Genomic DNA, 55601 nt, shown 5'->3' with positions numbered 1-55601 from the left:
CCCGGGCGGCCGTGTTCCTGCCGTTCTTCATCGCCGGGTACATCTGGGGGAAGCGGGCCATGATCGCGCTCCCGACGGCTCCGGCCGGCGCCAAGGCAGCCGTGGGAGGCGCGTTCCTCGTGGGTGTCGCGGTGATCTTCGCGGCGAACGGCGACCCGCACTGGCTGTTCGGCAACTGGGGCTATCAGCAGCTCGGCGTCGCCGTCGTGCCCGGCGCGATCGGTCGCATCGGGGTGATGGCCGTGGCCGCGACCGGCGTCGTCGCCCTGCTGATGCTGGCGCCGGCGCGGATGCCCGTGCTGGAGCGGCCCGGTCGTCACAGCCTCGCAGTGTTCCTCTTCCATGTCTTCGCCGTCGAGCTGTACGCCGTCGCGTTGGGCGCCTGGGGTGGCGAAGCGCCCGCCGCGGTCGCGGTCACCGTCGCATTCCTGACTGCCGTCGTGCTGACCGCGCTGTTCTCGGCGCGGGTCTTCGAACGCGGATGCCGGATTGTGTTCCGCCTTCCCGAGCTCCGTCCCCGGCGCATCCCGGTGCCCCGCGCCTGACGCCCCCCTTTCGCGGTGTTCCGCTCGGCTCGGAATGTCCTCCATAATGAGGACACCTGCGGGACTTTCCCCGAGTCCCGCCCGGACCCACCGTGAACCGGGCTGCTTACCCCTTGGCCCGGGTCGTGGTGCCGAATGAGTTCAGGAACCCGACCATGACCTTTCCCGACAAGTCCCCTCGGCACGCCCATGCCGGGAACAGCTCGAGGCAGCGCATCATCACGCGCGTGCTGGTGACGCTGTCGATCCTGTTCGCCATCGCGGCCATCTACATGGGCTACCTCGGCGTCCAGGCGCTCCTGAGCTGGTGACTGCTCACGCTCCATGAGCAACGGATGCGCCCCACAGCGTAGAGCGAACGGATGGCGGATGTGCCGCTCGCCCTCAGCGCTCACCCCCTCCGCGCAGAGCCCGCTCCCCGTATAGTTTCCGGTATGGAATGGCTCATCATCGTCGGCGTGCTGGTGCTGCTCGTCGTCATCGTCGGCATCTACCTCTGGTCGACGTACAACTCGCTGGTGACCCTCGGCGTGCGGGTCGACGAGGCCTGGAGCGACATCACCGTGCAGCTCAAACGCAGGGCCGACCTGATCCCGAACATCATCGAGGCCGTGAAGGGCTATGCGGCGCACGAGAAGCAGGTGTTCGAGAACGTCACGCGCGCTCGTGCCGAGACACTGACAGCGACGACGCCGGTCGAGGCGTCGATGGCTGAGAACCACATGCAGCAGGCGCTGAAGAGCGTGTTCGCGGTCGCCGAGGCGTACCCGCAGCTGCAGGCCAGCCAGAATTTCCTGCAGCTGCAGTCGGAGCTCGTCGACACCGAGGACAAGATTCAGGCCGCCCGGCGGTTCTACAACGGCGGGGTCCGCGACCTCAACACGAAGATCAAGACGTTCCCGAACACGCTGTTCGTCCGGAACCTCGGATTCACCGAGCGCGAGTTCTTCGAGGTGGACGAGCCGGCTGCGATCGCCGAGCCGCCGCGAGTCCAGTTCTAGCGCTCCGCCCAACGGGCCGGGTGATCTGACATGTACAGCGCGATCGCGAAGAACAAGCGCAACACCGTCTTCATCATCCTGCTGTTCATCCTGATCATCGGCGCGCTCGGCCTCGTCGCGAATTGGTACTACGGCGACGGCAGCTGGACCATCTTCATCGGCACGCTCATCGGTGCGACGGCGTATGCGGTGTTCCAGTACTTCGCTGCCGGCCGCCAGGCGGTGGCCATGAGCGGCGCCAGGGAGATCGGCAAGGCCGACAACCCGCGGTTGTACCGGATCGTGGAGAACCTCTCGATCACGCTGGGCATGCCGATGCCGAAGGTCTACATCGTCGACGACCCGGCGCCGAACGCGTTCGCGACCGGCCGCGACCCGGAGCACGCCGTCGTCGCGGCGACCACGGGACTGCTCGAGATCATGACCGACTCGGAACTCGAGGGCGTGATGGCGCACGAGATGGGGCACGTCAAGAACTACGACATCCGGGTCACGACGATGGTCTTCGGGCTCGTCGTGGCCGTCGGCCTGATCTCGGAGATCCTGCTCCGGATGTCGTTCTTCTCGCGCGGCAATCGCAACAACGGCGGGAACCCGATCATCCTCATCCTCGGGCTTGCGGCGATGATCATCGCCCCGATCGTCGCGACCGTGGTGCAGGCGGCGATCTCCCGCCAGCGCGAATACCTTGCCGACGCCACGGGCGCCCTCACGACCCGGCACCCGGAAGCGCTGGCGAGCGCACTGCACAAGCTGGGGGAGTACGGCCGCCCGCTGCGCAAGCAGCACTCGACGATGGCCCACATGTGGATCTCCGACCCCACGCGCCCCGGCATCGTCGACCGCCTGTTCTCGACCCACCCGCCGATCCCGGACCGCGTCCGTCGGCTGCTGGAGAACTCCCGACGGTTCTAGGCGCGGAGCCTCGCCAGAATCGCCTCCGCGACGGCGACCGCCGAGTCGCGCGGTGCGATCTCGTAGTCGTACGCCGCGGGAGCGTCCTGCTCGGCCGCGCGCGTCGTGACGCGGACCCAGCTGTGGCCAACCGCGAGATCGGCGGAGCACGACTGCACAGCCATGGTCTCCCGGCAGTTCACCATCAGCCGGTCGTCGCCCTGCAACCCATCCACCTCGACGACTTCGGCGTCGGCGTCGGCGGATGGGAACGCCCAGTCCCCGCCGGACAGCCAGCTCACGATGCCCACCCCGCTATCGGCTGAGCTGAACAGGAGCTGGCACGGCATCGCGTCCAGGCGTTTCCAGGATGCGGCCTCGAGGCTCCATCCCCCCATGTTCCGGCCTGCGACGAGCGGAGTCGCGGTGCCGAAGATGCCCGTGAGCGTCTCGCCGTCGATGAGCTGCTCGCATCGACCGGCGATCGGGAGGGTGTCTGCCGGCGGTTCCCACGACGTCTCTCGGTCGGCCGCCGAGGTCACTGCGGACTGGACCGCGTCGAACAGCGGGCCGGCCGTGGGGAGCGCGGCTGCGCTCCCGCCGTCCGTCCGGACGCCGATCGCCCGCACATTCAGCCAGCGGTCGCCGAGCATGATCTCCCGGAGGCATGTGACTGCCCCGTCGCCGCCGGCGTCGTGGCACTGCTCGCCGTCCCCGAGACCGTTCGTGTCGTCCGCGGTCGCGTCCGTGAGGAGCAGTACGTGCAGCGCCACGTGGTCGGGATTCGTCGCCCCAGAATCGTCGTACTCCGGCGTTCCGTTGCTCCAGTGGCAGTTGAGGCCGCCGAGCTGCGGCAGGGCGTATGCGAGCGGACCCTCTCCGGCACTCAGGTCGGCGAAGGGCTGTCCGGACGGCTCGACGGCGTCGGTGAGCGCCGCATCGATGGCGCCGGGATCAGCGAGGTCCGCGCACGCCAGATCCAGCGCCGGTTCCGGCGCCGTGTGGGCGGCCGGTGTCGGCGTCGGGGTTGGAGTCGCGCTCGGAGTCGTGTCCGCGGTTGCACCGGGCGTGGGGGTGGCGGCCGTCGGCGCGCACCCCGCCAAGAGCAGAGCGAGACCCGCGATCGGGGCGACCTGTCGGGGTGAGATCACCAGCTCATGGTGGCCGATGTTGTGGTCCGGAACGCGCCGCCACGCCCCAGGCGGGCTTTGGTCGACGCCCGCGGAGTCGTTCACCGACCGACCGGTCGGTATGTGTGCGAGCATGGGTTTCATGGACATGCGCGAACGGATCCTGGCCGAGACCCGGCGGCTCACCCTGCACCACGGTGTCGTCCCCTCACTCAACACGGTCGCGGATGCGGCGGGCGTCTCGAAAGGCGGGCTGATCCACCATTTCCCCACGCGCGCCGCGCTGGTGGATGGACTCGCTCAGCAGGCGCTGGCCGACGTCGACCTGGCCATGACTGCGGCGGCCCGAGCCGGAACGGCGGCCTCCGCATGGCTCCGTCTGTCGGTGCCTGTCGGTGAGGACCTCGAGGTGTTCCGCGCCATGGCGATCGCGCACCACGCCCTCGGTGAACCAGGCACGGTCACCGTCCAGGCCGCGACCGAGGCGATCCGGCGCTGGGAGCGTCTGATCGCCGAGGAGATCGGCGATCGCGTGCTGGCTCGCATCATCCGGCTCGTCGGTGACGGTCTCGCCATGAATGCGCTGGTGGGCACGGCTGATCGCGATTCCGGGCAGGAGCTCGACGAGCTGGTGGAACGGCTGGTGGCGCAGCGCCGGGGGCAGGGCGCATGACCGCCGGCCTGCTCTGGGGGATCGCAGGGCTCGCGGCACTGGACGCGTTCAATCCGGCCACGATCGTGACCGTCACCCTCATCCTGCTGGCTGCACCCCGCCGGGCGGGATCGGCGGCGCTCGCGGCGATTCTCGGTGCGGCGCTGGCGGTGATGACGCTGGGGACGGTGCTCTACCTCAGCGCGGGAGCCGCCGCGGACGCGATCGGCGGGGTTCTGCTGGGGCTGCGCTTCGTGGCATTCGGTGCCGCGGCCATCGCTCTCGCCTTCGCCGGGATCCGGCGGCTGCGGGATCGGCGTCGAACGCCGATCGAGCTGCCCGTGTGGTTCCGTCCGCTGACCGCGCTGCCCCTCGGCGTGCTGGTCACGTCGGCGGATCTGCCGAACGCCTTCCCCTATTTCGTCGCCATCGAACGGCTGGTGGACGCCGGCGTCCCGACCTCGCAGGGGTTGCTGATCCTCGTCGGCTACACCGTCGTGTATTGCGTCCCCTGTCTGGTGCTGCTCGTCGTCGGGCTGGCCGCGCGCGAGCGCACCCGCGCGTGGCTGCAGTCCCTGGTGACCCGCTTCAGCCGGGGAACGGTCCGGCGCTCCGTCCCGATCGCGATCACGCTGATGCTCGCGGCCGTGGCTGTGGGGAGTATTCCGTTCTGGATTCCATAGCCGTCCGTGCGCTGCTAGCCGGCCGCTTCGCCGCTCAACCGGCTCGGCTCCGTCCTCATCGCGGCGGCGAGCGCGTCGGCGAGGTTCCCCCGATCCATCACCTCGACGCTGTCGAGGCCCTGCCAGGCCCGTGTCTCGTGGAGCAGCGGCGCGATCCGCTCCACGATCTCGTCGCCGACGCCGTCCTCGCGCCAGGCGGACTGGACCCGCAGCACCCGCGCTTGCCGATCGCTCTTCAGATCGATGCGGCCGACGATCCGGTCGTCCATCAGCACCGGAAGCGTGTAGTACCCGAAGACCCGCTTCGGTGCGGGGGTGTAGATCTCGATCCGGTAGTGGAAGTCGAAGAAGCGCAGGGCACGGTCGCGTTCCCACACCACCGGGTCGAACGGCGACAGCAGCGCCGTCGTCTCGATGCGGCGGGGGATGCGGGCGCCGCGGTGCAGGAAGGCGGGCTGCTTCCATCCCGGCACGGACACCGGAGCCAGCTCTCCGGCGTCGACCAGCTCCGTGATCGCCGTCTTGGCATCCGCGGTCGGCAGCCGGAAATAATCCGCCAGATCCTTCACGGTGCCGATCCCGTGCGCCGTCGCCGCGTGCCGGATCAGCTCGCGGATCGCATCCGGTCGCGGCAGCGCGACGTCGAGCGCGCCAGGAGGGAGCACCTGCTCAGCGAGGCCGTAGCGGCGCTCGAACCTGGTGCGGCCGGCGGAGAAGATCTCGCCCCAGCGGAACAGCACCTCGAGGCCGATCTTCACATCCGACCAGCCCCACCACGGGCCGGAGCGCTTGTTGGCGTCGTGCTCGATCCCACTGGCCGCCATGGGTCCGTTCTCGGCGAGCTCCGCGCGCAGCCAGTCGAGCATCGGCCGGTTGGCGTGCGACCAGGAGTCCGGGTCGTCGTTCGAGCGCTTGCGGAACGCCTCCATCTTCCAGCGGAAGAGCGGCAGCCACTCGACCGGCACGATCGCGGCCTCGTGTGCCCAGTACTCGAAGTACCGCGCGCGCGGACCGGCGCCCTGGAAGGTGAGCCGGTCGAGGTCGGCTTTGTCGTAGGCACCAAGTCGCGCGAACACGGGCAGGTAGTGGCTGCGCTCGAAGACGTTGACCGAGTCCAGCTGGAGCACGCCGAGAGACCGGATGAGCGAGTTCAGCTGACGCGTGCCGACGGTCGCCGGCCTTGCGCGGCCGAAACCCTGCGCGGCCAGCGCGATCCGGCGCGCCTGCGCGGGGGAGAGGGAGTCGGGCATCGCTTCAACCGTAGCGACCGCTGCCGACACTCCCGCGGAACTCCGCGAGTTCTCGGCCCCTAAACTGACTCCGTGATGCTTACCCGCACCCGACTGCAACGCCGAGAGCCGCGTCCCGCGCCCGTCGTCGCACCTCGGCCTGCCGCGGACGGCGCGGTCCCGGTCGGGATGCGCATCGCGGGAGCCTGGTCCTGGCGCATCCTCGCCATCGCCGGTGTGGTCGGCCTGCTCGTCTTCCTGGTCATCCAGCTCCGCTACATCGTCATCCCGCTGCTCGTCGCGGTGCTGATCTCGGCGCTGCTGGTGCCGCTCGTGCAGTTCCTGCGCCGCCACCGCTGGCCGAAGTGGCTGGCGGTGACCGTCGCCATGGTGGGGCTGCTGGCGATCGTGAGCGGGCTCATCTTCCTCGTGGTCACCCAGATCACCTCCGACTTCCCGCGGCTGCGTGACCGGACCGTCGAACGGATCGAGGAATTCCGCGAGTACCTCGTCACGTCGCCGCTCGCCATCAGCGAGGCGGAGCTCAACCAGTACCTGGCGCAGGGCTGGGAGGCGCTGCAGCGCGACACCGGGGCACTGCTCACCGGCGCCGCCTCGGTCGGCTCCACCGCCGGACACTTCCTGGCCGGCCTGCTGCTGGCCCTGTTCGCGACACTGTTCATCCTGATCGACGGCCGCGGCATCTGGAACTGGACCGTCCGCCTGTTCCCGAGACGCGCGCGTCGAGCGGTCAACGGGTCGGGCGAGGCCGGCTGGCTGACCCTCACCACGTTCGTCAAGGTGCAGATCTTCGTCGCCGCGGTCGACGCAGTGGGCATCGCGCTCGTCGCGTTCTTCCTGGGGCTGCCGCTCGTCATCCCGATCGCCGTCATGGTCTTCCTCGGCTCGTTCGTGCCGATCGTCGGCGCCGTCGTGACCGGCAGCGTCGCCGTGTTCATCGCGCTGATCTATCAGGGGCCGGTCGCCGCCCTGGTCATGCTCGGCGGGGTGCTCCTCGTGCAGCAGCTCGAGGGCCACGTGCTCCAGCCGCTGATCATGGGCACCGCGGTCAAGGTGCATCCGCTCGCCGTCGTCGTCGCGGTGGCGGCGGGCGGCTTCATCGCCGGCATCCCGGGAACGCTGTTCGCGGTGCCGATCGTCGCGGTGCTGAACGTGATGGTGAAATACATCGCGTCGGGCGCGTGGCGCGAGAATCCACACCCGGTGCTCGACGACGTCGTGTCCGACTCTGGAAGGCGGAAATCGGATGTCTGAGACGATCCTCGCGGGGCCGTCGCTGGAGGCGATGGAGGCGGCGCGGGAACTGGTGTCGAAGGTCATCCACGTCACGCCGATGGAGACCTCGAACTTCCTCGCCGAGGTCGTCGGCAGCCCGGTGTACCTGAAGTGCGAGAACCTGCAGCGCACCGGCTCCTACAAGATCCGCGGGGCCTACAACCGGCTGGCGACCCTCTCGGCTGAGGAGAAGGCCCGCGGGGTCGTCGCGGCATCCGCCGGCAATCACGCGCAGGGCGTCGCATTCGCGGCGCGGGAGCTCGGCATCAAGGCGACGATCTTCATGCCGATCGGTGTCGCCCTGCCCAAGCTGCAGGCGACCAAGTGGTACGGCGCCGAGGTGGTGCTGCGCGGGCACACCGTGGATGAGCCGCTCCGTGCCGCGGCGGCGCTCGCCGCGGAGACCGGTGCGGTGCTGATCCCGCCGTTCGACCACCCGGATGTCGTCGCCGGACAGGGCACGCTCGGCCTGGAGATCCTCGACCAGGTGCCGGACCTCGACACGGTGATCGTGCCGATCGGCGGCGGCGGCCTCATCTCGGGCGTCGCCAGCGCCATCAAGCAGCGGGCGCAGCTGTCGGGCCGGGAGGTGCGGGTCATCGGCGTGCAGGCCGCGAACGCCGCGCCGTACCCGGTGTCGCTCGAGCAGGGTCAGCCGGTCGAGATCGCCATCACGCCGACCATCGCCGACGGCATCGCGGTCAGCAAGCCGGGGGCACTGAACTTCCAGATCATCCAGCACGCGGTGGACGACGTCGTCACCGTCGACGACGGTGAGACCGCCAAAGCGCTGCTGGTGCTGCTGGAGCGGGCGAAGCTCGTCGTCGAGCCCGCCGGCGCGGTGGGCGTCGCGGCGCTGCTGTCCGGCAAGGTCCTCGGCCAGCTCGGCAAGACGGTCATCATCCTCAGCGGCGGCAACATCGACCCGCTGGTGATGGAGCGCGTCATCAGCCACGGACTCTCCGCGTCGGAACGGTATCTGAAGCTGCGCATCCCGTTGCCGGACCGTCCGGGCCAGCTCGCCCGCACCGCGCAGATCGTCGCCGAAGCGAACGCCAACGTCGTCGAGGTGCTGCACACCCGTCACGGCAGCGGCATGCACATCAGCCAGGTCGAGCTGGAGCTGCACATCGAGACGCGCGGCCCCGAGCACGCCGAACTGGTGCTGGCGAAGCTGCGCGCCGCCGGCTACAGCCCGCGCGTGGACTTCTGAGCCAGGTCGCTCGATTCGACCCGCGCTGGCGCGCTGCGCGCCGGCGAAGCCGGCTCAGCCCTCGTAGGTCTCGACCTTCAGCACCTCGACGGTGATCTCGCGGCCGTTCGGGGCGATGTAGCTGGCCTTCTCGCCGACCTTGAGTCCGACGATGGCCTCACCGAGCGGGCTCTGCTCGCTGTAGACGTCGAGGTCGCTGTCGCCGGCGATCTCGCGGCTGCCGAGCAGGAAGACGCTCTCGTCGCCCTGGATGCTGGCGGTCACCACGGTCCCGGGCTCGACGACGCCCGAGCTCTCCGGCGCTTCGCCGACGGTTGCGGAGCGCAGCAGTGCGGTCAGCTCGCTGATGCGCGCCTCGATCTTGCCCTGCTCTTCCTTCGCGGCGTGGTAGCCGCCGTTCTCCTTGAGGTCGCCTTCATCGCGCGCCGCCTCGATGCGCTTCGCGATCTCGATCCGGCCGGGGCCGCTCAGCTGTTCGAGCTCGGCGGAAAGACGGTCGTAGGCCTTCTGGGTCAGCCATGGGGTCGCTGTGTTCGACATGGTGCTCCTCACGCAATGAGACCGGTCGGTCCGACCGGTCTCGTGATGAATTCGCTAGCTTACGTCAGCCAGCAGCGGTAGATCAAGCCGGTCTCGGCCCGCTCGGTGGTGCGCAGCTGCTCGGTGAACAGCCTCGTGCGCTGCTCGCTCGGCGGCACATCCACCACCTTCCAGCCCACCACGCCGTACCGCGCGTTCAGCGCCTGCACCGCGCACTTCGCCGGTGTTCCGGGTTCGACCGTGAGCCGCCACTGGACCGTCACCGTGCGGTCGTCGACCACCTCGTAGGCGGCGTCGCGCGCCTCGAGCTGCGCCGCGGGGGAGGAGAGCCCGCCCCACCAGAGCCACGCGCCGAACACGACCACGAAGGCCGCCGCGGTGACGACGAACCACCACCGATTCCGTCTGCGGTCGACAGGTCCGCGGCCGTAGCGCCCAGCGAGCTCGTCCTCCGAGTCCACGGCGGGGGTGCGGACCGTCACGGGTGCCCTCCTCGCACAATAGGGTGGTTCCAGGCTATTCCGTCCGACAGGAGATGATGTGCTTCGCCTGCTCGCCGTCCATGCCCATCCCGACGACGAGTCGAGCAAGGGCGCCGGAACCTTCGCGTGGTACCGCAGCCGCGGTGCCGGCGTGATGGTGGTCAGCTGCACCGGCGGCGAGCGCGGTGGCGTGCTCAATCCGGCGCTGGATCCGCGCACTCATCCGGATCGCGACATGGGCGGGTTCCGCCGCGGGGAGATGGAGCGCGCACGCGACGTGCTCGGCATCGAGCACCGCTGGCTCGGCTACCACGATTCCGGTCTCCCGCCGGAGGGTGTGCCCGTCCCTGCCAACAGTTTCGGCGCGATCCCCGCAGAGATCTCCGCGCGGCCGCTGGTGAAGATCATCCGCGAATACCGGCCGCACGTGATGATCACCTACGACGAGAACGGCGGATACCCCCACCCCGACCACATCCGCACGCACCGGATCTCGGTGCTGGCCTTCGATGCCGCCGCCGACCCGGACCGCTACCCGGGGACCGGCGAGCCATGGCAGGTCTCGAAGCTGTACTACGACCGGATCTTCAACGCCGACCGGGTGAACGCGGTGCACGAAGCCATGTCGCACGCGGACCCGCCGCATCCCGGCCTCGCGGGCTTCGCCGAGCTCGTCGAATGGATGAAGGAGCGCCGTCACAACGTGACGACTCGGGTGCCGTGCGGTGACTTCTTCGACGTGCGGGACCAGGCGCTTCGCTGCCACGCCAGCCAGGTCGCAGCGGATGACCGGTTCTTCTTCTGGCCGAACGACCTGCAGCGCTCCGCCTGGCCGTTCGAGGACTTCGAGCTGGTGCGCAGCCTCGTCGACACCGATCTGCCGGAGGACGATCTCTTCGCCGGGATCGCCGATGCGGAGGAATCCCGATGATTCCCGCCATGCTGCATCTCGTGCCGGCGCAGGGCGGTTCCACGCCCGATCCCGACACCGTCACGCCCGGCGTCGTCGGCTTCCTCGCGATCCTCTTCCTCGCGGTGGCGACCATCCTCCTCGTCCTCGACATGCTCCGCCGGGTGCGGCGCACCCGCTACCGCGGCGAGGTGCGCGAGCAGCTCGAGCGCGAGCGCGCCGCCTCTCGCGAACCTCAGGAACCGCACGACAGCGCGAAGTCCGACGACGGATCGAACGCCGACTGATCGTCGCGGCGCTCAGCCGTGGAGCGGCGGATCGACTGCGACGAGCAGGATGCCGGTCCAGTGGCAGAGGAACGCCAGCACCGTGAGCGTGTGGAAGATCTCGTGGAAGCCGAAGTGCCCGGGCACGGGGTTCGGGCGCTTCATCCCGTACACCACCGCGCCGATCGTGTACATCAGGCCGCCGGCGATCACGAGCACCATCGTCACGACGTTCGCCTGGAACAGGTCGGCGATGTACATCACCGCCGCCCACCCGAGCAGCACGTAGAGCGGCACGTACAGCCAGCGCGGCGCAGTGATCCAGAACACCCGGAACCCGATGCCGAGCAGCGCCCCCGACCAGACGAGGGTCAGCAGCAGCACTGCGCGGTCCATCGACAGGCAGAGCACCGAGATCGGGGTGTAGGTGCCCGCGATGAGCAGGAAGATGTTGGCGTGGTCCAAGCGCTTGAGGGTGCGCTTGACCCCGGCGCTCCAGTCGAAGCGGTGGTAGATCGCCGACGTGCCGAACATCAGCAGCGAGGTGAAGGCGAACACCCCCGACGACCACTTCGCGGCCGCGCCATCCGCGACGACGACCAGGAGCACGCCGGCCACCAACGCGAGTGGCGCCGTCACCGCGTGGATCCACCCACGCCAGGTCGGCTTCTGCTCGACCTTCTCGTAGTCGAGCGACTCCTCGAGCAGCGGAACGTTCGGCAGCTCGGAGGCCGGTTCGCGGTCGGTGTTCGTCGAGCTCCGGTCAGCGGCCATGGTCGGAATCCTACCGGCGGCATTCCGGGGCGGCTTCCGGCGGTGGACTAGCGTAAGCGTGTGCGAGACACCGAGGAGACCGCGGGCCGCGGACTGCTCTACGGTCTCTACCAGCGCCGCGTGCGCCGCCAGCTGGCTGGAGCGAGCCTTCCCCGCCACGTCGCGATGATCATCGACGGGAACCGCAGGTGGGCGCGGTCGCGTGCCCTCGACACCGCGGCGCACGGCCACCGCGCCGGCGCGGAGAAGATGCGCGAGTTCCTCGCCTGGTGCGACCGTTTCGGCATCTCGGTGGTCACGCTCTACCTGCTCTCCACCGACAACCTCACGGGCCGCAACTCCGCGGAACTGGACGAGCTGTTCCACATCATCGGCGACCTCGCGGATGAGCTCTCCCGCGAAGGGACCTGGCGCATCCAGCACGTCGGGTCGACCGACGGCCTGCCCGGTCACCTCGTGCAGACGCTGGGCGCAGCCGAGGACCGCACCGCCGGCAACACCGGTCTGCACATCAACCTGGCGATCGGGTACGGCGGGCGCCGTGAGATCGCGGATGCGGTGAAGAGCATCGTGCGGATGCACCAGCAGAACGGCGGCTCGCTCGACTCGCTGGCGGAGCTGCTGACCCCCGAGGTGATCGCCGAGCACCTCTACACGGGCGGGCAGCCGGACCCGGACCTGGTCATCCGCACCTCCGGTGAGCAGCGGCTGAGCGACTTCATGCTGTGGCAGAGTGCTCACAGCGAGTTCTACTTCGTCGAGGCACTCGGACCCGACCTGCGCGAGGTGGACTTCCTGCGAGCGCTCCGCGATTTCTCCCGCCGCCAACGGAGGTATGGACAGTGACCCTGGATGCCCTTCTCGCCGACTTCCAGGAGGAGCCCGGCTACCTCGACTTCGCCGCCGTCGGCCCCCTCAGCGCCGCCGTCGCCGCCGAGGGTGCCTCGCTGGTGGAACTGCTGTCGAAGGCCCGGTTCGGCACGATCTCCTCCCTGCTGGGGCAGGACGCGCGGGTGCGGGAGGCGGTCGCCAGGGCGACGGGCTTCCCCGCGGAGTCCGTGGTGTTCCAGCCGAACACCAGCACGGGGCTGCTGCACGCCATGTTCGGCCTGACCGGCGCGGTCGCGCTGTCGCCCGCCGAGTATCCGAGCCTCACGTTCGCCGCGACCCGCGCGGCGGAGGCGCTGGGAGTCGTCACGCCGGTGTGGCTGGAGACCGACCACGGCAGGGTCACGCCCGGCAACCTGCGGGAGCAGCTCACCGACGCGACGGTCGCGGTGGCGGTCAGCCTCGTCGACTTCCGCACCGGGTACCTCGCCGACCTCGACGGGATCCGGCAGGTCATCGGGGACCGGCTGCTCATCGTGGACGCCATCCAGGGGTTCGGGGTCGTCGATGCGCCATATACGGTCGCGGACGTCGTGGTGAGCGGCGGCCACAAGTGGCTGCGGGCGGGCTGGGGCACCGGATTCCTGGCGCTCAGCGACCGGGCGGTCGAGCACCTCACGCCGGTCTGGTCGGGCTACACCGCCACCGACGCGGAGGGACTGCCGCTCGACGAGGTGCTGCCGGCAGCCCGCGGCGCGCGCGCCTTCTCCGTCACGAACGCGGACCCCATCGCGGAAGCCAGGCTGGCCACCGCGCTCGACCTGGTGTCGGATGCGGGCGTCGCCGAGATCTCCGCGCGGATCGCGGAGCGCGTGACCCGGATCATCGATCTGGCGGACGAGTATGCGGTGCCGGTGGTGTCGCCGCGCGACGAGCGTGAGCGGGCGGGCATCGTCGTGCTGGAGCCCGCACCGGAGAACCTGACCGTCCTCACCGCATCCCTGCACAATCACGGGGTCTCCGCCACCACCCGGGAGGGCCGCGTCCGGCTGAGCGCCCACGTGTCCACGAACGAGGAGACGTTCGAGATCCTGCGCGCGTCCCTGCTCTCCTACGCCACCGCGACCAACATCTGAGGGACCGCCGGGCACGGCGCGGAGCCGCGACCACCGTCACCGAGCGTTTACATTCCCGTAATCCACAGGCGCGTGTCGGTTCGGATTTCGCACCTTCCTGAGGCTTAGCGTTCTGGCATCGGACATCGCGTCCGGTCGAGGCGGCCACACAAGTTCGCCTCGCGATCCACGTGGCCGTCTTGCCGACCTGGATCCGGGTGCGGAAACCGCGCATCCCGGGGATGGAGTGGTAGTGACCGCGCTCGAAACGCAAGCCAGCAGCACCCCGCAGCAGAAGAAGGGCCCGTCCTCCTCCCGGACGGCCAGAGCGAAGCAGGGGGAGCGCACCTACGTGCTCGACACCTCGGTGCTCCTGAGCGATCCGAAGGCGATCTTCCGCTTCGCCGAGCACTCGGTGGTCATCCCCGTCGTCGTCATCAGCGAGCTGGAGGGCAAGCGTCACGACCCGGAGATCGGCTACTTCGCCCGCCAGGCGCTGCGCCACCTCGACGACCTGCGGATCGAGCACGAGCGCCTCGACTTTCCCATGGCCATCGGTGAGCACGGCGGCACCCTCCGTGTCGAGCTGAATCACTCGAACCAGTCCGTGCTGCCCTCCGGGCTGCAGCTCGGCGACAACGACTCCCGCATCCTCGCGGTCGCGATGAACCTCGCCGGCGAGGGCCTCGCGGTGACCGTCGTGTCGAAGGACATGCCGATGCGCGTGAAGGCGGCGTCGATCGGCCTCTCCGCCGAGGAGTACCTCGCCGAGCAGGCGGTGGACTCCGGCTGGACGGGCCTCGTCGAGGTGGACCTCAGCGGCGACCAGGTCTCGCAGCTGTATGACAAGGAGCGCTTGCTCACCCGCGCCGTGCAGGACCTTCCGGTGAACACGAACCTCGTCATCCACTCGGAGCGCGGCTCGGCGCTCGGCCGGGTGTCCGGACGGGGGGAGCTGAAGCTGGTGCGCGGGGACCGGGACGTGTTCGGCCTGCACGGCCGCAGCGCGGAGCAGCGTCTCGCGATCGACCTGCTGCTCGACCCCGAGGTCGGCATCGTCTCCCTCGGCGGACGTGCTGGCACCGGCAAGTCGGCGCTCGCGCTGTGCGCCGGACTCGAGGCGGTGCTGGAGCGGCAGCAGCACCGCAAGATCATGGTGTTCCGCCCGCTCTACGCGGTCGGCGGGCAGGAGCTCGGCTTCCTGCCCGGCGACCAGGGGGAGAAGATGAACCCGTGGGGCCAGGCGATCTTCGACACCCTCGGCTCGGTGGTCAGCCAGAACGTGCTCGACGAGATCGTGGAGCGCGGCCTCCTGGAGGTGCTGCCGCTCACGCACATCCGCGGGCGCTCGCTGCATGACGCCTTCGTGATCGTCGACGAGGCGCAGTCGCTGGAGCGGAACGTGCTGCTCACGGTGCTGAGCCGGGTCGGGCAGAACTCGCGGGTGGTGCTGACGCACGACGTCGCGCAGCGCGACAACCTCCGTGTCGGCCGCCACGACGGCGTCGCGTCGGTGATCGAGGCGCTCAAGGGGCACCCGCTGTTCGGCCACATCACCCTGACCCGCTCAGAGCGCAGCGCCATCGCCGCCCTGGTCACCGAGATGCTGGAGGGCAACGAGCTGGCGTAGTCCGCGAGACCGGGCCGTTTCGGCGAACTGGGGCTGCCGCGGCAGCCCGCCGATGCCGAAACGGCCCGTTTCCGGGACGAAGGATCCGGTTTCTGCGAGTATGCGGTCATGACTTCAGGACCTCCGCCACTGCGTGCGCCGTGGTCTGGAGTGTCGGTCGCGTGCTTCGCGGCCGCAGTGGTGCTTCTCGTGAGCCGCCTGTTCCTGGCTGGGCAATGGGATGGGTTCGCAGCGTCCGCGGAGGTGAGCCTGCTCATGCTGGCCGCCGTGCCGGTGCTGCTCGCCGTCGGTGTGTCGACCGGGCGGGCCGCCCGGTCGGCGGACGTCCAGGCGGGGATCACCCGGCCCGATCCGCCGGCCGCCGGCCGCTCCGCGCGGCGAAGCCGCACGATGCTCGCGGCCGCGCTGGGCGTCGCGAACCTCGCAGTGATCGCCGCCGGTGCGATGCACATTCTGGTGTGGAATCCGCTCGCCCGGGTCCCGGGACTGAGCCTGAACGAGATCTATGGGCAGATGCGGGCGGTCGGTGAGGGCACGGCTGCGGGGGGCTTCGTGGCGTCGTGGGCCGGGTTCTGGTCGTTCGCAACCGTGTTGTACGTCATCGCGTGCGCCCTGCCGCTGCGGCAGGTCGGCACCCGCCGTCGAGTCGCCGTCGCCGGCCTGCTGCTGATCGGTGCGACCTGCATACTGGCGTGGACGGCCGGCTTCAACATGGGGATGTCGCTGGCCGACGCGTTCGGAACCGGCGGTGCGGACGCCGCCATCTCGGGTCCGCTTCTGTCGCTTGCCGGACAGTTGGCCGTCGCCGGCGCGCTGTTCCTGGCGTGCGCGCCGCGCCGTGCGGTCGCCGAAGCGCCCGCTCCGGCCTGATCCCGATCTGCGCCAGACTGGGCCGATTCGGCGGAACCGGGCCGCCGTGCCGGCCCGCGAACGCCGAAACGGCCCGTTCGGAGCCGTCGGCCGGTTCCAGGGACCGAGTGGTCAGCCGCGCGGGTCGGACATCACGGCGAGCACATTGCCTGCCGGGTCCCTGAACCAGCAGATGTCGGGGCCGGTGTCGGGACCGCCGCGCACGATCCCGCGCTCGTCGGACGGGAACTCGCTGTCGGGGTAGATCTTCGTCTCGACGCCCTTCGACCTGAGTTCGTCGACGGCGGCCTCCAGGTCGGAGACCGGGAAGTTCAGCACGGTGAAGGTCGCGGGCTGATGATTCGGCTTCGGGTAGATGAAGATCACACCGCCTCCACCGAGGCCGAGTTCGATCGCGCCCATCGCCTCATCCTTGAGCTCCAGACCGAGCACATCGACATAGAAGCGTTTCGCTGCGTCGATGTCGTCCGCCGAGAAGCTGCTGAACGCACTGGCGTCGCTGAACACCGTCATAAGAGTCCCTTCGGCTGCGGACGCCCCGATGCGCCCCTCACGCCCAGCATTCTCCTGCTCGGATCACGTGTCCAGACCCCGGGTCATTTGCGGACAACGGCCGGTGCCCGGGCGCGGGATGCGGCAGAAGCCCGCAAACGACGACGATGCTGGAGCGGAAGTCAGCCGGGCCGGGTCATCGAGAGCACGTCGAGCGCCGTGTCGAGCTGCTCCTCGCTGATCTCGCCTCGCTCCACGAAGCCGAGGTCGATCACGGCCTCGCGCACCGTCATCGAGTTCGCGACCGAGTGCTTCGCGATCTTCGCGGCCGCCTCGTACCCGATGATCTTGTTCAACGGGGTCACGATCGACGGCGACGACTCGGCCAGCGCGCGCGCCCGGTCGGTGTTGGCTTGCAGACCGTCGACCGTCTTGTCGGCGAGCACGCGGGTGGAGTTGGCGAGCAGCCGGATCGACTCGAGCAGCGCCGTGCCCATGACGGGGATCGCGACATTGAGCTCGAAGTTGCCGGACGCGCCGGCCCAGGCCACCGTCGCGTCGTTGCCGATCACACGGGCGCACACCATCAGCACCGCCTCGGGGATGACCGGGTTGACCTTGCCGGGCATGATCGACGACCCGGGCTGGAGATCGGGGATGTGCAGCTCCGCGAGGCCCGTGTTCGGGCCGGAGCCCATCCACCGGATGTCGTTGCAGATCTTCGTGAGCGAGACGGCGAGCACCCGGAGCGCTCCGGACGCCTCGACGAGGCCGTCGCGCGCACCCTGGGCCTCGAAGTGGTCGAGCGCCTCCGTGATGGGCAGACCCGAGTCGGCCGCCAGCTCCTCGATCACCTGCTGCGGAAAGCCGAGCGGCGTGTTGATGCCGGTTCCGGTCGCCGTGCCGCCGAGCGGCACCTCGGCCACCCGTGGGATGGCCGTCTGGATTCGCTCGATGCCGAGCCGCACCTGGCGGGCGTAGCCGGCGAACTCCTGGCCGAGCGTCACCGGGGTGGCGTCCATCAGGTGGGTGCGGCCAGACTTCACGACCGCCTTCCACGCCTCCGCCTTCGCCTCGAGCGCGCCGGCAAGATGCTCGAGCGCCGGGATGAGGTCGCCGAGGAGCGCGCCGGTCACTGCGACGTGCACGGAGGTCGGGAACACGTCGTTGGAGGACTGGGACGCGTTCACGTGGTCGTTCGGGTGCACCGCGGAGCCGAGCCGGTCGGTCGCGAGCGTCGCCAGCACTTCGTTCATGTTCATGTTCGACGATGTGCCGCTGCCGGTCTGATAGGTGTCGACGGGGAAGTGCTCGTGGTGGCGGCCCGCCGCGATCTCCTCAGCCGCACCGACGATCGCCTCGGCGATAGCGGTGTCCAGGGTTCCGAGCCGGGCGTTCACGATCGCCGCAGCCCGCTTGATCCTGGCGAGTGCGACGATCTGCGCCCCCTCGAGGCCGGTGCCGGAGATGGGGAAGTTCTCGACGGCCCGCTGGGTCTGCGCCCGGTAGAGCGCCGACGCGGGCACACGCACCTCTCCCATGGTGTCGTGCTCGATGCGGTACGGGCTTCCGGCGTCGGTCGCGGCTGGCTGGTTCACGTCGCTGTGCTCTCCTGCTGGGTGATTCCGAGCCGGGTGTTCCCGGCTGGTGCGGCTGCGGACCCGCTCAGACGGACCCGATCACGACGTCGGGGGCGGCGCGTCCTTCGGACAGGCGGTAGTTCGCCCCGACGACTGCCAGCCTACCTTCGGCGATCGCGTCGCTGATGAGCTCGGACGCTTCGACGAGCCCGCGCACGGTGTTCCGAAGGTGCACCCGGCCGACCTCGGTCGCGTCGGCGCGCACCCCGTCCTGTGTCGCCGTGTGGACGGCAGGGAGGATCGGCGCGATGTGGGTGGCGATGTGCGGCGGAAGCGGCGGCGCGTCCTCCCGCTGGGTGTCGATGGCGGCCTGCACCGCACCGCAGCTGTCGTGGGCGAGGACGACGATCAGCGGGACGCCGAGCACCTCGACGGCGTACTCGAGCGACGCGACCACCGACGCGGACACGATCTGGCCGGCGTTCCGCACGACGAAGAGATCGCCGAGTCCCTTGTCGAAGATGATCTCCGCCGCGAGCCGGGAGTCGCTGCATCCGAAGAGTGCCGCGTCGGGAGCCTGGGAGCTGGCGAGCTCCGCCCGGCGTTCGACGTCCTGCCGCGGGTGCAGCGGCTTGCCGGAGACGAAGCGCTCGTTGCCGCGCACCATCTGCTGCCACACCTTGGCGGGCGTCTTGCTCATTCGGTCAACTCCCCGCCGACCGCGTCGGCCAGCGCGGTGAACTCGTCGTCGTCGGCCGTGCCGTACAGCACGACGGTGGAACCCTGGTGCTCTGCAGTCATCGCCCGGGCCAGGTTGCCCTCCGGGTCGCCCTCGCGGAGCGTCCAGTCGAGCCCGCCGATGGATGCCGACCCGGTCTCGCTCGTGTCGGCGACCTGGGCTGCAAGCCAGGTCGGGTTCGCGTCGATGCCCTGCTTGACCCCGATGAACTCGCCCGCCGCCGTCAGCAGACCCAGCCGCCACACGGCGACGCCGTCGGCCGCTTTCTCGAACTCCGCGCGGTTCGCCTGCCACCCTTCGGGCAGCTCGGGCGCCACCAGCGGCTCCTCGACATCGCCCTGCGCATCGGCGGCGGCCGCCCGGTAGTCGACGGCGTCGATGCCGGGAGAGCCCGGGTTCGACATGAGGATGCCGAAGAATGCGGCGAGGACCAGTGAGGCCAGCGTGGCGATCACGAGATTGAACGTCGTCTGCCGCGCCCGGCGGTTGCGTCGCGCCTCATCGCGGCGGATCGACGCCTCCTCGGGGGTTTCCGGGCGCCCGAGCTCCGCCACGACCGGCGGCTTGGCTGGTTTGGCCATGCGCTAGTCGGATCCGCCGGTGCGCGCAGCGTCAAGCCGTGCCTTCGCACCGACCAGCCACTCCTCGCAGCGCTTCGCAAGTGCCTCGCCGCGCTCCCACAGGGCCAGCGACTCCTCGAGCGTGGGGGCACCCTGTTCCAGCTCGGCGACCACGCGCACGAGCTCGTCGCGAGCCTGCTCGAACGAGAGCGAGGAGATGTCGGGTGAGGTGGTTGCCACGGTTCGATCCTACCGAGCGGCCGAAGGCACGACGGCGGGCTCGTCCACGGTTGTGGTCACTGCGCCGGCCGCGACGGTGAGGCGGAGAGGAGTGCCCGGCGGTGCCTCCGCCGGGTCTCGGAGGGCCGTACCGTCAGGCAGCTGTGCGATGGCGTAGCCGCGATCGAGGGTCCGCTGCGGTGAGAGCCCACGCAGATGCGCCGCGAGCTCGGTCACCGTGGACTGCGCCCGCTCGATGCACACCGAGAGCAGGTCCGAGCTCCGTGCAACCCAGCGGGTGACCTCCTCCGCGCGCCGGTCGATGATCCAGGACGGGTCGGTCATCACCGGGCGCGAGCGCAGCGACTCGAGGCGGTCGAGCTCAGCGTTGACCCGCATCGTCACGCGGGACGTCATCCACGCCTGCGCCTGGCGCACCTTGGCGAGCTCCTCGACCACGTCGGGCACCACGCGCTTCGCGGCGTCCGTCGGCGTCGACGCGCGGAGATCCGCGACGTCGTCGAGAAGTGGCCGGTCTGCCTCATGCCCGATCGCGCTCACCAGCGGTGTCGCGAGCGCCGCCGCGGTGCGCACGAGTCGCTCGTCGCTGAACACCAGCAGGTTCTGGAAGTCGCCGCCGCCGCGCGCCACGATGATCACATCGACCTCAGGGTCGGTGTCGAGCCGCTTGAGCGCGCCGATGAGCTCCCCGGCGGCCCGGTCGCCCTGCACCGCGGCATGCGCGACGCGGAACGTCACCTGCGGCCAGCGCAGCTGGGCGTTCCGCATCACGTCTTTCTCGGCGTCGCTGTCCTTGCCGGTGACGAGTCCGATGCAGTGCGGGAGGAACGGCAGCGGCTTCTTCCGGTCCGCGCTGAACAGCCCCTCGGAGCGCAGCTGCTGACGCAGGCGCTCGAGCCGCTCGAGGAGGTCGCCGAGGCCGACGTGCCGCATGTCCAGCACCTGCATGGTGAGCGTGCCGCCCTTGATCCACCAGTCGGCCTTGATCAGGGCGATCACCCGGTCGCCCTGTTTGAGGTCGGACGGCACTCGCTGCTTCACCGACGACCACATCTGGAAGGAGACGGTGACGTCCTGGTCGCAGTCCTTCAGCTTGCCGTAGACGTTGCCGCCGGCTCCGGCGCCCCATTGGGTGATCTCGCCCTCGACCCAGACGCTGCCGAGCCGGTCGATCCAGCCCTTCAGCTTCTTCGACAGCGTGGAGACGGACCAGGGAGCGTCTCGGGTCGCCGGTGCGTCGGTCACGCGATCGCCTCCCAGAGTGCCCCGTGCCCCCACGGGTAGAATCGACAGGTGAGTTCCATCAGCAACGGCGCGGCCGTCAGCCTCGAGATGCCGCGGGTTCCAGCGGCACGAAACAGGCTAGTCGACACTCCCGTCAGTGGAACGAAGCGGGTCGTCCTGGCGGCGCCTCGCGGCTACTGTGCGGGAGTGGACCGCGCCGTGGTGGCGGTGGAGAAGGCGCTCGAGCACTACGGCGCTCCCGTCTACGTGCGCAAGCAGATCGTGCACAACGTCCACGTCGTCTCGACGCTGGAGCGCAAAGGTGCGATCTTCGTCGACGATGTCGCGGAGGTGCCGCCCGGCGCGCACATCGTGTTCAGCGCCCATGGCGTCTCGCCTGCGGTCGTGCAGAGCGCGGCCGACCGGCACCTGCACGCCATCGACGCCACCTGCCCGCTCGTCACGAAGGTGCACCGCGAGGCCATCCGCTTCGCGCGCGATGACTACGAGATCCTGCTGATCGGCCACGCCGGTCATGAGGAGGTCGAGGGCACGATGGGGCAGGCGCCCGAGCGCACCACCCTCGTGAACGGACCCGCAGACGTGGACTCCGTGGTGGTGAACAACCCGGACAACGTCGTGTGGCTGTCCCAGACGACGCTCAGTGTCGACGAGACGATGGAGACGGTTCGGCGGCTGCGCGAGCGGTTCCCGAACCTGCAGGACCCGCCGAGCGACGACATCTGCTACGCGACCCAGAACCGCCAGGTCGCGATCAAGAAGGTGGCGCAGGGCGCGGATCTCGTAATCGTCGTCGGATCGGCGAACAGCTCGAACAGCGTGCGGCTCGTCGAGGTGGCGCTGGAGTACGGCGCGAAGGCGGCGTACCGGGTCGACTACGCCAGCGAGATTCAGCAGGAGTGGCTCGACGGCGCGGCGACGATCGGCGTGACGTCCGGCGCCTCGGTGCCGGAGGTGCTGGTGCAGGAGGTGCTGGAGCAGCTGGCCGACGCCGGCTACACCTCGGTCGAGGAGGTCGTGACGGCGGAAGAGGACCTGATGTTTTCGCTGCCCAAGGAGCTCCGCCGGGACCTCACCGGCGCAACCGACGCACGCGCGCTCGGCGGCCGCAACCGCACCTGATCCATCAGGTGCGCGAGTCGGGCGCGAACAGGGGCGGTCAGGCCTCGGGTGCGAGCTCCGGCTGCGTGGCCGCAGCGCGCTTCTTTCGCTTGCTGCCCACGATTCCGCTGATGACCGTGTAACCGGCGTAGCCCAGCAGCAGCACGCCGACGACCGGGACCACGATCGGGCCGAGCATGGTGCCCACGGCCATGCTGATGAAGCCGGCGAGGGGCACGCTGTACCAGACCTTGCCCTTCAGCTGCGGCGCGGTGACCACCGTCGGGTCGGTTGCGTCGTTGTTGTCGCCCTTGGTGAGGAACTCGATGTCACCGGTGGAGATGGAACGCACCTCCACGACGCGGTGGGTGACCAGCGTCGGGTCGCCGGGCTTGATCTGATACGTGATGACGTCGCCGAGCCGAACGTCCTGCACCGGGGTCGGCTTCACGACGACGAGGGTTCCCACCGGGAGGGTCGGCTCCATCGAGGGAGTGAGCACGGCGAGGGGTGTCGCTCCGGCCACTGCCGGCACGATGAGAGTCACCGCGCCCAGGGCGGCGACCAGGCTCACGAATCCCCACGTGAGTCCCATGCGGAGATAGCCCCAGAGGCTGCGCTCGGGCTTGGGCTCGGCGGCCGGGGTGTCGGTCGAGACCTGCTGTTCCGTGTTCATCCGTGTCGCTTCCGTTTCCAGATTCCGAGAAAGATCCCCGCTCCGAGCATGGCGGTGGCAGCCGCCAGCCATGGGAACAGTACGGCCGACCCGGAGCTGATCGCGGGAGGCGCGGCCGCTCCTGGCGGGCTTTCCGCCGTCGGCCCGCCGGGAACCGCGTTCCCAGGGGCCGAGTCGCGATCGGCAGGAACTGCGGGCGCGAGCGCGGGCGTGGCGCCGTCGCCGATGGCGACCGCACTCCGATCACCGTGGCCATCCGTCCCGCGGTCCTGCTCCTCTGGAGAGCCTGGTGGCGGGGTCAAGGGGATTCCGCCCCCCGGCGCGCATTCCGCAGCCGGCTCGGGGGCGTCCGGGTCGGCGAGGGTCACCGAGAGCGCCGCCTGTGCTGTGGAGGCCTGCCCGCTGTTGCCGGCGTGCTCGCTCATTGCGAGGGTGATGGTGACCCGGGTGAACGTCTCTGCGGGAAGCGGCTCCCCGGACAGCAGGGGTGTGCAGGTCGTCGAGGCGGCGAGAGGGACCGCCGCAGTCGCTGCCGTTGCCGGGGTGGTGGCTCGGAGCGTGAGGCTCTCGAGAAGGGCGATGCTCCGCGAGCTGGCGTCGCTGACCGAGATCCGGAGGTGCGCGCTCCGGTCGGATGCGTTCCGCACCCAGAACGTGCCGGTCTGGCTGGAGCCGGGCACGAGCGCGGCGCCCGCGGGGAACAGGGAGCCACTCGGCGACTCGGACCAGGTGACGCCGTCCAGGCTGACCTGGGCGCCGCCCTGATCCGCGGCGGCGGTGGGCGCCGCCCAACCGGACAGGCAGACCGTGGTCAGCACCGCCACCAGTCCGTGCACGACTCCGCGCCTCACGGTGCCGCCGCCAGGGTGAATCGCTGCGTGTTGCTCCCCGTGTTGCAGGTCGCCTGCTCCAGCGACACGCCCGCGGTCACCGAGCCTCCGGCGAACTGAAGGCAGAGCCCGCTGTTCGCAGCCTTGAACGAGTAGGAGCCGTTGCCGTGCTGGATCGGCTGCCACTGCTGGTTGGTCGCCCCGCCGTACGTCCACAGGTGGACGGGTGCGCTGGGCGCGGTGCTGACGCCGCTGACGTCCCACACCATGGGAGTGGCGTTGCGATACTCGACGCGCCAGTTGGAGCCCACGGCGATGAACCGGAAGTTCTGGCTCCACGAGCCGCTCGTGCAGGCCGCCTGGGTGAGGGCGGAGCCGTTGGCGGTGCCGCCGGCCTGCACGCAGAGGTTGCTGGCGACGCTGCGAACCGTGTACCAGGTGGTCGAGGCGAACGTCGGCGCCGTCGTCGAGGTGGCCAGAAGCGCCGTGTACGGCGACCAGTTGCCGGCTGCGTCGCGGGCGCGGACCTGGTAGCTGTATGCGGTGCCGGAGGTCAGACCGGTGTTGGTGTAGGTGGTGGTCGTCGTCGTGTAGGTCGCGCCGTCGCTGCGCCGGAGCTGATACCCGGTCACGCCGACGTTGTCGGTCGCCGCGGTCCAGCTGAGCCGGATGGAGGTCGTGGTCCGGTTCGTCACCGCGAGGCCGGTGGGCGTGGACGGCGCGATCGAGTCGTACGCGGCCTGGTACCACTTGGACTTGCTGATCGCCCCGGAATTGTCGGTGACGGTCAACGTGACGATGTAGACGCTGGAGGCGGTGTACGTGCGCGATGTGGTCTTGCCGGTGCCCGTCGTTCCGTCGCCGAAGTCCCAGGAGTAGCTCGCGATCGTCCCGTCGACGTCGTACGAGTCGGACGCGTCGAAGGAGACGGTGAGCTGGTTCGCGGTGGCGGTGAAGGCGGCGATCGGCGCACCGGTGGCGGCCGCGTAGCGTTCCTTCACCTGGGTCTCCGTGAGGGCCGTGCCGTACACCGCGACATCGTCGACCTTCGCCGTCACGTACGGCGTGGTCGGAGCTCCCGGCCAGCTGCCGATATTGTCGCCCCCCACGCGCCAGTACCCGCTGTAGCTCTGGGCGAGCTTCGTGTCGGTGTTGTACGCCACGATCTCGCCGTCGACGTAGAGCCGGAGGCCGATCTGGCCGTCGAGGGTGGCGATCACGTGGTGCCATTTGCCGTCGTTGTAGGCCAGCGGGGACGCGGCGGTGTAGTAGCCGGCGTTGTACACGCCGAACACGAGCCTGCCGTCGTTCTGGAGGTACACGTGCCGGTCATACGAGGTGGAGCTGCCGGTCTGCGCGTTGCCGAAGCCGATGAGCTTCCCACCGGTGGCTGTCGTGGTGTTGAACCAGAGCTCGGTGGTGAACGTCTGCGGGCCGGCGGTGAGCGTGGTGCTGGACACCAGTCCGCTCGTCCCGTTGAAGGCGGCAGCGGTGTCCCGTGTTCCGGGGAGCGCGCCGGTGATCGGTTTGGTGACGCTGCCGCTGTACGTGCCGGTGTTTCCGCTGCCGCTCGAGTCGGCGGCGGTCGATGCGCCGCTCGTTTCGCCGAGCCGCCAGTAGAGCAGCGGGGAGCCCGAGTACACGGCGGCACCGGACGGGTCGCCCACCCCAGCAGGGAACGCGCCCTGGCCGGAGATGTTGTGGTGATTCGCGATCTGGCGGGCCGTCAACGGCGCTCCGTACACCGCGACATCGTCGATCACGCCGTCGAAGTAGTCGTCGCCGCCCCAGCTGTTGTCGCCGCCGATCCGCCAGTAGCCGGAGAAGGACTGCGCGGTCGTCGTCGGCTCGGTGCCGACCAGCTCACCGTCCAGATAGAAGGACTGCCCGGTCGGTCCGAGGTTCCCGACGACGTGATGCCACTGGCCGTCGTTGTAGCCGGAGTCGGACGAGATGGTGCTCGCGCTGCCGATCCAGACACCGAAGTGCACGACCCCGGTGGCGTCCATGTAGATGTGCCGGTCGTAACTGCCCGAGAGCCCCGTCGACTGGTTTCCGTAGCCGACGATCTTGCCGCCGGTCGTCGTGGTGGTCTTGAACCACGCTTCGACCGCGAATCGCTGCGGACCGGCGGCCGCGATGCGGGTGCCCGCGCCGCCTTCCGGGGTTCCCGAGAAGGTGGTCGCCGCGTCGGACGACACCCCGATCGCGCCGGCGCTGCCGCGGGTGAGGCCCGTGCCGCCGTAGGCGTCGTTCACCCCGACCCAGTCGTAGACCACCGGGCCGGTGGCCTCGCCGAGGCGCCAGTAGTGGGAGGCGCCGTCACTCAGGACCGCATCGAAGTAGTCATTGCCGAGCGCGCCGTTCGCCGTGACGCTCTGCGAGCCCGTCGCGCTCGCGCTGCTGGTCCACTGGGTGCCCGGCGCGGTGAGCGTGAGGTTCACCCGCGGCGCGAACGTCCCGCTCGTGGCAAGTGCGGTCGTGTCCAGGCGAGTGCGGACGCAGAGCACCCTGGTCGTGTTGGCCGGCAGGGAGCCCGTGCTGACCGGTGCGGAGCCGAACCGGCCGGTCCACCCTCCGGCGGCCACCGCCGCGGACTCGGTGCAGGCGGCGCTGCTGGCCGCGATCCAGTGGCTGAGCGTGATGCTGTCCTTCATCGCTCCGGTGCTGGTGGTGGAGAACGACAGCGAGTACTGCGCGCCCACGGAGCCGGCGTTCCTCAGATCGACGTAGGTCGTCTTCGCGATGGCGGCGCTCGTATAGGTGTGGTTGAGGCGGGTGCTCGCGGCGACCTGGGCGGTGACGGAGCCCCCGGTGAGGGTTCCACCCTGCAGGGTCACGCTGCCCGTCCACAGGGCGGTGGTCCCGGAGACGCCGGTCAGTGCGAGCGCGACGCCGGCGGAGAGGCCGAGGAGCAGCCTTCGGTGCAGGCGCGTGCCCCGCTGCGCGCGGAACCGGTCCGCGCGCAGAGAACGCGCGCGGACGCGGAACCGGTCCGCGCGCAGAGAACGCGCGCGGAATCCCGCCAGCCGGCTCTTCATCGCCTTGATCTCTCCCCCCGGAGTTCGGGATCACTCCGGCGTGCCCGGATGTCCCCCGCATCGAGCATCGCTGGTCCACCATGTTGCGGACAAGATGCGCGGATGACCCAGAGCGGGGGTCCCCCGATCAGGGGTGCGGTGTGGGCTGCGTGGTCCGGAATCCCAGGTCAGCCAGCGGATCCGACGATGCGGGTTCCTCAGCCTGCCTCCTCACGGCCGGCTTCCTCAGGCGCTTGGCGAGGAGGAAGGCGACCGCACCGAGCGCCAGTCCACCCGTGCCGAGGAGCGGCAGCGGCAGGGGAGAGCCGGTGGGCACTGTGGGCGCGACGGGGACCGGGGGAGTGCCGGACGCCGGCGCAGGCACAGGAGTCTCGGTGGGCGCGGGGGAGTCCGTCGCGGGACCGCCTTCCACGCTGCCGGGGCCACCGACCGAGTTTCCGGGGTCGAGGGTGGTGTCCGAACCGGACCCGGTGCCGCGGTCGGGCTGAGGGACAGGCCGCGTGATCGGGATGCTGCCGCCCTCCGCGCAGTCTGGCTGCCGTCGCGGGGCGGACGGGTCCGCGAGCGAGACGACGATCCGCGCGTCGGCCGTCGAGCCCTGGTCGTCGTTCCCGACGGACTGGTCCATCCGCAGCGTGACGAGCACCGGTGTGACGGTCTGCGCGTCGAGCCGTTCACCGCTGAGCAACGTGGTGCACGCGGCGGCGTCGGCGAGGGTCACGGTGGCTCCCGCCGGATTCGCCGAGGTCGCGGCCTGCATCGTCAGCGAATCCATGAGCGTGGTGCTGGACGAAGAGGCATCAGCCACCGAGATGTGCAGATCCGCCAGCCGGTCCGAGTCGTTCTTGACCCAGAACGTGCCCGTAACACTCGAGCCCGGCACGAGCACAAGACCGTCCCGGAACAGGGCGCCGCCCGCCGTCTCCGAGAACGTCGTCCCGTCGAGGCTGATCAGCGCGCCCCCGGTCTCGTCGGCGGCGGCCGCGGTCGGGGCGGCGAGCAGCGGCAGCAGCACGCCGGCCGCACCGATGCCGAGGATGAGCAGCCGCCGGATCACGGTGCCACGACCAGGCTGAAGCGCTGGAAGTCCGTCGCGGCGCAGGTCGCCTGCTGGAGCTGGGCGCCATCCAGGGCTGAGCCGCCGGCGAATTGCACGCACTTGGTGCTGCCGCGGTTCGCGAACGAGAACGAGCCGTTCTCCGCGTGTTTCGTGAGCTGCCACTGCTGGTTCGCCCCTCCGTGGGTCGTGTACATGAACACCTGCGCGTTCTCCGCGGTGCTGGCGCCGCTGACATCCCAGACGAGTGAGCTCAGCGCACGGGACTCGACCTGGAAGTATCCGTTGGTCGTCGGCGTGAACCGGAATGCCTGGTCGGTTCCGGCGGGCGCTGCGCACGTCAGCGCCTGCAGCGCGGACGAGTTGGTGGTGCCCATGCTGGTGATGCACTTGGCGCTGTTCAGGTTCTTCACCGAGTACCAGGCAGCCGTGTTGACCACGTGCGTCGTGACGACCAGCGAAGCCGAGGCCCCGGAGACGTTCCCCGCTGCGTCTCGCGCCCGCAGCGTGTAGTTGTAGCTCTGTCCGGTTGCGCGGTTGGTGTCCGTGTAGGTCAGCCCGTTCACCGTCGCGACGAACACGTTGTTGCGGTAGAGGTCGTACCCGGTCACGCCGACGTTGTCGGTCGCCGCGGTCCAGTTCAACGTCACCGTGGTGCCGGTGTTGCCGGAGCTGGTGGGCGCCCGCGGCGTGCTCGGGGCCGTGATGTCGGTGGCGGTCACGGTGCGGTAGGCGACGTTCTGCTTGCCGGCATTGTCGGTGACCGTCAGAGTGACGTCGTACGTGCCCGGCGTCGCGTAGGTGTGCGCGACGGTGACGCCGCTGCCGGCCGCGGTGCCGTCACCGAAGTCCCAGTTGTGGCTCGTGATGGAGCCGTCCACATCGGCGGACGACGTGGCGTTGAAGCTGCCGGCCAGTCCGTTCATCGACGCGGTGAACAGCGCGACGGGGGTGCCGGTGGCCGCCGCGTAATGCCGCTTCGCCTTCTCCTCGCTGAGGGCGACCGGGTACACGGCTACCTCGTCGATTCTCGCGGTCACATACGGCGTCGCCGGGATGCCCGGCCACGAGTTGAGGTTGTCGCCGCCCACCCTCCAGTAACCGTTGTAGTTCTGCGGCGTCGTCGCGGAGTTCTCTCCCGCCAGCCGGCCGTCGACATAGAGCTTCATGCCGCCGGTGCTGGACTGGGTGGCGACGACATGGTGCCATTGCCCGTCGTTGTACGAGGCCGTGGACGTCGCGGTCTGCGTGCTGCCCGGGTAGGCGCCGAAGCGCAGCCTGCCGTCGTTCTGCAGGTACACGTGGCGGTCGTAGCTGCTCGAGTTCCCGGACTGGGCGCTTCCGAACCCCACGAGCTTGCCGCCGGTGGTCGTGGTGGTGTTGAACCACAGCTCGACCGAATAGTTCTGCGGGTTGGTGAACAGCGTGCTGCTCGCGACCAGGCCGTTCGTGCCGTTGAACGACGCCGCGGTGTTCCGTGTGGAGCCGATGGCCCCCGCGACGGGCTTCGTCACGTTGCCGGAGTAGCCGCCGGTGTTCGAATTGCCGCTCGAGTCTGCCGCGATCGTTCCGCTGCTCTCGGCGAACCGCCAGTACAGCGTCGGGGCGTCGGAGTACACCGCGACGCCGTACGGGTCGCCCACACCGGCCGGGAACGCGCCTTCGCCGGAGACGTTGAAGTGCCGGCTGACCTGCGTGGAGCTGAGGGGTGCCGCATAGACCGCGACGTCGTCGATGGCGCCGTCGAAGTACATGTCGCCGGCCCACGCGGAGTCGCCGCCGATCCGCCAGTAGCCGGTGTAGGCGACGGATGATGTGATCGTGGCGTTGCGGCCGACCCGGACGCCGTCGATGTAGAGCTCCTGGCCGCCGGCGCCGAGGTTGCCCACGACGTGGTGCCACTCGCCGTCGTTGTAGCTGGTCGGCGACGCGACGATGCTGGCGGTGTTCGGCCAGACACCGAAGTACACCTTGCCGGTCGCATCCATATAGAGGTGCCGGTCGTAGCTGCTGGAGGATCCCGTGCTCGCGTTGCCGAAGCCGACGATCTTGCCGCCGGTCGTGGTGGTGGTCTTGAACCACGCCTCGACGGCGAACGACTGCGGAGCGGCGAGCGGTGTGCGTGTGCCGGCGCTGATGGTGCCCGGGAAGGTGGTCGCGGTGTCGGGTGCCAGTGCGGCGGGTCCCGCGGTGCCGCGGGTGGTGCCGCTCGACGCGTAGGCGTCGTCCGTGCCCACCCAGTCGTACAGGATGTCGCCGCTCGCCTCGCCGAGACGCCAGAAGCGCGTGGCGCCGTCTGCGAGCACCTGGTCGGTGTAGTCGGTTCCGGCGAGTCCCGGAGCGAGCACCTTCTGCGTCGCGGAGACGGAGTCGCTGCTGGTCCAGGTGGTGCCCGGCACGGTCAGGTTGATGCTGACCCTTGGATGGATCGTGGCGCTCGTGGCGAGCGCGTCGGCCTGCATGCGGGTGCGGATGCAGACCACGCCGGAGGTGTTGCCCGGCAGTGAGCCCGTGAACTGCGGCGAGGACGCCCAGGTGCCGGTCCAGCCGTAGGGGCCGACCGTCGCCGTCGCCGTGCAGGCGACGGGGTTCGCCTCGAGCCACAGGTTCACGGTGATGTCGTTCGCGAGGGCAGCCGAGCTGCCGGCGCCGAGGGCGAACGCGATGGAGTAGTCGGCGGTGGAGGCGCCCGAGTTCGAGATGGTGGCGTAGGACGTCGTGCTGAGCGCGCTCGCCGTGAAGGTGTGGTCGAGGCCGGTGAAGCCGCCGACGTCAGCGACGACGGAGCCGGCGGTGAGGGTGCCGGGCGCCAGCGCGACCGAGCCGGTCCAAAACGCCGCGGTGCCGGAGACGGGGCCGAGTGCGAGTGCGACGGAGCCGGCGACGAGGGCGAATGCCTTGCGGGCGGTCCGCTGGCTCGCGACGGCGGAGGTGACCCGCTGTCGCAGCTGCGTGAGGATGCCGCGGGGTGTGGCGGTCGGGTCGCTCATCATGCCGGTCCTGCTCCTGACGGGTTTGGGAGAGGTGGGAAGTCGGGTGCTGCGGATGCCGGTGCCGGGGCGACTGCCGAGCTGCGCAGTGCAGCTGTCGTGCTGGGAGGAGGTGAGGCTGCCCCGGAGGAAGGGGGCTGCGGGGCAGCCTCACGCGGGTTACACCGTCTGGGTGAGGGTGAAGGTGACGGCGTTCAGGTTGAGCGTCTCGTTCTGGCCGGTGGTGGCCGACGCCGGGAAGCTCACGGTGATCTTCACGTTGACCTTCGCGGTGCCGGGGGTGAAGGCGATGGTGCTGCCGTTCACGGTGGCGTTCGTCGAAGCCGAGCTGACGGCGAGCGTCTTGGTGATCAGCGCGTCGAGGTTGCCCGTGGCCGTGAGACCGGAGTAGGTGAGGTTGGCCTTGAGGCCGTCGCCCACCGCGTTGACGGTGAGGGTCTGGTTGTACTCGAGCGTGGTGCCCGGGACGATGCGGTAGCTGGTGGGGTTGATGGCCACGCCATCCTTCGTCCACACGCCGTTGAGGTCGTTGACGAGCGACAGGTTGCCAGCGGTGATCGTGTGCGCAGGGAGCGCGACGGTGGAGTTCCACAGGGCGAAGGTTCCGGCTCCGCCGAGGAGGAGGGCGATTCCGGCTGCTCCGGCGATCGAACCCTTGACGAGCTTGTTCATTGCGTGTCCTTTGGTCGGGTGGTGCGGGGCTCGGTTGCGGTGGTTCGTGTGTTCGGCGGCCGGTCTTCGGGGCCGGTGCCTTTCGTTCCCCGAGTAGAGGATTGCCTGTCCGCATAAGGGGGGACAAGAGGGGACAACAGCCCAGTGTGGGGGACCCCCGATCAGGGGCGGATTCGGCCCAGCCGTCCACAAAAGCCCAGGTCAAAGCGCACTTTGATGCGGGGGACATGCCTGTCCGCACTCTTGCGGACACGGGCCGGTCAAACAAAATCTGCCGTGTCCTCCCTTTCGAGGACACGGCAGATGAGGTTTGTGCTCGGTGCGCTACTTCTTGGAGAAGCCGGCCGAGCCGAGCTGCCGGGTGGCCTCGGCGACGCGTACGGCCATCGCGCTCTCGGCCGTCTTGCCCCAGGCCCGCGGGTCGTAGACCTTCTTGTTCCCGACCTCGCCATCGACCTTCAGCACCCCGTCGTAGTTGCGGAACATGGTGTCCGCGATCGAGCGCGTGAAGGCGTACTGGGTGTCCGTGTCGATGTTCATCTTCACGACGCCGTTGGCGACCGCTTCGGCGATCTCGGCGTCCGAGGAGCCGGAGCCACCGTGGAACACGAGATCGAGCGGCTTCGGGCCGGTGCCGTACTTGGCGGCGATCCCGTCCTGGATCTCCTTGAGCAGCTCGGGGCGGAGCTTGACGTTCCCCGGCTTGTAGACGCCGTGAACGTTGCCGAACGTGAGTGCGGCCATGTAGCGACCCTGCTCGCCGAGCCCGAGCGCCTCGACGGTGGCGACCGCGTCGTCGAGCGTCGTGTACAGGTGCTCGTTGATGTCGTGGCTGACGCCGTCCTCCTCGCCGCCGACGACGCCGATCTCGACCTCCAGCACCGAGCGGATGGCCTTCATGCGAGGCAGCAGATCCTTCGCTACCCGGAGGTTCTCATCGAGCGGCACGGCGGATCCGTCCCACATGTGCGACTGGAAGATCGGGTTGCGGCCCGCCTTCACTTCGCTCTCCGAGGCTTCGAGCAGCGGCATCACGAAGCCGTCGAGGGCGTCTCTGGGGCAGTGGTCGGTGTGCAGCGCCACGGTGATGGGGTAGTTCTTCGCCACCTCGGTGACGAATGCGGCGAACGCGAGAGCTCCCGAAGCGCGGGCCTTGACGGTCGGGCCGCTGAAGTAGTCCGCGCCGCCCGTGGTGACTTGGAGGATGCCGTCGGACTCTGCCTCGCTGAGGCCTTGGAGCACGGCGTTGATGGTCTGCGACGACGATACGTTCACCGCCGGATAGGCGAAGCCGTTGGCCTTGGCCTTGTCGAGCATCTCTGCGTACTGATCGGGAGTTGCGACGGGCATGCGGCCTCCTCGGCGCGGAACTTATTTCATGGTCGCCGTCGAGTCTATTGTCCGCATCAGCCGGTCGGCGGCGGTGCGCATGTGGTGCCGCATGGCCGCGGTGACGGCATCGGGGTCGCCCTGCTCGATCGCAGTCAGCACTTCGGCGTGCTCCTGGTAGGCCAGCTCCGCGTCGGATTGCGAGTCGAGTCCGCGCTCGACCCAGAGGCGCAGCAGCGATCGGATGCTCTGAAGCAGGTCGAAGAGCACCTGGTTGCCCGCGCTGCGGGCCAGCTGCAGGTGGAATTTCAGGTCGGACTCGATGAAGCGCGACCGGTCGGTCAGGTTGTCGTGCATGCCCTTGAGGTGCTTCCGCAGCTGGTCCAGATCGCGGGGGCTGATCCGCTCGGCCGCCTTCCGCGCGGCGAACACCTCGAGCTCGCCGCGCAGCTCGATCAGCTCGGCGGTGCGTCCGGCGCTCAGCATGATGCCCCAGCTCAGCGTCTCGGGCAGCAGCTCCGAGGCGTTGCCGCGCAGGTAGGTGCCGGATCCCGGTCGCACGTCGACGATGCCGAGGATCTCCAGCGCCGCCAGGGCCTCCCGGACCGCGGAGCGGCCGATGCCGAGGGATGCGGCGAGCTGCCGCTCGGCCGGGAGCCGTGTGCCCGCCTCGATGTCGCCGCTGGTGAAGGAGTCGAGCAGTCGCTTCGCGACCGTGCTGACGGCGGTGCCCGAGGGCACGGTGCCGAGCGCGGCGCTGATGCGATCCGCGTCGTCTCCTGGGTAAGCCGGCATTGCTGGGAAGGCTACCAGGCAGCGGGCGGACCATATAGCGGCACGGAATCCATCCTCTTCAGCTCCGAATAATTGGTCAACCGGTTGACAGGTTGTGGAGCGAAGTCGATACTTGATCGCGGGGCAGGTGGAGGCGTCGTGACGGCGCTGTGAACAACGAAGGGGTTCTTCATGAGCAGGGCAGCGGCGAGCCGCACCGTCGAGCAATCGGCAATCCGAAAGGTCGCGATCCGGCTGGTGCCGTTCGTCGCGCTGATGTTCTTCATCAACTTCCTGGACCGCACGGCGATCGGGTTCGCCGGGCCGAACGGCATGAACGACAGCCTCGCGCTGTCGGCGGCTCAGTTCGGCTTCGCGTCAGGGGTGTTCTTCATCGGCTACATCATCCTCGAGGTGCCGTCGAACCTCGCTCTGCACCGCTTCGGCGCCCGGCGGTGGCTCGCCCGCATCATGGTGAGCTGGGGCATCGTCTCCCTGCTGTTCACGTGGGTGTGGAACTTCGAGTCGCTGGTTGTGCTGCGCTTCATCCTCGGTGTGGCAGAGGCCGGCTTCTTCCCCGGCGCCATCCTGTTCCTGAGCCTGTGGGTTCCGGCGCAGTACCGCAGCACGATCCTCTCGCTGTTTTACCTGGCGCAGCCGCTCACCACGGTGATCGGCGCCCCCATCGCGGGTCTGCTGATCCAGGCGGACGGGTTCTTCTTCGGCCTTGAGGGTTGGCGATTCATGTTCTTCGGCGTCGCAGTGCCGGCCATCGTGGTCGGAGTGATCGCCTGGTTCTACCTCGCGGACAGCCCGGCCGACGCGAGGTGGCTGACCGCCGAGGAGAAGACCTGGCTCACGAGCGCCCTGCAGAAGGAGCGCGCTGCGACCGAGAGCGCGACGGGGAAGCACCCCAGCATCCGCGGTGCACTCGGCAGCGGCCGGGTGTGGGTGCTCTGCTTCATCTACTTCGGCTTCATCTACGGTCTCTACGCGCTGGCCTTCTTCCTGCCGACGATCATCGCCGAGTTCGAGGGACTGTACGGAACCACGTTCGACGTCTTCCAGCGCGGCCTCATCACCGCCATCCCGTACCTCCCCGCAGCGGTGGCGCTCTACTTCTGGAGCCGCGACGCGAGTCGCCGCGGGCTGAAGACCTGGCACATCGCGATCCCGGCCGTCGTGGGCGCGGTGACGATCCCGGTGGCGCTGTATGCGGGATCGGCCGTCGCCACCATCGCCGTCATCACCATCACCGCGTCCGCGATCTTCGCCGCGCTGCCGAACTTCTGGACACTTCCCACGCAGTTCCTCACCGGCATCGCGGCGGCGGCCGGCATCGCGCTGATCAACACGATGGGCAACGTCGCCGGCTTTGCGGCGCCGTACATCACTGGCGCGGTGGCGGACTGGACCGGCGGCTATGAGGCTCCGATGTTCATCGTCGGCGGATTCATGGCGCTGTCGGCGCTCCTGATGGTGCTGCTGTCTCGCCGCCCGCACACGGCAGGCCAGCCGGTGAACACCGATCCAGAGGTGCTCGACAAGTACAACCCGTAGCGTCGGAGTGTTCGGCGGACGGATCCGAGCCGCCGCACGTCACCGCCATCCGACAACGACGCAGAAAGCCTGGGACATGACCCGTCTGTTCAACGAACCTGCCGCATTCGCCGACGAGATGATCGAGGGCTTCGTCGCGGCGAACTCCCGATGGGTGCGCCGCGTGCCCGGCGGTGTGGTGCGATCCAGCGGCACCCCGCAGGGCCAGGTCGCTGTGGTGATCGGGGGCGGCTCCGGCCACTACCCGGCGTTCGGCGGGCTGGTCGGCCGTGGGCTGGCGGCCGGCGCGGCGATGGGCAACCTGTTCGCCTCCCCGTCTGCGCAGCAGGTGTATTCGGTGGCGAAGGCCGCCGAGAACGGCGGCGGGGTGCTGCTGACGTTCGGCAACTACGCGGGCGACGTGCTGAACTTCGCGCAGGCGCAGGAGCGGCTGCTGGCCGAGGGCATCCAGTGCCAGACCGTCCTCGTCACGGACGACATCTCCAGCGCCGCGGTGGAGGAGAAGCAGAAGCGCCGCGGCATCGCGGGGGATCTGACCGTGTTCAAGGCGGCCGGTGCCGCCGCGGAAGCCGGGATGACGCTGGACGAGGTGGTGGACGTCGCGACCCGCGCCAATGAGGCGACCCGGTCGTTCGGTGTCGCGTTCAGCGGCTGCACGCTCCCCGGCGCCGCGGAGCCGCTGTTCACTGTCCCGGCCGGCCGGATGGCGGTCGGCCTGGGCATCCACGGCGAGCCGGGCATCGACGAGACGGACGTCCCCACCGCAGACGGGCTGGCGGAGCTGTTCGTCACGTCCCTGCTGGCAGAGCTGCCGGACGGTGTCGACGAAGTGGATGGGCATCGCGCCGCCGTGGTGCTGAACGGCCTGGGGTCGGTCAAGTATGAGGAGCTGTTCGTCGTCTACCGGCGGATCGCGCAGCTCCTCACCGAACGCGGTGTCGTGGTCGTCGAGCCGGACGTGGGCGAGCTGGTGACCAGCTTCGACATGGCCGGGGCATCGCTGACCCTGTTCTGGCTGGACGACGAGCTGGAGCGGCTGTGGACGGCACCGGCGGACACACCGGCGTACCGCAAGGGCGCCCTCGAGGCGCTCGCACCGGCGGAAGCAGCGGGGGAGGCGGCTGCAGAGACCGAAGCCGCGATCGCCGAGGCGTCGCCCGAGTCGCAGCAGACGGCCCGCGCCGTCGTGGCGGCGCTGGAGGCGGCCGCTGCGGTGATCGACCGGGAGGCCGACGAGCTCGGACGCATCGACTCGATCGCAGGCGACGGCGACCATGGCATCGGCATGCAGCGCGGTATCCGCGCCGCGGTGGCCGCCGCCGTGCACGCCGTCGAACTCGGCGGGGGTGCCGGCACGGTGCTGGAGCAGGCGGGCGACGCCTGGGCGGACAAGGCCGGCGGCACGTCCGGTGCGCTGTGGGGTGTCATCCTGCGCTCGATCGCCGCCGAGCTGGGCGATGATGCTGCCGGCAGCCGGGACAGCGTCGCCCGGGGCGTCACGTCCGCAAGCGACGCCGTCATGCGATTCGGCAAGGCGAGCGTCGGCGACAAGACGATGGTGGATGCGCTGGTGCCGTTCGCGGAGACACTGCGCTCCGAGATCGACGGTGGCGCCGGCCTGGCCGACGGCTGGGTGGCCGCTGCGGCGGCAGCCCGGACCGCGGCCGACGGCACGGCAACCCTGCTTCCCAAGATGGGACGCGCCCGTCCGCACGCCGAGAAGAGCCTCGGCACGCCGGACGCCGGCGCACACTCCCTGGCGCTCATCGCCGATGCGGTGGCCCAGACACTCACGAACAGCAAGAAGGAGGAACAGCATGGCTGACAAGCTGCGAATCGTCGTCGGTTCCGACGACGCAGGGTACGAGTACAAGGAGGCCCTCAAGGCCGACCTGGAGCAGAACGACGGCGTGGCCGAGGTGCAGGACGTCGGCGTGAACGCCGACGGGCACACCCCGTACCCGACGGTCGCGATCGCGGCCGCGGAGATGGTGGCCCGCGGTGAGGCCGACCGGGCGCTGCTGGTTTGCGGCACGGGCCTGGGGGTGGCGATCGCCGCGAACAAGGTCAAGGGCATCCGTGCCGTCACCGCACACGACAGCTTCTCCGTGGAGCGTGCGGTGCTCAGCAACAACGCCCAGGTGCTCACCTTCGGTCAGCGGGTCGTCGGCCTCGAGCTGGCCCGGCGACTCGCGAAGGAGTGGCTGACCTACCGCTTCGACGCCGAGGGCGCGTCGGCGCAGAAGGTCGCCGTGATCGACCAGTACGAGGAATCGACGGACGCCTGATATGACGTATCGACCGCGCTTCACGATCGGTGTGAGCCTCAAGATGTACTTCGGCCACGCCGAAGCGCTCCGCTGGTTCGACCGCGTCGCGGAGCTGGCGGCCGGGCACCCGGCACTCCTCTCCGGAGCCGCCGAGCTGTTCGTTATCCCGAGCTTCCCAGCGCTGCCCGCCGCCGTTGAGCGGCTGACGCCGGCCGGCGTGCTGGTCGGCGCGCAGGACCTGTTCTGGGAGGACCGCGGCGCCTTCACGGGTGAGGTGAGCGGCGCAGAGCTGGCGGAGCTCGGCTGCACGCTGGCGGAGATCGGCCACGCCGAGCGCCGGCGGCTCTTCGGCGAGACCGATGAGACCGTCGCCCGCAAGATCGCGGCCGCGCTGAGGAACGGGCTGACCCCGGTGCTGTGCGTCGGCGAGGCGGACCGGACGGACCCCGAGCGGGCCGCCGCGGACTGCATCGCCGAGTTCGACAGCGCGATCTCCGCTGTCGAGCCGGGAGCCGCCGGCCGCATCCTCGTCGCCTACGAGCCGCACTGGGCGATCGGCGCCGCCGAGCCGGCGTCTCCCGCTCACATCGCCGGGGTGACCGAGCGGCTCGCGGCCCACGTCGCCGCGGTGCCGGGATACGAGGGCAGCCGGGTGATCTACGGCGGCAGCGCCAAACCCGGACTGCTGCCGAAGCTCGGGTCGGCGGTCGGCGGGCTGTTCCTCGGCCGGTTCGCCCACGACCCCGCCGCACTCGCCGCGATCCTCGACGAGACGGTGCAGCTCGCGGAGGTGCCGGCGTGATCGGCCTCAGCACCTATTCGTTCTTCTGGCGGTGGTCGGAGCGTGCGCCAGAGCCGCTGACGCTTCCGCAGATGCTCACCCGCACCGCGGAGCTCGGCGTCGGGCTGTTCCAGATCTGCGACTACCCGCCCATCGAGGACTCCTCGCCGGCGGAGCTGGCGGAGACCGCGGCGCTCGCGCGCCGGCTCGGTGTGAAGCTCGAGCTCGGAACGAAGGGCATCGAGCCGGACCACCTGCGGAGATACCTCGCGATGACCGAGCCCCTCGGCGTTTCGCTGCTGCGAAGCATGCTCTACTCGCCGACCTCACGGCCGAGCATCGACGACGCGAAGCGGATGCTCACCGAGGTGGTGCCGGAGTTCGAGGCCGCCGGTGTGCAGCTCGCGCTCGAGACCTATGAGCAGGTCCGGTCGGCAGACCTGGTCGATGTGGTCACCAGTGTCGGCAGCCCCGTCCTCGGCATCTGCCTCGACCCGGGCAACTGCGTCGCGAACCTCGAGCACCCGCGCGATGTCGTCGAGCGGACCGCCCCATACGTGCTCAACCTGCATGTGAAGGAGTTCGCCTTCAGCCGCCGAGGCGGCTGGGTCGGCTTCCTCTACGCCGGCGCGCCCCTCGGCCAGGGGCTGCTCGACTACGACCACCTCGTCGAGACCACTCAGGCCCGCGAGAAGGGCCTCAGCCAGGTGATCGAGCACTGGCTGCCGTGGCAGGACGACTACGCCGAAACCGCTCGTCTCGAAGACGAGTGGACCGTCTCGAATCTCGAATATCTAAGGAGCAAGAACCCATGAGCGACGTCATCCACACCAACTCGCCCTCGCTGACCATCGCCGTGATCGGCGCCGGCGGCAAGATGGGCATGCGCGTGTCCAACAACCTCGCCCGCACCGACCACAGCGTCTTCTACAGCGAGGCCTCGCCTGCAGGCCAGGAGCGCGTCCGCGCGGCGGGCCGCGAGATCACCGAGACCGAGACCGCGATCCAGGATGCTGACGTCGTCATCCTCGCCGTGCCCGACGTGGTGCTCGGCAAGGTCAGCGAGTCGGTCGTGCCGCAGCTGAAGAGCGGCGCCATCGTGCTCACCCTCGACCCGGCCGCGGCATACGCGAATCTGCTGCTGAAGCGCGACGACGTCGAGTACGCGGTCGCGCACCCGTGCCACCCGTCCGTGTTCGTCGAGCGCCATACGCCCGAGGAGTACGCCGATACCTTCGGCGGCATCGCGGCGAAGCAGGATGTCGTCGCCGCACTCGAGTCGGAAGACGAGGCGAAGCGACAGATCGCGGAGACCGTGATCCGCGTGATCTACGCGCCCGTCGTCGACGTGCATTGGGTTACCGTGAAGCAGCTCGCCTACCTCGAGCCGACGCTCGTCGAGACGGTCGCCTGCATGGTGGGGGACCTGCTGCGGGAAGCGCTGCACGAGACCGTCCACACGGTCGGCGTTCCGGAGGCCGCGGCGCGTGCGATGCTGCTCGGCCACACGCAGGTGGCGCTCGCGAACACGCTGAAGGGCGACAATCCGTTCTCCGACGCCTGCCTCATTGCGATGGATTACGGCCGCGAGTCGATCGTCAAGGACGACTGGAAGAAGATCTTCAGTGACGACCAGCTCGACCTGGTGATCACGCGGATGCTGCACCTGGACGGCATTACGCGCTGACCGTCGTTCGCCGCGGGTGCACGGTCTCTGAGCCCGCCGAAGGGACCGGGCGACCGCGGCGGGCACGTCTGGATACAGTTGCGACGTGGCGGCGCCGCGCTCGCCCAACGAAGGGATGCACGCCATGTCGACGACCGAAGCGGGGGACCTGTACCTCCACCCCGACCGCAACCTCGCCATGGAGCTGGTGCGTGCCACGGAGGCAGCCGCCATCCGCGCGACGCCGTTCATCGGCAAGGGCGACAAGAACGCCGCGGACAAGGCAGCCGTGGATGCGATGCGGAAGTTCCTCGGCACGGTGGAGTTCGACGGCACGGTGGTGATCGGGGAGGGCGAGAAGGACGAGGCCCCGATGCTCTTCAACGGAGAGCGGGTCGGGACGGGGACCGGGCCGTCGTGCGACATCGCGGTCGACCCGATCGATGGCACGTCGCTCACCGCGGCCGGCCGGCAGAACGCCCTGTCGATGATCGCGGTGTCCGACCGGGGCAGCATGCTCGACGCGTCGATGGTGTTCTACATGGAGAAGCTCGTCGGCGGTCCCGAGGCGATCGGCGTCGTGGACATCCGCAAGCCCATCGGGGAGAACCTGCGTGCGCTGGCCGCGGCGACCGGCCGCGAGGTCGGTGAGCTCCGCGTCGCGGTGCTCGACCGGCCGCGGCACGCGCAGCTGATCGAGGACATCCGAGCCGCCGGCGCCGGCACCCGGCTGCTGCTCGACGGCGATGTCGCCGCAGGCATCAATGCGGCGCGGTACGGGTCGCGCATCGACCTGTGCGTCGGCACCGGCGGAAGCCCGGAGGGGGTTGCCACCGCGTGCGCGATCAAGGCGCTCGGCGGGCTCATCCAGGGGCGGCTCGCGCCCAAGACGGACGATGAGAAGCAGAAGGGCCTCGACGCGGGCCTGCAGTTCGACCATGTCTACGAGGCGGACGAGCTCGTGCGCAGCGACAACACCTTCTTCGTCGCCACCGGCGTGACCGACGGCGCCCTGGTCCAGGGCGTCCGCCGCAAGGGACCCATCATCCGCACCGAGAGCATCGTGCTCCGCTCCCGCTCCGGCACCGTCCGGTTCGTCACCGCCGAGCACCTCGCCCAGAAGTGGCTCGACGAGTCGTAGCCGAACGCTGAAACCGGGCCAGTTCGGCGTATCCGGCCCGCCGCGGCGGGCCGGATACGCCGGAATGGCCCGCGCTGAGCAAGGGAGCGCGGGCCATTCGGGGGCGGGTCAAGCGGGGGCGGGTCAGGCGGTGGCGCTGACCTCGCCGGGCTCGATGTCCAGCAGGCCGGGGTCGATCTCCGGACGGCGCGGCGGCAGGCCGGTCTCGTCGAGCGCCGCGAGCTCCAGTTCGACCGCGGTCAGCTGCTTCGGCCGCGAGTCGATCACCTTCTGCTCGCCGAGCACCTTCGACTCGTCGAGGTCGCCGAGCTTGCGGGCGGTGACGAGCACGCGGGATTCCAGCGAGTTGGCGAACGTGTTCCAGTTCGAGACCGTGGAGTCGATGGAGCGACGGAGCTTGTCGGCGTGCTCGCCGAGTGTTGCGAGGCGGGCGTAGAGCTCCTTGCCCAGGTCGAAGAGCCGCTTCGCGTCTTCGGTCAGCACATCCTGCTGCCACGTGAGGGCCACCGTCTTCAGCACCGCCCACAGGCTGATCGGGCTGGCGAGCGCGACGCGCTTGTTGAAGGCGTAATCGAGCAGGCCGGGGTCCTGCTCGAGGGCAGCGGAGAGCAGCGCCTCGCTCGGGATGAACGCGATGACGAACTCGGGGCTGGCATCCAGTCCATCCCAGTAGCGCTTGCCGGCGAGCGCGTCGATGTGGCTCTTCACCTGCTTGGCGTGCTGGGCGAGCAGCGTCTTGCGTCGCGCGTCCTGCTCCTCCGAGGCGGTGGCCGGGATCTGACTGGCCTCGAGGTAGGAGTTGTATGGCACCTTCGCGTCGACCGCGATCGACTTGCCGCCGGGCATCCGCACCACCATGTCGGGACGGCCGGTTCCGGCGTCGGACGAGATGCTCGACTGAAGGTGGAAGTCCACCCGGTTGACGAGGCCCGCGGCCTCGACGACGTTCCGCAGCTGGGTCTCGCCCCACACGCCGCGGGTGGCGTTGTTGCGCAGCGCCGAGGCGAGCGACTCCGCGGTGGCGCGCAGACGCTCCTCGGACTCCGTGGCGCTCCTCAGCTGCTGCGCCAGCTCGCCGTGCTGCCGGCTGCGCTGCTGCTCCAGCTCCACGACCTTGCTCTGCATCGTCCGCAGCGTCTCCTGCACCGGGGTCAGCGCCTGCAGCACCTTGCTCTCGCGCCGCTCCGCCTCCGCCCGCGCCTCGGCATCCCTGCGCTGGCGCTCGAGCAGCTCCTGGTACTGCACCTGCAGCACGCGCACCTGCTCACGCAGCCCGTCCGCGGTCGCCTGCACCGCCGCGTGCTCGGCCGAGAGCCGCGCATGGAGCGTCGCGTGCTCGGCGGACAGCTGCGCCCGCGCCGCCGCCTCCTGCGCCTGCAGCTCAACGATGGCCCGGGCGTGCTGCTCCTCGAGCAGCGCCGGGTCGACCCCTGCGGCGACCGTCGCGGTGCGCGAACGGAGAAACAGCGCGCCGAGCGCGCCGCCGAGGATCAGGCCGGCGAACAGGCCGAGGAGGAGGGCGAGGAGTGGGTCCATGGCTCCAGTGTCGCAACGGCCTCGGACATTGCCTGGTCCCGACGCGCACGGGTACCGTAACCGGCCGTAGAGTTTTCGGCATGGAAACCCTCGATCACTGGATCAACGGCCGTCTGTCGGCGGGCACCTCGACCCGCACTGCGCCCGTCTACAACCCCGCTCGCGGCATCGTCGCCCGAGAGGTTCGGCTGGGCTCGGTGTCGGACGTCGAAGAGGCGATCTCGGCCGCGACTGCCGCCTTCCCAGGCTGGGCTGAGACGTCGCTCGCGAAACGCCAGCAGGTGCTCTTCAACTTCCGCGAGCTGCTGAACGCGCGCAAGGACGAGGTCGCCGCCATCCTGACCGCAGAGCACGGCAAAGTCACCTCCGACGCGCTCGGCGAGGTGCAGCGCGGGCTGGAGGTCGTGGAGTTCGCGGTCGGCATCCCGCATCTGCTGAAGGGCGAGTACAGCGAGAACGTCTCCACCGGCGTCGACGTCTACTCGACCCGACAGCCGCTCGGCGTCGTCGGCATCATCAGCCCGTTCAACTTCCCGGCGATGGTGCCGCTGTGGTTCTTCCCCATCGCGATCGCGGCCGGCAACTCCGTGGTGCTGAAGCCGAGCGAGAAGGACCCGAGCGCCTCCATCTGGATGGCGCAGCTGCTGCAGGAGGCGGGCCTCCCGGACGGGGTCTTCAACGTGGTGCACGGCGACAAGGAGGCCGTCGACGCGATCCTCGACGCCCCCGGCATCGCCTCCGTCTCATTCGTCGGCTCGACGCCGATCGCCCGCTACGTCTACGAGCGGGGCACCGCCACCGGCAAGCGGGTGCAGGCCCTCGGCGGCGCGAAGAACCACATGCTGGTGCTGCCCGACGCCGACCTCGACCTCGTCGCCGACTCCGCGGTGAACGCCGGATTCGGCTCCGCGGGTGAGCGGTGCATGGCGATCAGCGTGGTCGTCGCCGTCGAGCCCGTCGCCGACGAGCTGATCGGGAAGATCAAGGACCGGATGTCCGGACTCACCGTCGGCGACGGCACCCGCGGCTGCGACATGGGCCCCCTCATCACCCGCGAGCACCGCGACAAGGTGGCCGGGTACCTCGACCTCGCCGTCGAGGACGGTGCCGAGGTCGTCGTGGACGGCCGCGGCATCGAGGTGGACGGGGAGGCGGACGGCTTCTGGCTCGGTCCCACACTGATCGACAAGGTGCCCACCTCATCCAAGGTCTACGGAGACGAGATCTTCGGGCCGGTGCTCTCCGTCGTGCGGGTGGAGAGCTACGACGACGGTGTCGCGCTGATCAACGCCAGCCAGTACGGCAACGGCACCGCCATCTTCACCAACGACGGTGGCGCTGCGCGCCGCTTCCAGCGCGAGGTCACCGTCGGCATGATCGGCATCAACGTGCCGATCCCGGTGCCTGTGGCGTATTACTCCTTCGGCGGCTGGAAGAACTCGCTGTTCGGCGACTCCAAGGCATACGGCCCGGATGCGGTGCACTTCTTCACGAGGCAGAAGGCCATCACCTCCCGGTGGCTCGACCCGTCGCACGGCGGCATCAACCTCGGCTTCCCGCGCAGCCACTAGGAGCGTCCCGTGGAGTGGATCTGGTTCGTCGTGGCGGCGGTGGCGATCGTCGTGGTCGTCGCCGTCGTGGTGTGGCTGTTCCGTCCGGAGATGGAGAACGACGAGGGCGACGTGCAGAAGGGACGCCGTCGCTTGAGACGACTCCGCCGGGTCAGCAAGCCGGAGAACCGCTGACGCGCCGTCATGATCCACGGCTTGCCGCAATTCGCGGCTGGGGTCGACGGGAAGCGGCGACTTGCGGCAATTCGGGGGTGTCCGGACGGCCGATGAGTGCGCGGATGCATCCTGATGAGCTCCCGGTGGGCGAGGGGCTCGTCCGCCGGCTGCTCACCGACCAGTTCCCGCAGTGGGCGCGCCTTCCGCTGCGACGCGTGCCGTCATCGGGGACCGTCAACGCGATGTACCGGCTCGGCGGCGACCTGGTGGTGCGGCTTCCGTTCGTCGAGTGGGGCGCCGGCGGCATCGAGCAGGAGGCGGCCTGGCTGCCTCGGCTCGCGCCGCAACTGCCCGTCGCGATTCCGACGGTCCTCGGTTCCGGCGTACCGGGCGACGGCTATCCGTGCCCCTGGCTGGTGCTCGGCTGGCTCCCCGGCCATCATCCAGAGCCGGCGAGCCTGCGTCATCCCGACGCGGTGGGGACCGGCCTCGCCGCGTTCATCGTCGCTTTGCGGTGCATCGACCCGGCGGGTGCGCCGACCGGACATCGCGGCTTCTCACTCCACCCATTCGACGCGTCCGTGCGTCGGACGCTTCATGAGGCCGCTGATCTCGTCGACGAGCGCCGACTTCTCACGGTGTGGGAGCACGCGCTCGCGGCCGCTGAGTACGACGGTCCGCCGGTGTGGGTGCACGGGGACCTGCTGCCGGCGAATGTTCTGCTGACCGACGACCGGCTCAGTGCTGTGCTCGATCTCGGGGCGGCCGGCGTCGGAGATCCCGCGTGCGACCTGATGGCGGCATGGAGCATCCTGCCGCCGGATGCGCGGGACGGCTTCCGCCTTGCGGTCGGCGCGGACGACGCGTCTTGGGTTCGCGGCCGCGGGTACGCGATGGTGCAGGCTGCAGTGGCGCTGCCGTACTACCGCGAGTCGAATCCCGGCATGGTGCGCAACTCGATGCGCATCCTCGCCGAGCTGACGGCGGAGGGAGCCTGAGCGGCTCCCGGAGATGACTCGAATGGTCGCCATCGTCTCCGGATAGCGGCGATTCACGTCATCTCGGCCCCGGCCGACGCCGCGGGATCAGGCCAGGACAGCGGCGCGGGTGTCTTCCGCCATCGCGACGGAGCCGATGGCGCCCATCCGCAGCCCCGCCACCCGCGCCAGCGCGTCGGCGTCGTCCGCGTCGTAGCGTCGGGCGGCGTGAACGAGGATCGCCGCGCAGGCCTGCGCGTCGGCGAGCGCGTTGTGGTGCTCGAAGTCCTCGAAGCCCGCCGCCATCGCCGCGACGGGCAGCTTGTACGAGTCGAGGGAGTAGGTCTTCCGCGCGAGCTGGAGCGTGCAGAGGTACCGGTACGACGGGGTGTCGACGTAGCTCGCCTGGCATGCCGAGCGGAGAACGTTCATGTCGAATCCGGCGTTATGGGCGATGAGGTGGTCCTCTTCGGCGAACGCGACGAGGTCCGGCAGCTGCTCGCTCCAGAGCGGTGCGTCGGCGATGTGCGCCTCGGAGATGCCGTGGATGCGCGTGTTCCACTCGCTGAACCAGTCGTGCCCGAACGGTGGCCTGATGAACCAGTGCGCGGAGTCGACGACGCGGCCGTCCCGCACCTTCACCATGCCGACGGAGCACGCGCTCGCCGCGGAGTTGTTGGCTGTCTCGAAGTCGATCGCGGTGAAGTCCAACGGCACGTGCCGATGGTCACACGGGCGTCCGACGCCGCCTCGGTGCCGCGCCGCCTTCCGGTCGATCACGTGGCTCGCTAGTGTGCAGCCACGGGAGGTGGGATGGCGGAGCGCTGGGGCACAGCCGCTGTGGCACTCCTGGCGGCTCTTGCGGCGACCGGCTGTTCTGCGCCGGGGCCATTGGCCACGCTGTTGAACCGCCCACAGGTCGAGAGCGACCGGATCGCTGACACGGCACGGCCGTACGACGTCGACCCGGATTCGACCCGGTTCCTGGCGGAGCACGGCGGGGTGACGTTCTGGGCAGGCCGGCATTCGGAGCGCCGGGTGCTCTGCCTGGTCGTTGTCGAGGACGAGGAGAACGGTTCCGCCGGCTGCGGCAACCCGCCGGTGGGCTTGGGCGGTCAGTGGGGCGAGGCCTGGCTCCTCCCGGATGGCATGGACCCACGGGCCATCGAGGGGGAGTGGACGACCGTGACGCCGAACCTCCTGGTGCAGCGATGACACCCCGCCGCACATACCGGGCGTGGGCTCTCGCCGGGACGCTGGTGTTCTCCTCCGGCGCACTCACCGGGTGCATGTCCGGCGGGTGCCCGGGATGGCACGACTACAGCGACCCGGAGGAGCGGTTCCGGGACAGCGCGCTGGTCGTGGTCGGAACGGCCGCCCCGGCCGGATGGTGGGCGGAGCTCTTCGCCGACGACGCGGTCTATGACATCACGGTCGAACGGGTGGTGAAGGGCGATGTCGGAGAAGACGACGTCGTCCGCGTCGAGTCGATCTCCGACCACTGCGCCGCCGTTCCGTTCCCGGACGGCGATCCACTCGACACCGACGACCTCGTTCTGGTGTTCCTCATGGAGAAGCAGGACGGCGGCCTTCGCACCCTGACGCCGTTCGACGCCGTGACGCCGGTCGAGTCGGCGGACGAGCTGCCGTTCGACGTGCCCGCCGGCCTCTGATCGGATCGGCGGCTACGCACCCTCCGGGTAGGTCTCCGCGCCCGACACCCGGGTGTACCTTGGCTTCTCGATCGGCTCGTACGGCACCTCGAGCGGCGGCGAGCCCGCCATGCCGGCGCGGTCGGCTGCGCCGGAGAGGATCTCGGCAAGCGCGTCGACCGACGACACCTTCGGCTCCCAGCCGAGCACCCGCCGCGCCCGCTCGGTGGACATCATCGGCGAGTTCGCCGCGATGTCCAGCCACCCGGGGTCCGTGGCGTGCAGGCGGAGCTTCCACGTCGCCGACACGAACGCCCGCGCCGCAGCGAACCGGATGCGGACCCACCGGCCACCGACCACCGACGCGATCCGCTCCGGCGTGAGCACCGGCTCCGCGGCGAGATTGAACGCCCCACCGGCTCGCCGGTCGATCACGCGGAACAGCGCGTCTGCCACATCCGAGGCGTGCACGTCCTGGGTCCACATGGTGCGGGGGAGCGGCACGATCGGCGGACGGACCGTGTTGAGCCAGCCGAGCGGCAGCAGCGTGCCGACGAAGATCCGCGCCTCCTGCGCACCGGCGCCGCGCTGGAAGACCAAGCCGGGGCGGATGCGGGTGACGACGATGTCGGGATGTTCCGCCTCGAACTTGTCGACGACCCGCTCGTTGACCGCCTTCTGTCGGGAGTAGTGGGAGGTGTGGATGCCGCCCGTGGGCCAGTCCTCGCCGACGCGCCGGCGCCGCGGCCCCGGACTGTACGCGGCGATCGAGGACAGGTACACCAGGTGCGGCACCCGCGCCGCCGCCACAGCTCGCAGCACCCGGGCGGTGCCGCGCACGTTGGTCTGCCACATCTCCCGCTCGTCGCGGTTCGGCTGCAGCTTCCACGCCAGATGCACCACCGCGTCCGCCCCGGTGAACGCGTCGATCAGCTCCGGCACGGACTCCTCGTCCGCGATGTTGACCTGCCGCCACTCGACGCCGCGGTACGGGTGCTCCGACGTGTCCGGGAGGCGGCGGGCGAGCCCGACGAGCTGCGGCGGCTCGGCCTCCTGCTGGAACCGGCGCAGCAGCGACGTGCCGATGTTGCCGGTCGATCCCACGAGAACGACGCGCATGATCACTCCTCGGGCAGGCGGGTCGGCCACAGCCTAGGGCGGGGGACTCGGAAAGTGCCGGGTACGGCCACGGGTACTGTTGATGCCCGTGGCTCTCACCATCGGAATCGTCGGTCTCCCGAACGTCGGCAAGTCGACGCTCTTCAACGCACTCACCAAGAACGACGTGCTCGCGGCGAACTATCCGTTCGCGACGATCGAGCCGAACGTGGGCGTGGTGAGCCTGCCCGACCCGCGGCTCGATGTGCTGGCGAGGCTGTTCGGCAGCGAGCGGATCCTGCCGGCGACCGTGTCATTCGTGGACATCGCCGGCATCGTGAAGGGGGCGAGTGAGGGGGAGGGGCTCGGAAACCAATTCCTCGCCAACATCCGGGAGGCGGACGCCATCGCGCAGGTGGTGCGCGGCTTCGACGACTCGGATGTCGTCCACGTCGAGGGGGCAGTGAACCCCGCCGGTGACCTGGAGACGATCAACACCGAGCTGATCCTCGCCGACCTGCAGACCCTCGACAAGGCGGAGCCCCGCTTCGAGAAGGAGGTGCGCGGCAAGAAGGCGGACCCGATCGTGCTCGAGACGGTCAAGGCAGCCCGGAATGTGCTCGACGAGGGGCGCATCCTGTACGGCCCCGGCGTGGACATCACCCCCATCCGTGAGCTGGGTCTCCTCACCGCCAAGCCGTTCATCTTCGTATTCAACGTCGACGAGGCGGTGCTGACGGATGACGCCCGGAAGGCGGAGCTCTCGGCGCTGGTCGCACCCGCGCCGGCGGTGTTCCTGGACGCGAAGATCGAGTCCGAGCTGATCGACCTGGATGCGGACGACGCCGCCGAGCTCCTCGCCAGCACCGGTCAGGAGGAGAGCGGCCTCGCGCAGCTTGCCCGCGTCGGGTTCGACACCCTGGGCCTGCAGACGTACCTCACCGCAGGTCCCAAGGAGGCCCGCGCCTGGACGATCGCCAAGGGCTCGAAGGCCCCGCAGGCGGCCGGTGTCATCCACACCGACTTCGAGAAGGGCTTCATCAAGGCCGAGGTCATCAGCTTCGATGACCTCGTCGCGACCGGCTCGATCGCCGAGGCGCGCGCGAAGGGCAAGGCGCGCATCGAGGGCAAGGACTATGTGATGCAGGACGGCGACGTGGTGGAGTTCCGCTTCAACGTCTGATGTCGTCTGGGAAGGACCCGAACGGACGCGCTCGCGCGAGGATTACGAGCCCGGAGATGCGCGATTTTCGGGTCAGCCACTGAATCCCATGCTCGTCCACGACTCGTCTGAGTCGTCTTCGTAAGGAGTCGCCTCATGGCGAACAAGTCACAGCACGACCCCGCCCGACTCCTTCTTCTCCTTCACTGGCTAGCTCGATGATGACGGCCACGCCAGTCGGGGACCGGCGGACGAACTCGTCGCGGTGCCTAAGGTCTTGTTCATGAGTGCCGCACGAGTACCGGCCCCCATCGCCATCGTCGTCTGCGGAATCCTGCTAGCCGGATGCACCAGCACCCCGTGGACGACAGATCAGCTGCCTGAGGAGGAAGCCCAGTCGCAAGCACCCACGCCAACGGCGACCCTCACACCAGAATAAACCGAGAGGCGACCGGAACAACCGGCGGACTACAGCCCGGAAGACTTCGTTCAACGTTGCATGTACCGGGCGGACAACGTATTGCAGTTCTGGGATGAAGGGCGCAGTGACGACTTCGGCGGAGGCCTGCACATCCGAGCGCGCGACGGAAGCGTCTATGTCGGCTCTGCTGACGGCGTCGATGGAAACTTCGCCCAATTCCCGAATCAGGCTGTTCCCGGTGAGTGCTTCTACTGCTGGTCGGCGCCGGCCGACCCCGACAGTACTGGCACCTATCCCAACAGGGAACAAGACATCTGGGTGAGAATCCGCGGTCCAGTGTTCTATGAGGTCGACGTGAACCTCGAAGGCGACGCCTGCAATCGCGTTTCGCAAGAACCCATCTGGTACGCGGAGACCGGCTGACGGGAGTTCGTGCACACATTCGGCCGTCGCCGCGCTCCCAGTTGCATCGGGTGACGAGTGGGCGGTCTCCGTCGAACTGACGGCCCTCCCCGCCGACGGCCAATCTGCATAGGCTTTCAGTGTCGCCGACCGAAGGATTCGCCGTGTCAGCCCACAACGAGCACTCCTCTCAGGAGCACATTCCCGGCCCGGATGAACCGACCGTCCCGGAGATCGAGTACGACCAGACCATCGCACCGCGTCCGGAGGAAGAGAATCGCCGACGTCCTGCGAGCGAAACCAGACGTCGAAGACCACACCCAGCATCCTGAGTGAGGACACCCTCAGCGGCTGGACATCGCCAGGTGCGCGCGCTAGCGTCGCCGGATGCCCGCTCCGGTTCCGTATCTGCACTTCGATGGCGTCGCTGCAGACGCCCTCCGCTTCTATCACGAGGTGTTCGGCGGTGACCTCGAGCTCAACACCTTCGCCGACTTCGGCCGGAACGATGGTCCGGGCGACGCCATCGCGCACGGCACTCTGTCCGGTCCGGTCGACCTCTACGGCGCGGATATCGCCGGCGACGGGCGCCCTGTGCGGATGGAGGGGATGATGCTCTCGCTGCTCGGTGCCGCAGCGCCCGACGTGCTCGACGGATGGTTCGCCGCGCTCGCCGTCGGCGGGCGGGTGATCGACCCGCTGCAAGAGCGACCCTGGGGAGACTCGGACGGAACGCTGTGCGACCGATTCGGTCTGACGTGGCTGGTCGGCTACAAGGGTGACGCCGCGCGCGGATGACCACGCCGGATCGTTCGCACCGGGCGTTCCGAATCGGCCCGCGGAATCCGTCGCCGAGATCCCGAGCAGCTCGGCAGACGAGCGGTGTCGGCGCCGTTGCCGTTTCGCTCGTCGGCGGTCGCCGGTAGCGTTCCGGAATGGCGACTGATCCGCAGGTGCTCGACTGGCTGCTCGACTCTGATCCCGCCGTGCGCTGGCAGGTGGAGCGGGATCTGGCGGGCGCCCCGCGGGAGGCGTGGGAGGCGACGCGTGCCCGGGTGGGAGCGGAGGGATACGGCGCCGAGCTGCTGTCCAAGCAGGACCAGGACGGGCAGTGGGCGGGTGGCGCCTTCTTCCCGGCAGGGTTCTTCGATAGTCCCGAGTCCAAGGAGCCCGGGCAGCCGTGGACGGCGACCACCTGGGCGCTGAAGGACCTTCGCGAATGGGGCGTCGACGCTGCGAGGCTGCCCGGGACGGCGGAGAAGGTGGCCGCCAACAGCCGCTGGGAGTACAACCACCTGCCGTACTGGGGCGGCGAGGTCGACGTGTGCATCAACTCCTACACCCTCGCGAGTGGTGCCTGGCTCGGCGCCGACATCTCCGGGCTGGCCGCCTGGTTCCCCGCGCACCGGCTGGCCGATGGCGGGTGGAATTGCGAGGCGGAGGAGGGGAATTCGACGCGGTCGTCGTTCCACTCGACCCTCAACGCGCTGCGCGGGATGCTCGCCTACGAGCGGATCACGGGTGACACCAGCTTGCGCCCCGCGCGCCGCGGCGGCGAGGAGTATCTGCTCGAGCGGCGGCTGATGTACCGGGCGACCACCGGGCAGCTCGTCGGCGGCTTCGTCACCGAGTTCGTCTATCCGAACCGCCACCGGTACAGCGCCCTGGTCGCGCTCGACCACTTCCGCGATGCCGCCCTCCTCGACGAGACGCCGCCCGATCCGAGGCTTGCGGAGGCCATCGAGGTGGTGCGCGCTGCACGGCAGCCGGACGGAAGGTGGCTGCAGGGGGCCCCGCTTCCGGGCCGCACGTGGTTCGACGTCGACGTCCCACAGGGCGAGCCGTCCAAGTGGCTCACCCTTCTCGGAACCCGTGTCATGGAATGGTGGGACGCGGCGCGCTGATCCCGTCGACCCGGGCATGAGGACTTCCGGCCCTGCTGTGCAGGCCGCGTCAGCTCTACCGTGGCGGCGTGGACGCGAGACCTGGAACGCCGCCCGGCAGCGCGGTGATCGTGCACGGCACATGGTCCAATCCCGGTGATATGGGGTGGGTTCGGAGACTTCTCGAACACGCCGGCGTCCACGTCGAGGCCCCCGATCTGCCCTCCCACCGCTCGGCCCGCGCGGGGCTGCTGGAGGATGCGGACGAGGTGCGCCGGGTGATCCGGTCCTGCCCGCCGCCGGTGGTCGCGATCGGCTGGTCCTACGGCTGCGATGTGATCGGCGTCGCCGCGGATGGTGAAGGGTCGGTGATTCGGCTCATCTACGCCGGCGCAGTTCCGTGCCGGGTCGGAATCGACCCGGAACGCATCCGCTGGGTCGACTCACCGCCGTGGATCACGGCCGACTACTCGGCGGGCACATTCGTGCTGGACAACGACTGGTGGGTGTACGAGGAGAAGGGCACGACCTTCCCCCCGGACGTGCAGGAGCATATTCGGCGCAATCCCAGGCGGCCCGCGGCGATACGGATCAACACCGATCCCATCCCCGCGGCCGCGTGGAAGTCGATCGGGACGACAGTGCTGCTCGGGGTCGATGACGAGTTGGTCACCGACGAGGAGCGGCGCTGGGCCGCCGAGACCTTCGACGACGTCCGCGCAGTGGACACCGACCACTTTCTGCTCTTCCACCGCCCGGAGGTGGTCGCCGGCGTCGCGCTCGAGGCGCTGCGCGACGCAGCGCTGCCGCGCTGAGCCCTCGGGGCGCGGTGGAGGCCGGGGGACTGATCCTGTCCGCGATCGGTTCTATGGTGGGGCCCGATGAGCAAGCCGAATGAGATCGCGCGATGGCGGATGCACACTCAGCACCTGCTGGAACCGCACGCGCCCTCGGCGTCGGCTGTGGTGCGCAGCCTGCTCGCCGTCCAGGCGGAGAATCGGAGCCAGGCCGAGTGGGCCGTCGCCTGCCGGACGGCCCAGAGTGACGCCGCGGACCTCGCCGGACTGCTCGACACCGGCGCGATCATCCGCACTCACGTTCTGCGGCCCACCTGGCATTTCGTCTCCGCCGCCGACGTCCGGTGGCTGATCGAGCTCACATCGCCACGGGTCCGCCCGGTCCTCCATCGTCAGTTGATCGAGCAGCACGGGTTGAGCGCGTCGGACCTCGATCGAGCGCTCAGCATCGTCGTCGAGAGCCTCAGCGGGCGACCCGACCAGAACCGCGAACAGCTCGCAGCGGGGCTGATCGACGGCGGCATGGACCTCGGTGGGCAGGCGCTGATGCTCCTGCTGGGCGTCGCCGAACTGGATCGACTGATCTGCAGCGGGCGTCTGGTGAACGGCAAGCACACATATGCCGCGTTCGCCGAACGGGTCCCGCCGGCCACACGGCTGGATCGAGACGAGGCGCTGGCCGAAGCCACCCTGCGCTACTTCACAGGACACGGGCCGGCCACCGAACGGGACCTTGCGTACTGGGCGACGCTGACACTCACCGACGTGCGGCGCGGACTCGACCAGGTTCAGGACCGGCTCACGTCGTTCACTCACGATGGGCGCACGTTCTGGCACGCCGCGGGCACCGAGATGCCGTCGACCTCGCCGGAGCCGGCGGCGCATCTGCTGCAGATCCTCGACGAGCTGTACCGGGGCTACCAGGACAGCCGGATGGTGCTCGATGCGGAGGGAATCGTTCCGCGCGGACGGGAGGTGGCCGTCGGGATGGCCGTGGTCGACGCCCAGCTGGTCGGCTCGATGAAACGCACGCTCGGTGCGCGGGTCCGCTTCGAGGTCATGCCCTATCGCCGCCTGCGGTCCGGAGAGCTCGATGCTCTCGAAGTCGCAGCGGCGCGGTACGGGGCGTTCCTCGGTCTCGATTCCGAGCTCCTCGTGCGGCGGTGAGACCGTCGCGGGGTGGAACGGGCGTCCCAGCTGCGCCGATGCCGGAAGCCGCTGAAGGCGAGGCCGTCAGGTGAGGGTGCGCCGCATCAGGATCCGGGGGAAGCCGCCGACGACGGAGGTGGTCTCCGCAGCCTTCTCGAAGCCCGCCCGCTCGAACATGTCCCGCGTGCCGACGAACGCCATCGTCAGATCCACTCGCTCCCCGCCGTTGTCGGCGGGGTAGCTCTCCACGACCGGGGCGCCGTTCACCCGGGCGTAGTCGACGGCACCCTCGATGAGCGCGGGCGTCACGCCCTGCTTCCGAAAACCCGGGCGCACCCGGATGCACCACAGCGACCACACCGGCAGGTCGTCGAGGTGCGGGATCTTCCTCGAGTTCGCGAACGGGTGCAGCTCCGCGCGCGGCGCGATGCCCGCCCAGCCGGCGACCTCACCGTCGCGGTACGCCAGCACGCCCGGCGCCAGATCGCGGGCGCAGAGCTCCCGCACCTTCTCCGCGCGCTGCGAGCCGACAAGCGACCGGTTCTCCTTCGAGCCCAACCGCCAGGAGAGGCACCAGCACACCGAGGACTCCGGATTCTTCGGCGCGAACATCGTCGCCATGTCGCCGAAGTCGTGGGCCGGTTTCACCTCGATCATGCCGCTCATGGTGCCACCGCCCCCGCGGTCACGGAAGTGAGGCCGCGTGGTCACGCCGCGGCATCCGCAGCGCGTACGCCGCCGCGAGCACCATGAACAGCGTCGCAGACGCGAACGCCGCCGGATACGAGAACGCGTCGAGAAGCGCTCCCGCCGCGAGAGGGCCGAGGATGGTGCCGGCGTCCGAGAACGCGGAGTAGATCGCCAGCGGCCGCGCATTCCGCGGTCCCGCCGCGTCGCCGACGGATGCCGCAGAGGCAGGCCCGAGGAACGCCGCGGCGGCACCGTAGACGCACAGCAGTCCGATCAGCAACGGCAGCGACGAGACGAACGGGATCGCGAGCATCACGCCGCCGGTCACCGTGAACGCGACCACCAGCGCGGGTCGGCGTCCCACCGTGTCGATGAACCGCCCGGCCGGGGCGAGCGCCAGCGTCTGCGCCACCGCCGCGATCGCGAACGCGACGCCCGTCCACGCCGGCGACTCGTGCAGCAGCTCGACGACGAGCACCGGGATCAGCGCGCTGCGCACCCCCATCGACCCCCAGCCCTGCGCGAAGTTCGCGAGGCAGGCGGCACGGAAGCGGACATCCCGGAGCACCGTCGGCAGGGGCACGCGCGCCGGTGCGTCGCCGGCATCGGCCCCGCGGCTGGTGCGCAGCATCAGCAGCCCGATCAGTCCCGCGATGGTGAGCGTCGCGGCGTAGAAGAAGAACGGCGCCCGGAGCGAGATCACGGCGAGCAGCCCGCCGACCGCCGGGCCCGCCATCCCGCCGATCAGGAAGCCGCCGTGGTAGAAGCTCATCGCACGACCGCGCATCGACGGAGCGGTTGCAGCGAACAGCAGCGACATCGCCGACACGGAGAAGAGCGCCGATCCGATCCCGCCCGCTCCGCGCAGAAGCAGTACCTCGACATAGCTCTGCGCGAGGCCCACGAGCGCGCTCGACACCGCGACGAGGCCGATGCCGACGGACAGCATCGTGCGCTCGCCGACGCGGTCGATCAGCCACCCGGTGAACGGGGTCATCGCGAGCCGCATCAGCGCGAAGGCGGACACCACGGCGCCGACCTCGAGGTACCCGACGCCGAACTGCCGCACGAACACCGGAAGCACGGGGATCACGACACCGAAGCCCAGCATCACGAAGAACGCGACCGCGCCGAGCACGAGCACGTCGCGGGGCAGTCGTTCGCGCGGTGTCAGTTCCATCGGCCGCCGATTGCGCTGGGAGGGCGGACGGAGACGCACGAGGCCAGCGTACGCACCGCCGGTGCGGGACGGATCCGCGCTCCTTATGGGCGCCGGCCCGCTCGGCGTGCCGGACGGGATTGCTC

General features: G+C 69.6%; 57 protein-coding genes (1 of these 57 only partly in view). 33 read left to right on the top strand and 24 right to left on the bottom strand.

The genetic code is table 11. The features are described 5' to 3' along the window. The 4 genes from ACFFGH_RS31235 to ACFFGH_RS31220 all read left to right on the top strand — a co-directional run. A protein-coding gene (locus ACFFGH_RS31235) for an acyltransferase family protein (protein ID WP_386676250.1) crosses the window boundary here: on the top strand, positions 1-545 show its 3' portion. It extends 460 nt beyond the left edge of the window; the window shows 545 of its 1005 coding nt (coding positions 461-1005); its start codon lies off the left edge, out of view; its stop codon occupies positions 543-545. Between the two features lie 155 nt (positions 546-700). Beyond that, a complete protein-coding gene (locus ACFFGH_RS31230) occupies positions 701-856 on the top strand; it encodes a hypothetical protein (RefSeq protein WP_386676249.1) in 156 nt (51 codons plus the stop codon). Between the two features lie 123 nt (positions 857-979). Continuing rightward, entirely contained in the window at positions 980-1546 is a 567-nt protein-coding gene (locus ACFFGH_RS31225) for a LemA family protein (protein WP_386676247.1), read from the top strand. A gap of 30 nt (positions 1547-1576) precedes the next feature. Then, on the top strand, positions 1577-2461 hold the full coding sequence (locus ACFFGH_RS31220; protein ID WP_386676245.1) for a M48 family metallopeptidase: 885 nt from the start codon (positions 1577-1579) through the stop codon (positions 2459-2461). On the opposite strand, the gene ACFFGH_RS31215 is transcribed toward ACFFGH_RS31220, so the two are convergent. Continuing rightward, positions 2458-3720, bottom strand: a complete 1263-nt coding sequence (locus ACFFGH_RS31215; protein ID WP_386676243.1) for a hypothetical protein — start codon at positions 3718-3720, stop codon at positions 2458-2460. The two genes, ACFFGH_RS31220 and ACFFGH_RS31215, sit on opposite strands and share 4 nt — an antisense overlap. Between ACFFGH_RS31215 and ACFFGH_RS31210 the strand changes: the two genes are divergently transcribed. After that, on the top strand, positions 3713-4243 hold the full coding sequence (locus ACFFGH_RS31210) for a TetR/AcrR family transcriptional regulator (protein WP_386676241.1): 531 nt from the start codon (positions 3713-3715) through the stop codon (positions 4241-4243). The two genes, ACFFGH_RS31215 and ACFFGH_RS31210, sit on opposite strands and share 8 nt — an antisense overlap. Further along, positions 4240-4905 (top strand): GAP family protein, encoded by a 666-nt coding sequence (locus ACFFGH_RS31205; RefSeq protein WP_386676239.1) that lies wholly within the window; start codon positions 4240-4242, stop codon positions 4903-4905. Before ACFFGH_RS31210 ends, ACFFGH_RS31205 begins: the two co-directional genes overlap by 4 nt. 14 nt (positions 4906-4919) lie before the next feature. Here the strand turns inward: ACFFGH_RS31205 and ACFFGH_RS31200 are convergent, their stop codons facing one another. Further along, positions 4920-6155 carry a winged helix-turn-helix domain-containing protein gene (locus ACFFGH_RS31200; protein WP_386676237.1) on the bottom strand — a complete coding sequence of 412 codons (1236 nt, stop codon included), beginning with the start codon at positions 6153-6155 and terminating at the stop codon, positions 4920-4922. 75 nt (positions 6156-6230) lie between these two features. Between ACFFGH_RS31200 and ACFFGH_RS31195 the strand changes: the two genes are divergently transcribed. Together ACFFGH_RS31195 and ilvA are read left to right on the top strand one after the other, a co-directional pair. After that, positions 6231-7409, top strand: a complete 1179-nt coding sequence (locus tag ACFFGH_RS31195) for an AI-2E family transporter (protein ID WP_386676235.1) — start codon at positions 6231-6233, stop codon at positions 7407-7409. Further along, positions 7402-8643 (top strand): threonine ammonia-lyase, encoded by a 1242-nt coding sequence (ilvA, locus tag ACFFGH_RS31190; protein ID WP_386676233.1) that lies wholly within the window; start codon positions 7402-7404, stop codon positions 8641-8643. The genes ACFFGH_RS31195 and ilvA overlap by 8 nt, the downstream gene beginning before the upstream one ends. Positions 8644-8697: 54 nt before the next feature. On the opposite strand, the gene greA is transcribed toward ilvA, so the two are convergent. Then, on the bottom strand, positions 8698-9183 hold the full coding sequence (gene greA, locus ACFFGH_RS31185; RefSeq protein WP_386676231.1) for a transcription elongation factor GreA: 486 nt from the start codon (positions 9181-9183) through the stop codon (positions 8698-8700). A 59-nt stretch (positions 9184-9242) separates the two neighbouring features. Continuing rightward, positions 9243-9665, bottom strand: a complete 423-nt coding sequence (locus ACFFGH_RS31180; RefSeq protein WP_386676229.1) for a DUF4307 domain-containing protein — start codon at positions 9663-9665, stop codon at positions 9243-9245. A 58-nt stretch (positions 9666-9723) separates the two neighbouring features. Between ACFFGH_RS31180 and mca the strand changes: the two genes are divergently transcribed. Beyond that, positions 9724-10596: a mycothiol conjugate amidase Mca gene (gene mca, locus ACFFGH_RS31175; RefSeq protein ID WP_386676227.1), complete on the top strand. Its 873-nt coding sequence runs from the start codon at positions 9724-9726 to the stop codon at positions 10594-10596. Then, a complete protein-coding gene (locus tag ACFFGH_RS31170) occupies positions 10593-10862 on the top strand; it encodes a hypothetical protein (protein WP_386676225.1) in 270 nt (89 codons plus the stop codon). Before mca ends, ACFFGH_RS31170 begins: the two co-directional genes overlap by 4 nt. 12 nt (positions 10863-10874) lie before the next feature. Here ACFFGH_RS31170 and trhA read toward each other — a convergent pair whose 3' ends face one another. Further along, a complete protein-coding gene (trhA, locus tag ACFFGH_RS31165) occupies positions 10875-11615 on the bottom strand; it encodes a PAQR family membrane homeostasis protein TrhA (protein WP_386676223.1) in 741 nt (246 codons plus the stop codon). Between the two features lie 60 nt (positions 11616-11675). Here trhA and ACFFGH_RS31160 point away from each other — a divergent pair, with 60 nt between their 5' ends. The 4 genes from ACFFGH_RS31160 (at position 11676) to ACFFGH_RS31145 (ending at position 16058) form a co-directional block, all read left to right on the top strand. Further along, positions 11676-12461, top strand: a complete 786-nt coding sequence (locus tag ACFFGH_RS31160) for an isoprenyl transferase (protein ID WP_386676221.1) — start codon at positions 11676-11678, stop codon at positions 12459-12461. After that, complete coding sequence (locus tag ACFFGH_RS31155; protein WP_386676219.1) at positions 12458-13579, top strand: aminotransferase class V-fold PLP-dependent enzyme; 1122 nt, start codon at positions 12458-12460, stop codon at positions 13577-13579. The genes ACFFGH_RS31160 and ACFFGH_RS31155 overlap by 4 nt, the downstream gene beginning before the upstream one ends. A gap of 232 nt (positions 13580-13811) precedes the next feature. Continuing rightward, complete coding sequence (phoH2, locus tag ACFFGH_RS31150; RefSeq protein ID WP_386676217.1) at positions 13812-15188, top strand: RNA 5'-3' helicase PhoH2; 1377 nt, start codon at positions 13812-13814, stop codon at positions 15186-15188. 108 nt (positions 15189-15296) lie between these two features. Further along, complete coding sequence (locus tag ACFFGH_RS31145) at positions 15297-16058, top strand: hypothetical protein (RefSeq protein ID WP_386676215.1); 762 nt, start codon at positions 15297-15299, stop codon at positions 16056-16058. 111 nt (positions 16059-16169) lie between these two features. Here the strand turns inward: ACFFGH_RS31145 and ACFFGH_RS31140 are convergent, their stop codons facing one another. The 6 genes from ACFFGH_RS31140 to xseA all read right to left on the bottom strand — a co-directional run bounded on the left by ACFFGH_RS31140 (position 16170) and on the right by xseA (position 20914). After that, positions 16170-16571 carry a VOC family protein gene (locus tag ACFFGH_RS31140; protein WP_386676213.1) on the bottom strand — a complete coding sequence of 134 codons (402 nt, stop codon included), beginning with the start codon at positions 16569-16571 and terminating at the stop codon, positions 16170-16172. A 161-nt stretch (positions 16572-16732) separates the two neighbouring features. Beyond that, on the bottom strand, positions 16733-18148 hold the full coding sequence (locus tag ACFFGH_RS31135; RefSeq protein ID WP_386676211.1) for a class II fumarate hydratase: 1416 nt from the start codon (positions 18146-18148) through the stop codon (positions 16733-16735). A 67-nt stretch (positions 18149-18215) separates the two neighbouring features. Next, positions 18216-18830, bottom strand: coding sequence for a carbonic anhydrase (locus tag ACFFGH_RS31130; protein ID WP_386676209.1), 615 nt, complete (start codon positions 18828-18830; stop codon positions 18216-18218). Further along, positions 18827-19450 carry a DUF4245 domain-containing protein gene (locus ACFFGH_RS31125; RefSeq protein WP_386676207.1) on the bottom strand — a complete coding sequence of 208 codons (624 nt, stop codon included), beginning with the start codon at positions 19448-19450 and terminating at the stop codon, positions 18827-18829. Before ACFFGH_RS31125 ends, ACFFGH_RS31130 begins: the two co-directional genes overlap by 4 nt. Positions 19451-19453: 3 nt before the next feature. Next, positions 19454-19669, bottom strand: coding sequence for an exodeoxyribonuclease VII small subunit (locus ACFFGH_RS31120; protein ID WP_386676205.1), 216 nt, complete (start codon positions 19667-19669; stop codon positions 19454-19456). Between the two features lie 9 nt (positions 19670-19678). After that, on the bottom strand, positions 19679-20914 hold the full coding sequence (xseA, locus tag ACFFGH_RS31115; protein WP_386676203.1) for an exodeoxyribonuclease VII large subunit: 1236 nt from the start codon (positions 20912-20914) through the stop codon (positions 19679-19681). An 87-nt stretch (positions 20915-21001) separates the two neighbouring features. Between xseA and ACFFGH_RS31110 the strand changes: the two genes are divergently transcribed. After that, complete coding sequence (locus ACFFGH_RS31110; RefSeq protein WP_386676270.1) at positions 21002-22036, top strand: 4-hydroxy-3-methylbut-2-enyl diphosphate reductase; 1035 nt, start codon at positions 21002-21004, stop codon at positions 22034-22036. A gap of 37 nt (positions 22037-22073) precedes the next feature. Here the strand turns inward: ACFFGH_RS31110 and ACFFGH_RS31105 are convergent, their stop codons facing one another. The 8 genes from ACFFGH_RS31105 to ACFFGH_RS31070 form a co-directional block, all read right to left on the bottom strand. After that, positions 22074-22691, bottom strand: a complete 618-nt coding sequence (locus tag ACFFGH_RS31105) for a signal peptidase I (RefSeq protein WP_386676201.1) — start codon at positions 22689-22691, stop codon at positions 22074-22076. Further along, positions 22688-23527 (bottom strand): hypothetical protein, encoded by an 840-nt coding sequence (locus ACFFGH_RS31100; RefSeq protein ID WP_386676199.1) that lies wholly within the window; start codon positions 23525-23527, stop codon positions 22688-22690. The genes ACFFGH_RS31105 and ACFFGH_RS31100 overlap by 4 nt, the downstream gene beginning before the upstream one ends. A gap of 11 nt (positions 23528-23538) precedes the next feature. Beyond that, positions 23539-26562 carry a LamG-like jellyroll fold domain-containing protein gene (locus ACFFGH_RS31095; protein WP_386676197.1) on the bottom strand — a complete coding sequence of 1008 codons (3024 nt, stop codon included), beginning with the start codon at positions 26560-26562 and terminating at the stop codon, positions 23539-23541. 127 nt (positions 26563-26689) lie between these two features. After that, positions 26690-27619, bottom strand: coding sequence for a hypothetical protein (locus ACFFGH_RS31090; RefSeq protein ID WP_386676195.1), 930 nt, complete (start codon positions 27617-27619; stop codon positions 26690-26692). After that, entirely contained in the window at positions 27616-30609 is a 2994-nt protein-coding gene (locus ACFFGH_RS31085) for a LamG-like jellyroll fold domain-containing protein (protein ID WP_386676193.1), read from the bottom strand. Before ACFFGH_RS31085 ends, ACFFGH_RS31090 begins: the two co-directional genes overlap by 4 nt. Before the next feature lie 159 nt (positions 30610-30768). Then, positions 30769-31281, bottom strand: coding sequence for an alternate-type signal peptide domain-containing protein (locus ACFFGH_RS31080; protein WP_386676191.1), 513 nt, complete (start codon positions 31279-31281; stop codon positions 30769-30771). Between the two features lie 324 nt (positions 31282-31605). After that, positions 31606-32631: a class II fructose-bisphosphate aldolase gene (fbaA, locus tag ACFFGH_RS31075; RefSeq protein WP_386676189.1), complete on the bottom strand. Its 1026-nt coding sequence runs from the start codon at positions 32629-32631 to the stop codon at positions 31606-31608. A 21-nt stretch (positions 32632-32652) separates the two neighbouring features. Further along, on the bottom strand, positions 32653-33405 hold the full coding sequence (locus ACFFGH_RS31070; RefSeq protein ID WP_386676188.1) for a FadR/GntR family transcriptional regulator: 753 nt from the start codon (positions 33403-33405) through the stop codon (positions 32653-32655). 171 nt (positions 33406-33576) lie between these two features. On the opposite strand from ACFFGH_RS31070, the gene ACFFGH_RS31065 reads away from it, so the two are divergent. The 7 genes from ACFFGH_RS31065 to glpX all read left to right on the top strand — a co-directional run bounded on the left by ACFFGH_RS31065 (position 33577) and on the right by glpX (position 40802). After that, on the top strand, positions 33577-34944 hold the full coding sequence (locus ACFFGH_RS31065; protein WP_386676186.1) for an MFS transporter: 1368 nt from the start codon (positions 33577-33579) through the stop codon (positions 34942-34944). A 76-nt stretch (positions 34945-35020) separates the two neighbouring features. Continuing rightward, the gene (locus ACFFGH_RS31060) at positions 35021-36769 is read left to right on the top strand and encodes a dihydroxyacetone kinase family protein (RefSeq protein ID WP_386676184.1); all 1749 of its coding nucleotides are present in this window, start codon (positions 35021-35023) and stop codon (positions 36767-36769) included. Further along, positions 36762-37232, top strand: coding sequence for a ribose-5-phosphate isomerase (locus ACFFGH_RS31055; RefSeq protein ID WP_386676182.1), 471 nt, complete (start codon positions 36762-36764; stop codon positions 37230-37232). Before ACFFGH_RS31060 ends, ACFFGH_RS31055 begins: the two co-directional genes overlap by 8 nt. 1 nt (position 37233) lies before the next feature. Beyond that, positions 37234-38016, top strand: coding sequence for a triose-phosphate isomerase family protein (locus ACFFGH_RS31050; RefSeq protein WP_386676180.1), 783 nt, complete (start codon positions 37234-37236; stop codon positions 38014-38016). Beyond that, positions 38013-38810, top strand: coding sequence for a sugar phosphate isomerase/epimerase family protein (locus ACFFGH_RS31045; protein WP_386676178.1), 798 nt, complete (start codon positions 38013-38015; stop codon positions 38808-38810). Before ACFFGH_RS31050 ends, ACFFGH_RS31045 begins: the two co-directional genes overlap by 4 nt. Further along, entirely contained in the window at positions 38807-39682 is an 876-nt protein-coding gene (locus tag ACFFGH_RS31040; protein ID WP_386676176.1) for a phosphogluconate dehydrogenase C-terminal domain-containing protein, read from the top strand. Before ACFFGH_RS31045 ends, ACFFGH_RS31040 begins: the two co-directional genes overlap by 4 nt. 124 nt (positions 39683-39806) lie before the next feature. Next, positions 39807-40802, top strand: coding sequence for a class II fructose-bisphosphatase (gene glpX / locus ACFFGH_RS31035; RefSeq protein WP_386676174.1), 996 nt, complete (start codon positions 39807-39809; stop codon positions 40800-40802). A 123-nt stretch (positions 40803-40925) separates the two neighbouring features. Here glpX and ACFFGH_RS31030 read toward each other — a convergent pair whose 3' ends face one another. Further along, entirely contained in the window at positions 40926-42338 is a 1413-nt protein-coding gene (locus tag ACFFGH_RS31030; RefSeq protein ID WP_386676173.1) for a DNA recombination protein RmuC, read from the bottom strand. Positions 42339-42418: 80 nt separating this feature from the next. Here ACFFGH_RS31030 and ACFFGH_RS31025 point away from each other — a divergent pair, with 80 nt between their 5' ends. The 3 genes from ACFFGH_RS31025 (at position 42419) to ACFFGH_RS31015 (ending at position 45063) form a co-directional block, all read left to right on the top strand. Then, positions 42419-43909 (top strand): CoA-acylating methylmalonate-semialdehyde dehydrogenase, encoded by a 1491-nt coding sequence (locus ACFFGH_RS31025; protein ID WP_386676171.1) that lies wholly within the window; start codon positions 42419-42421, stop codon positions 43907-43909. A 9-nt stretch (positions 43910-43918) separates the two neighbouring features. Beyond that, entirely contained in the window at positions 43919-44083 is a 165-nt protein-coding gene (locus ACFFGH_RS31020) for a hypothetical protein (RefSeq protein WP_386676169.1), read from the top strand. Positions 44084-44187: 104 nt separating this feature from the next. Further along, positions 44188-45063 (top strand): aminoglycoside phosphotransferase family protein, encoded by an 876-nt coding sequence (locus ACFFGH_RS31015; RefSeq protein ID WP_386676167.1) that lies wholly within the window; start codon positions 44188-44190, stop codon positions 45061-45063. 87 nt (positions 45064-45150) lie between these two features. Here ACFFGH_RS31015 and ACFFGH_RS31010 read toward each other — a convergent pair whose 3' ends face one another. Beyond that, positions 45151-45759, bottom strand: a complete 609-nt coding sequence (locus ACFFGH_RS31010; protein WP_386676165.1) for a 3'-5' exonuclease — start codon at positions 45757-45759, stop codon at positions 45151-45153. 186 nt (positions 45760-45945) lie between these two features. Between ACFFGH_RS31010 and ACFFGH_RS31005 the strand changes: the two genes are divergently transcribed. Next, entirely contained in the window at positions 45946-46257 is a 312-nt protein-coding gene (locus ACFFGH_RS31005; RefSeq protein ID WP_386676164.1) for a hypothetical protein, read from the top strand. After that, positions 46254-46715: a hypothetical protein gene (locus tag ACFFGH_RS31000; RefSeq protein ID WP_386676162.1), complete on the top strand. Its 462-nt coding sequence runs from the start codon at positions 46254-46256 to the stop codon at positions 46713-46715. Before ACFFGH_RS31005 ends, ACFFGH_RS31000 begins: the two co-directional genes overlap by 4 nt. Positions 46716-46727: 12 nt before the next feature. Here the strand turns inward: ACFFGH_RS31000 and ACFFGH_RS30995 are convergent, their stop codons facing one another. Continuing rightward, positions 46728-47813: an NAD-dependent epimerase/dehydratase family protein gene (locus ACFFGH_RS30995; RefSeq protein ID WP_386676160.1), complete on the bottom strand. Its 1086-nt coding sequence runs from the start codon at positions 47811-47813 to the stop codon at positions 46728-46730. Positions 47814-47901: 88 nt separating this feature from the next. Between ACFFGH_RS30995 and ychF the strand changes: the two genes are divergently transcribed. From ychF to ACFFGH_RS30965, 6 genes are all read left to right on the top strand, one after another. Continuing rightward, on the top strand, positions 47902-48975 hold the full coding sequence (gene ychF / locus ACFFGH_RS30990; RefSeq protein ID WP_386676157.1) for a redox-regulated ATPase YchF: 1074 nt from the start codon (positions 47902-47904) through the stop codon (positions 48973-48975). A gap of 478 nt (positions 48976-49453) precedes the next feature. Then, positions 49454-49798: a hypothetical protein gene (locus ACFFGH_RS30985; RefSeq protein WP_386676155.1), complete on the top strand. Its 345-nt coding sequence runs from the start codon at positions 49454-49456 to the stop codon at positions 49796-49798. A gap of 366 nt (positions 49799-50164) precedes the next feature. After that, the gene (locus tag ACFFGH_RS30980) at positions 50165-50575 is read left to right on the top strand and encodes a VOC family protein (protein ID WP_386676153.1); all 411 of its coding nucleotides are present in this window, start codon (positions 50165-50167) and stop codon (positions 50573-50575) included. Between the two features lie 137 nt (positions 50576-50712). After that, a complete protein-coding gene (locus tag ACFFGH_RS30975) occupies positions 50713-51681 on the top strand; it encodes a squalene cyclase (protein ID WP_386676152.1) in 969 nt (322 codons plus the stop codon). A 68-nt stretch (positions 51682-51749) separates the two neighbouring features. Beyond that, a complete protein-coding gene (locus tag ACFFGH_RS30970; RefSeq protein WP_386676150.1) occupies positions 51750-52475 on the top strand; it encodes an alpha/beta hydrolase in 726 nt (241 codons plus the stop codon). 66 nt (positions 52476-52541) lie between these two features. Next, positions 52542-53624, top strand: coding sequence for a winged helix DNA-binding domain-containing protein (locus ACFFGH_RS30965; protein ID WP_386676148.1), 1083 nt, complete (start codon positions 52542-52544; stop codon positions 53622-53624). A gap of 66 nt (positions 53625-53690) precedes the next feature. On the opposite strand, the gene ACFFGH_RS30960 is transcribed toward ACFFGH_RS30965, so the two are convergent. Both ACFFGH_RS30960 and ACFFGH_RS30955 read right to left on the bottom strand, forming a co-directional pair. Continuing rightward, a complete protein-coding gene (locus tag ACFFGH_RS30960; protein ID WP_386676146.1) occupies positions 53691-54263 on the bottom strand; it encodes a GNAT family N-acetyltransferase in 573 nt (190 codons plus the stop codon). A 28-nt stretch (positions 54264-54291) separates the two neighbouring features. Next, positions 54292-55476, bottom strand: a complete 1185-nt coding sequence (locus ACFFGH_RS30955; RefSeq protein ID WP_386676144.1) for an MFS transporter — start codon at positions 55474-55476, stop codon at positions 54292-54294. Positions 55477-55601 lie beyond the last annotated feature (125 nt).

Source organism: Lysobacter korlensis, assembly GCF_042434515.1.
This window is presented reverse-complemented; position numbering and strand designations above follow the sequence as displayed.

Excerpts from the sequence above, each read along its gene's own strand:
- ACFFGH_RS31060 (WP_386676184.1), top strand. The coding sequence starts at position 35,021 with ATGACCCGTCTGTTCAACGAACCTGCCGCATTCGCCGACGAGATGATC.
- ACFFGH_RS31015 (WP_386676167.1), top strand. The coding sequence starts at position 44,188 with ATGCATCCTGATGAGCTCCCGGTGGGCGAGGGGCTCGTCCGCCGGCTG.
- trhA (WP_386676223.1), bottom strand. The coding sequence starts at position 11,615 with ATGGCCGCTGACCGGAGCTCGACGAACACCGACCGCGAACCGGCCTCC.
- ACFFGH_RS30980 (WP_386676153.1), top strand. The coding sequence starts at position 50,165 with ATGCCCGCTCCGGTTCCGTATCTGCACTTCGATGGCGTCGCTGCAGAC.
- greA (WP_386676231.1), bottom strand. The coding sequence starts at position 9,183 with ATGTCGAACACAGCGACCCCATGGCTGACCCAGAAGGCCTACGACCGT.
- ACFFGH_RS31105 (WP_386676201.1), bottom strand. The coding sequence starts at position 22,691 with ATGAACACGGAACAGCAGGTCTCGACCGACACCCCGGCCGCCGAGCCC.
- ACFFGH_RS30960 (WP_386676146.1), bottom strand. The coding sequence starts at position 54,263 with ATGATCGAGGTGAAACCGGCCCACGACTTCGGCGACATGGCGACGATG.
- ACFFGH_RS31095 (WP_386676197.1), bottom strand. The coding sequence starts at position 26,562 with ATGAAGAGCCGGCTGGCGGGATTCCGCGCGCGTTCTCTGCGCGCGGAC.
- ACFFGH_RS31200 (WP_386676237.1), bottom strand. The coding sequence starts at position 6,155 with ATGCCCGACTCCCTCTCCCCCGCGCAGGCGCGCCGGATCGCGCTGGCC.
- ACFFGH_RS31070 (WP_386676188.1), bottom strand. The coding sequence starts at position 33,405 with ATGCCGGCTTACCCAGGAGACGACGCGGATCGCATCAGCGCCGCGCTC.
- fbaA (WP_386676189.1), bottom strand. The coding sequence starts at position 32,631 with ATGCCCGTCGCAACTCCCGATCAGTACGCAGAGATGCTCGACAAGGCC.
- ACFFGH_RS31225 (WP_386676247.1), top strand. The coding sequence starts at position 980 with ATGGAATGGCTCATCATCGTCGGCGTGCTGGTGCTGCTCGTCGTCATC.
- ACFFGH_RS31205 (WP_386676239.1), top strand. The coding sequence starts at position 4,240 with ATGACCGCCGGCCTGCTCTGGGGGATCGCAGGGCTCGCGGCACTGGAC.
- ACFFGH_RS31030 (WP_386676173.1), bottom strand. The coding sequence starts at position 42,338 with ATGGACCCACTCCTCGCCCTCCTCCTCGGCCTGTTCGCCGGCCTGATC.
- ACFFGH_RS31130 (WP_386676209.1), bottom strand. The coding sequence starts at position 18,830 with ATGAGCAAGACGCCCGCCAAGGTGTGGCAGCAGATGGTGCGCGGCAAC.
- ACFFGH_RS30965 (WP_386676148.1), top strand. The coding sequence starts at position 52,542 with ATGAGCAAGCCGAATGAGATCGCGCGATGGCGGATGCACACTCAGCAC.
- ACFFGH_RS31025 (WP_386676171.1), top strand. The coding sequence starts at position 42,419 with ATGGAAACCCTCGATCACTGGATCAACGGCCGTCTGTCGGCGGGCACC.
- ACFFGH_RS31085 (WP_386676193.1), bottom strand. The coding sequence starts at position 30,609 with ATGAGCGACCCGACCGCCACACCCCGCGGCATCCTCACGCAGCTGCGA.
- ACFFGH_RS31230 (WP_386676249.1), top strand. The coding sequence starts at position 701 with ATGACCTTTCCCGACAAGTCCCCTCGGCACGCCCATGCCGGGAACAGC.
- ACFFGH_RS30955 (WP_386676144.1), bottom strand. The coding sequence starts at position 55,476 with ATGGAACTGACACCGCGCGAACGACTGCCCCGCGACGTGCTCGTGCTC.
- ACFFGH_RS31220 (WP_386676245.1), top strand. The coding sequence starts at position 1,577 with ATGTACAGCGCGATCGCGAAGAACAAGCGCAACACCGTCTTCATCATC.
- glpX (WP_386676174.1), top strand. The coding sequence starts at position 39,807 with ATGTCGACGACCGAAGCGGGGGACCTGTACCTCCACCCCGACCGCAAC.
- ACFFGH_RS31110 (WP_386676270.1), top strand. The coding sequence starts at position 21,002 with ATGCCGCGGGTTCCAGCGGCACGAAACAGGCTAGTCGACACTCCCGTC.
- ACFFGH_RS31195 (WP_386676235.1), top strand. The coding sequence starts at position 6,231 with ATGCTTACCCGCACCCGACTGCAACGCCGAGAGCCGCGTCCCGCGCCC.
- ACFFGH_RS31050 (WP_386676180.1), top strand. The coding sequence starts at position 37,234 with ATGACGTATCGACCGCGCTTCACGATCGGTGTGAGCCTCAAGATGTAC.
- ilvA (WP_386676233.1), top strand. The coding sequence starts at position 7,402 with ATGTCTGAGACGATCCTCGCGGGGCCGTCGCTGGAGGCGATGGAGGCG.
- ACFFGH_RS30975 (WP_386676152.1), top strand. The coding sequence starts at position 50,713 with ATGGCGACTGATCCGCAGGTGCTCGACTGGCTGCTCGACTCTGATCCC.
- ACFFGH_RS31065 (WP_386676186.1), top strand. The coding sequence starts at position 33,577 with ATGAGCAGGGCAGCGGCGAGCCGCACCGTCGAGCAATCGGCAATCCGA.
- ACFFGH_RS31140 (WP_386676213.1), bottom strand. The coding sequence starts at position 16,571 with ATGACGGTGTTCAGCGACGCCAGTGCGTTCAGCAGCTTCTCGGCGGAC.
- ACFFGH_RS30995 (WP_386676160.1), bottom strand. The coding sequence starts at position 47,813 with ATGCGCGTCGTTCTCGTGGGATCGACCGGCAACATCGGCACGTCGCTG.
- ACFFGH_RS31055 (WP_386676182.1), top strand. The coding sequence starts at position 36,762 with ATGGCTGACAAGCTGCGAATCGTCGTCGGTTCCGACGACGCAGGGTAC.
- ACFFGH_RS31040 (WP_386676176.1), top strand. The coding sequence starts at position 38,807 with ATGAGCGACGTCATCCACACCAACTCGCCCTCGCTGACCATCGCCGTG.
- ACFFGH_RS31080 (WP_386676191.1), bottom strand. The coding sequence starts at position 31,281 with ATGAACAAGCTCGTCAAGGGTTCGATCGCCGGAGCAGCCGGAATCGCC.
- ACFFGH_RS31170 (WP_386676225.1), top strand. The coding sequence starts at position 10,593 with ATGATTCCCGCCATGCTGCATCTCGTGCCGGCGCAGGGCGGTTCCACG.
- ACFFGH_RS31210 (WP_386676241.1), top strand. The coding sequence starts at position 3,713 with ATGGACATGCGCGAACGGATCCTGGCCGAGACCCGGCGGCTCACCCTG.
- ACFFGH_RS31000 (WP_386676162.1), top strand. The coding sequence starts at position 46,254 with ATGACACCCCGCCGCACATACCGGGCGTGGGCTCTCGCCGGGACGCTG.
- ACFFGH_RS31215 (WP_386676243.1), bottom strand. The coding sequence starts at position 3,720 with ATGTCCATGAAACCCATGCTCGCACACATACCGACCGGTCGGTCGGTG.
- ACFFGH_RS31145 (WP_386676215.1), top strand. The coding sequence starts at position 15,297 with ATGACTTCAGGACCTCCGCCACTGCGTGCGCCGTGGTCTGGAGTGTCG.
- ACFFGH_RS31125 (WP_386676207.1), bottom strand. The coding sequence starts at position 19,450 with ATGGCCAAACCAGCCAAGCCGCCGGTCGTGGCGGAGCTCGGGCGCCCG.
- ACFFGH_RS30985 (WP_386676155.1), top strand. The coding sequence starts at position 49,454 with ATGTACCGGGCGGACAACGTATTGCAGTTCTGGGATGAAGGGCGCAGT.